Source organism: Lysinibacillus sp. RC46 (genome assembly GCF_041262385.1).
GTDB lineage: Bacteria > Bacillota > Bacilli > Bacillales_A > Planococcaceae > Lysinibacillus.
The window spans coordinates 1-57,671 of sequence record NZ_JBGCCF010000022.1 but is presented as its reverse complement, the minus strand read 5'-3'; the positions used below and the strand labels follow the sequence as shown (position 1 = coordinate 57,671).

Genomic DNA, 57,671 nt, shown 5'->3' with positions numbered 1-57,671 from the left:
TACGCGAATTTGATGTGTTCTTCCTGTTTCAAGAATTAGATGGACAACACAAGAGCTTTTATAGCGCGCTACAACTTCATAGTGTGTAACCGCATGCTGTCCAGTTTTTGAAACGACACGTCTTGTTGCATGATGTCGGTCTTTTCCGATTCCTTCAGAAATCGTGCCAGAAGTAGAGCGTAAATTCCCTTGCACTTCTGCAGCGTAAGTTCGAATAATGGATTTTTCCTCAATCATACGATCAAAGATTGATTTTGCTAAAGGATGTTTTGCTACAAGTAACAAACCTTGTGTTCCTTTATCTAAACGATGGACATGCTCCGCATAAGTGCCACCTTGCTCTTTAATATGAGCCATAACATGATTCATACAAGTGTGAGTATCACGTGCATCATTTGGATGTGTCGACATACCTTTTGGTTTAGAAACGATCAAACAATGGTCATCCTCATAGACGACATCAATTGCACAAACAGGTGTCGGTTGATAATTGGATGCCGGAATAGGAAATGTAAATTTTATTGTTGTGCCTATCTGTAGTGGGTCATTCCACTGAATTGGCTCTCCGTCCATTGTTGTGATAGCCTTCGCCATTCGTAATTCATGGACTAGCTTTTTACCGAGTCTCCAATGATTGCGTAATAGATCCTCGATTGTCAAATTATTCGTATTTATTTCATAGTGAAACATAAATCTTCCTCCGTAGAAAAGACCGTATTCCAAAATGTAGAACACGGCCTCATAATTATTTTGCTGTTTTAGCAGCCTTCATTACATAAAAGCTTGCCCCTGCAATTAAAATAAATGCAGTTAGCGCTAAAAATGGGATTGTGATAAAACCTAACCAGTTAATATATTGACCAGTACATGAAACAAGACCACAAGATGGTGCAGTATCAGCTAAAAAACTTAGCTTTTGAATACCATAATGGTAAAGTGATATACTGCCTCCCATAATGGCAAAAACAGCGGTTGTTACAGCAATACGTGCATTTTTTTGAATAAAGGCAATCGTTGTCATAATGACAATTGGATACATGAAAATTCGTTGGTACCAACACATTTTACAAGGTTCATAATGACGAATTTCAGAAAAGTATAAGGAACCCAGTGTTGCAACGACAGAGACAATCCAAATAAATAATAAGCCATTTTCCACTTTTTTAGACATGTAAATTCTCTCCTTAGTATAACCATGTACTTGTTCGATTATAGATGTTCTAGTTTTATATGTAAATTAACTTACCCAAAATAAGGTATCATCACCAAAACGTGTGGTTGATTTCCGTTCCGACTGGGCGCTTTCCTGGGGCGTCCGATGAGCCGCTTAGGCCAACACGAGGTTGGTCACGAAGGCGTTTATCACAGGACGTGATGGTTTTAGCCTTCGTTCCTCTATTGCTGATCCCCAAGGAGTCGCCCAGCCTCCACTACAATCAACTTATTTACATAGTATACGTTTTAACAAAAGTCATCCACAACTTTTGGTGATGAACCAAAATAAGGTATATTCTTATGAAAAATTTCAGTCTAAAGTATGAACGGCTGAGGCAGACGTTCCAGACTTTGAAATGTTATCATTAAAATTAGTAATGCCAAAGAAGAGGTGTTTTTGTGAGGGACAATGATCATTCCAATATTGGTATTTTAAAAGAAATTGCAGAGTTATTAAACGAAGAAACTGAAATTGTGTCGATGCTAAAGGGAGCACTTGTGAAATTTTTAAATGGCACAAATTTTGAAACGGGCTGGATTTTTTTTATCGATGAAAAAGGGCGCTCAGAGCTTGTTGTCCATGTCAATTTACCAGAGGCACTGGAGCATAAAAATTGCCATTATTTAGAAAGGGGAGGCTGTTGGTGTGTTTCCCGCTATCGTAATGAGGAATTAAAGAAAGCCTCTAATATTATTGAATGTCAACGTATTGAAAGCGCCATTGCAGCAAATGTTGGTGATCACGAAGGCATTACACATCATGCAACAGTGCCGCTTCAATCTGGACAAGAGCGTTTTGGTGTCTTAAATGTTGCATCGAAGGATACCGTGCGTTTTTCAGAGGAAGAGCTAGCATTACTTGAATCGGTTGCATTTCAGATGGGGTCGGCCATTAAGCGTATTTTACTGACAAAGCAGGAGCAAGAAATGGCACTTGTGAAGGAGCGCAATCGTCTAGCTCGAGATTTACATGATTCCGTGAATCAGCTACTTTTTTCAGTTACATTAACGGCGAGAGCTGGTATTGAAATGACAAACGATAGTGATGTGAAGGAAACGTTTAAGGAGATTCAGCACTTAACACAGGATGCCTTAACAGAAATGCGTGCTCTTATTTGGCAACTCCGTCCAAAAGGATTAGAAAATGGTTTACTTGAAGCGATAAAAGTGTATGCTGAAATGCTTGGCTTGAAGCTTCATGTAACGGTCTCAGGTGTACTGCAATTCCCATCACGTATCGAAGAAACATTATTTCGGGTAGCCCAAGAAGCACTTAATAATGTTCGCCGTCATGCTGGTGTTCTGGAGGCTGCGCTTTATATTACGGTTACTTCTACAGATATTTTACTTGTTATTCGTGATGAGGGACGAGGCTTCGTCGTCGATCATAACACAAAGCTACTTTCGATAGGCTTGCAATCCATAAAGGATCGTGCAAAATCAGTTGGTGGAAAAGCTGACTGGGTTAGTGAAATTGGCAAAGGAACAGAGCTGTTAATCCGCTTGCCATATTAGGGGGGAAGAGTATGATACGTGTTTTAATCGCAGATGACCATCATGTAGTGCGTCGTGGATTATTATTTTTCTTAAAAACACAGAAAGATATAGAAGTTGTAGGAGAAGCGAAAAATGGCCTAGAGGCAGTAACTTTAGCGGAAAGTATACAGCCAGATATTATACTCATGGACTTGGTAATGCCTGAGATGGATGGGATTCAGGCAACGAAGCGCATTAAAGCTAAGTTTCCACAAATAGAAATTCTAATGCTGACAAGCTTTTCAGACCGTGATCATGTAGTGCCAGCAATGGAGGCAGGAGCTGCAGGCTATCAGTTGAAAGATATTGAACCTGATGAGTTGGTATTGTCCATTCGTCGTATTATGCGAGGCGAAAATACATTACATCCAGAAGCAACAACAACTCTTGAAATGGACCGTCAAGAATCAAAAAATGCACCTCATGTTTTAAACCCACTAACACCTCGTGAACAGGATGTGCTTGCAGAGCTTACAAAAGGGAAAAGTAATCGAGAAATTGCATCCTCTTTATTCGTTACAGAAAAAACGGTGAAAACTCATATTTCTAATATTTTCACGAAGCTACAAGTGCAGGATCGTACGCAGGCAGCCCTTTATGCTGTGAAGCACGGGTTAACAGAGGGTAGCGGTGTATAAAATATAAAAAAATAAGTAAAACGGCGAGTTCCTACAAATTGTAGTAGCCCGTCGTTTTTTAATGAATAAATCCTTTATTTATTTTAGAACAAAGAAATTGTTAGAGATATCAATTAATGTAGAGCTTGGCGAAATCGATAGGTCATCTTTTAGCTTCTGTTCATAAGCGAGGAATACTTTGTATGCTTGTTCATGAAACCCCGCATTTATTAAAATGTGTAAATAGTGCTCAAGTTTTTGTTCATTATATGGATCAAACTCTAATAGTCTATTTAAAAAATTTAATGCCTTATCAATATCCGTTAGTAATGTTGCTTGAAAACCTTTTTCTAATAAATCTATGTATGATTTCGTCAGCTTATCTTTATAGGCAGTGGCCCACTCATAATCATCATAAATGAGTAGTCCATTTTTATAAATTGAGAGACTTTGATTGATCAAAGAAATTGGTGGGAATTCTAACTTCGTGAAATCCTCATAATATCTATGAAAGTCATATAAATCACAAAGGATGTTCGGTTTTTCGAAGATATAGTATTTGTTTGAAAAAATAATACAGTTTGCATAACCTATATTATTTAAGGTTTTTCTTAAATAAGAAAGTGCGGTATGAAGATTCGATTTTGCTCGTACATAGTCTAAATCAGGCCATAGAATTTCAATTAAATAATCACGATGAATAGGAATGTTTGGATGTAATATGAAATATACAAATAACTCCTTTGTTTTCTCGGTTTTGAAGGCAACTAAGCTGTTGTTGCTATATGCGGCAAATTGATTAAAGCATTGTACGTTTAACATGGTTTTCGAAGCTTTTTTAATCATTTGCTGAATGGAATATTCATGCTCGATACGAGAAATAGTTTTTTCTAAGCGAGCATGACTAATTGGTTTAAGTACGTAGTCAAGACCTCCGATTTCATATGATTGTAAAGCAAATTCTTTATATGAAGTTATAAAAATAACACTAACATGTGGACGATCAGTTTTGATAATATCAGCTAATTCAAGCCCAGTCAGTTCATTCAGCTTTGCCTCTAAAAAAATTACGTCAAATTCTATTATTGGAAGCTCATTTAAAAATACTTCTACACTTGTAAAAGTTTGAATTACCTGTATTTGCTGAAATGCTTGTAGTTTACTTTGAAAATAGTGTAAAGCTAAAGGTTCATTGTCTATTAAAACGGCTCGAATCACGTCAAAATCTCCTTTTTACAATTAAATTGAAAACCATTAAACTCTAGTTTGTCGTCTTTGAAAATGCTTTTCGAATATAGGGTGGGCACTAAAAGTAAATTCCACATAAAATTAAAAATTTGACACCAAAATTTAGCTCTTTGTATTCCGTTTTCCATAAGTTAGTGTCGGATCTCCTCATACGCTATCTATTCGTACAGGATTTATTTGTTTAGCTTTTTCCCGATGCTGGCTCGTGCTCCGTGCTAAACCTTTTTACATAGAAATTAGGACTTCCACAAATAGTTACTATAAAGTTTTTCTACTTAATAGTTTTCAGTGTCCTTATATAGAGGATAGAAGTTTTATATGTTGTGATAAGAGAATTGAAATAATTAAGCGTTTATTGTTAAAAACAACGTAGTTATAGTAGAGATTATAAGTACCTAAGTTGTTTTTTCTTATATTGTAAAAATAGTATAATGAATGTAATAATTTGTTAGGCGCTATTATAGTACATTTGACTTAAATAAAACTCAAAAAGTACTTAAAAAATACTTAAAGTAGATAGGGAATTAGTAGGTAAAACGCAATTAGCATACAAATAGAATTTATCGTAAAGGAGTACAAATATGAAATTAGAGCGTCTTTTAACGATGATAATGATTTTAATAAATCGTAAAAAAGTGACAGCCCAGGAGCTTGCCGATTTATTTAATGTGTCAGTTCGTACTATTTATCGAGATATTGAAACATTGAGCTGTGCTGGGGTTCCTGTTATTAGCCAGCAGGGAGTTAATGGAGGGATTAGTTTAATTGAGGGCTATCGTGTGGATAAGCAAGTGTTAACGAAGGAAGAGCTTACGTCACTTTCTATTGCCATTAAAAGTGCATTAACAACGTACGAGGATTCGCATGCCGAAGCAGTACTTGAAAAATTAACAGGTGTTGCGGATGAGGAAGTAAAACAATCGATTGATCAACTGTTTATTGACCTTAGTCCTTGGGGGCCAAACGTTATTTTCAAGGAACAGATAACTTTATTAAAAAAGGCAATTGAACGTGAATATTGTATAAGCTTTACGTACTCTACTACACATGGCTGTATAACAAGAAGATTATTAGAGCCACACACTTTAGTACAAAAGGGAAAAGTTTGGTATGTTTATGGCTATTGCACATTGAGAGAAGATTTTCGCTTATTTAAAATTTCAAGAATGAAGGATATAAAAGAAGAGATGACGACATTTCAGCGCAAAGAAGTCAACTTGTCTGAACTCCCGTGGGATAAAGAGTGGCATCATCCTCAAAATATAGTAAACCTTACGTTATCTTTCGATTCTGCAATAACAACATTAGTAGAAGAATCATTTGGCGCTGAACATGTAGATAATGAGAGCTCAACTATTAACATTGCATTGCCTGAGGATGAATGGTTATATGGCTTTCTTCTAAGCTTTGGCCATCGCTTAAAAGTTTTAGAACCACCACATATAAGTGAGATTGTGCGAAAACGGGCGCAGGAAATTGTTGAGTTGTATAAAAAACACTAATTGATGACATACAGATGTCAGGTTTCCTTTGTTATAGTCATAACAAATAGAACGAAGGGTGGATTTAATGATGCAAAGTTATTGTCAAAGCTGTGGAATGCCATTAGTGGATGAAGCTTTACTTGGTACAGAAAAAGAAGGACACAAAAGTCAGGATTACTGCACATATTGTTATGAATTAGGAGAGTTTAAGCAGCCAAATCTAACAGTTGAAGAAATGATTGAAATTTGTGTGCCGCATTTAAAGGGAGATGGCATGGGGGAAGAAGAAGCACGCCAAATGTTGACTTCTTTTTTACCAAGCTTAAAGAGATGGAGAAAGCATGACATAAAAGAACCGGCTGTGAACAATAAAGAATCATTTCAAATTGTAGGAATTTCAGCACGAACAAGCAATGCGAATGAAATTACCTCACAAGCAAAAATCCCACAATTATGGACGAACTTTTATCAACAAGATGTAACGGGACAAATAGCTAATGCAGTAAATCAAGTAACATATGGCCTGTATTCCGACTACGAAACAGATGTTAATGGAGAGTATTCAATTACACTTGGAATGGAAGTAGTAGCTACCGACGAAATTCCTGAAGGTATGGTCGGAAAAACAGTGCCAGCTGCAAAATATTTAGTTTTTACTTCTGACAAAGGTCCATTTGAAGAAGTTGTCGTAAAAGCATGGCAGGATGTTTGGGCTTGGTTCGCAAACTCAGGTGTAGAGCGAACATACACAGGTGACTTTGAAATGTACGATGAACGATGTGCCAACCCACAAGAAGCACAGGTCGATATTTATATTGCAATCAAATAATTAAACAAATTAAGCTTCCTGTCTATGATTGATAGGAGGCTTATTTGTTGGGGATTTTTACATTTGAAATATTGTGAAAGCATACATTCCTATGATTATGTACTGTATAATAAAAAAAGAATATTCTGACGTTTGTTAGGTGAATAATACAACGGTAATTAATTCTCATGATGGTGACAAATCGTTTATTACTGTAAGGAAGGAGTAGTTGTTTGGCTAAGAAAAAAGTAGGGGACATTTTAAGTGTTTCATCGTTATTACCCGTCATAATAAGTGTTATTTTTTTCTATTTAAAAAGAGGACCCGATTTTGATATTTATTTTGGTATCACCTTGTTTAGCATTTTAGCAATCATCGGTATTATATTTGCAGTAGTCTCTTTGGTATGGTCTAAAAAACGTATTTTCGGTTGGATTGGTCTTTTCGCAAATATATTACTTTTGGTTTATGCTTTTCTATTGCAATTAGCAATGGGAATCGGTGAACCATAAACCTTAATGGTGTTGAAGTTCAAACTGCACTGCCGATCGCCACAAATGCTTTTAATAGCGATTGCACTGTGTCAGTTGCCTCCCATCGGGCATAATAAAACGACCCCCTTCTCATGTAAGGGAGTCGTTTTTTGCGTTTAGATTTAGTTTATTTCAGTAGAAGCTCTTGCCATTATAGGTTGTGAGCAAAATACTATTTTTATCGCCCGAATCAAACAAGCGCAATTTTTATATTACCAAGGCAAATACGATAAGGCAATTTATTTTCTTTCAGCGCTTGTCCAAACGCAATTATGCCGAGGCATAATAGATTTTTTGTCTGTTACTCATCGTTTTCATTTGATAAATCACGTTCAGGTAATTTCAGAACTTCTAAGTATAAAATATGGTGACCATCTAATTCTTTTGCGATAAATTCATAACCTTGTTCTTCAATACTGTCTCCTTCGACTGCATCAAAGCGCATTGTCATGAACCAACCACCGATTGTATCAATATCATCATCTTCTATGTCAGTACCTAGCATATCATTTACGTTTTCTACTAGCATCTTCGCATCTAAAATAAAGTGATCTTTTGCAATTTCCTGAACCTCTGGAATTTCATCTTCATCGAATTCATCTTGAATTTCGCCGACAATTTCCTCAATAATATCCTCAATCGTAACTAGACCAGATGTTCCGCCATATTCATCCATTAAAATGGCCATATGAATACGTTCACGCTGTATTTTTAGTAACAAGTCGTTAATTTGCGTTGTTTCCATTACGCGAATAATTGGCTGCATATAGTCAATCACTTGCTTATCGCCATTTGCTGGGTCTTTAATGTAAGCAGTTAATAAGTGTTTCATATTGACTAAGCCGATAATATGGTCTTTGTCACCATCGATAATTGGGTAACGGGTATATTGCTCAACGCCCATTAAATCGAAAACCTCTTTAATCGTTAGTTCTTTTTCTATACCAACGATTTCAGTACGTGGGACCATGATTTCTTTCGCAAGACGATCAGAGAACTCAAAAATACTGTTTACATATTCATATTCTGAAGTATTAATTTCTCCACCCTTTAAACTATCCGACAAAATCATACGTAACTCTTCTTCAGTATGGGCTACTTCTGATTCTGACATCATTTTCAAGCCGAAAAGGCCAGTTAAGCCACGCGCAGATCCGTTTAACAGCTTAATGATTGGATAAGTAACATTGTGGAATAAAATTAATGGGCCAGAAAGATTTAATGTTACAAATTCTGCTTTTTGGATGGCAAGTGTTTTCGGCGCCAATTCCCCTATTACAACATGCATAAACGTTACAATTGAAAATGCAAGTATAAATGAAAGGACAGTAGTAAAATTTTCACTCAAATTTAGAAATTCAAACACTGGATTCAAGATAATCTTAAATGTAGGTTCACCAAGCCAACCTAGACCTAAAGCAGTGATCGTAATACCTAATTGACATGCAGATAAGTATTCATCTAAATCTGAAATTACACGTTTTGCATTTTTTGCTTTTTTATTCCCTTCGGCAAGCAATTGATCAATTCGTGTGGATCTTACTTTAACGATTGCAAATTCGGTTGCAACGAAAAATCCTGTCATTATGATTAGTAGGGCAAATGCCGCCAACCTTATGGTTATTTCCATTATGTCTCCGTCCAAATAATTCCTTTGTCCCCGCCCGAATGAGGGAGGTAAACAAAGTGTACACCTCCTATGATATTAAAAAATTGTTGAATGACTTAATCATAAAATATTTATAGGCAAAACACAAATATTGACAACAATTTTTTTAACTTCTTTCAGCGGGTGACCAACATCATGTTGCTGTCGCTACGTTGCACTACGCTTTCGCACAAAAAACATCTGTTGCTGTCGCTACGTTGCACTACGCTTTCGCACAAAAAACAAATCAATTATGCTGAAGCAAAATTGATTTGTTTTTCACACCGTAAATTGAAAAAATTAAATAAATTCAAACACCAAAAGATTGAAAATAGAAATTTGTTATGCTAACTTTAAATATAGCAAAGAAGATAGTTTGTTTAGAGAAAGAAGCATTTAATCTCATATAAAACGACACGTCAAAAATCTCAAGAGAACTATACTTGCGGATTTTTTTAAATGAATTATTTTTAATAGCAACAAAAAGGAGCTATCACATTCATATGGGGTGGCTCTTTTGTTATGTTGAAAATTAATATGGTCAAAGAAATCTATGTGGATGTTGTGGAAAGTCGCTTCGCTTTCGTAAAATATTTGTAGCTGAAGTTAAGTTTTATCATTATAAATTAGAGTGATATAAAGAGGTTGATTCGAGTGGAGACTGAACGCCCCCAGTCGGAGCGGAAATCAACCCCCTCTGAAGAACGATATTATGACTCTTTAATTTCAAAATAGTTTTTCATAAAAAAGGAGCCAGTTTCATTTATTGAGACGGCTCCTTCTGCTTTAATTATTTATTGTTGTTGAAAACGTAATTTTAAGCACGCTTTTTCCACATCGTGAAGCGTTTCTTTAAACGGTATTTCACCTGAGTAAAGTGCAATTGAAACAGGTGCTTTTTCTGTTATACCTTGCTGTGTAAAAATATAATTTTTGCCCTTATACGTTAAATATATATTTTTTACAGGCCTTTTTCCGAAAGGATTAGTAGATGAATTGAAAAATCCTTTTAATTGACTGCAGTATTCATTGTAGAAATCACTTTTAAAGCCAGAAAGAGCCTCAAATTTTTTACTATCAATAGCTTCAGCCTCATTCGCTAACTCGAAAATTTTAGCGGAAAATTCGGAAAAAACTTCTTTTACTTTTGTACGAATTAATGCTTTTGAATTATAACTGTTTAAGTCATCAGAAAGAGTGACTTTACTCATTTAAATAGCCTCCTGCATAAAAAACCTTTAATTCTTAATAACATAAATGTATAAGAAAAATAAGGGAATTTCAATATACTTAACCATTTTTAAGCTAATAGCAATGTTGAAATTAGTAAAAAATAGGTGTTTTTATGCAATTGAGAACAGGAAAATACTACTCGCATCTTCATTCAGCAGCTTTCTGTGCGACAGCAACAAATATTTTCTGTGCGAAAGCAAAGCGACAGCACAATTACGCCAAATCGAAATTGATCAGTCGTAAACATGGTACAACATAAGCTCATGAATCATTTTTTTTACATCCTCTTCGTTTGGAGGGATAGTTCCATTCCATTGTATAACGCCATCTTTTAAGTACTCCGCTGTATAACGTTCACGTTGATAAAAGAACGAAATAGACCACCCTGGAAGCTGAGAATTTTCAAATAAAGGCTTAAAGCTAAAATGCTGAATCATAACCAAACCCCATTTCTTATATATGTAGTTAATATTATTCAAGGATAGTGGTAATTTTGCAACTCCAAATCTCATTCCTATCGTAATGAGCTGAAAAAGGATTTTTTGTTGATATTTTGCTTATACTACTCGAATCGCGCATTAAAGCGAGTAGCTCGTAGCGGAAATTAGTATTTCAAAATTAATAAAGATGGATAAAAATAGTTAATCTAATAGAGGGTATTTCTTTCGTAGAAAATCATTGCTCTGCTATAATTAGTGCATTAGGCGACAAATTACGCCAATAGTGAATACAATTGAAATGAGAGGATACTAATGGATAATTTTATAGTGACATTAATATTTATGGCAGTTATCGGTGCTGCAATCGGTGGTATAACGAATCACCTAGCTATTAAAATGCTTTTCCGACCACATAATGCCATATATATTAAAAATTGGCGAGTGCCTTTTACACCAGGTCTTATTCCGAAACGACGTGACGAATTAGCAAAGCAACTTGGGCTAACGGTTGTGAATTATTTATTAACACCTGAAACTTTTAGAAAGAAGTTTTTCTCAAAGGATATTCAGGACAAGGTAGAACAGTTTGTACAAGCAAAGGTAGAAGAAACGATTTTTACAAATGATAAAACAATTCAGGATTGGCTATCATTAGCTGGATTTTCCAATATGCCAGCAACAATTGAACAGAAGGTAGAAGCAATTGTTGAGGGACAATTTGAATCAGTTAAGAATACACTATCAACGAAATCAATTCGTACACTATTATCAGCAGATATTCAAAATACAATTGATGCAAAGATTCCAGTAGCGGTTGATCATATTTTAGAAAAAGGTGAGGATTATTTTTTATCACCTGAAGGCGAACTGACAATTAAGGCGATGATTGATGACTTCTTATCGTCAAAAGGATCACTTGGTGGAATGATTAATATGTTTTTAGGTGATTCTTCGTCGCTCATGTCAAAGGTTCAGCGTGAGCTTATAAAATTTTTACAGAAACCAGGAACATCAGCATTATTAACGAAAATTTTTACTCAGGAATTAGAGAAATTAAAAGATCGCCCAGCAATGGATTTCTTACAGGATATTCATTTTGAACAAATATTATCGAAGTTGCAAACTTACGTAAAAGAACAATTAGCACTTGAAGAGCGCTTGAATTATCCGATTTCGCATTACTGGCCAGAAGGTAATTCATGGATGAAGGAAACTGTGATTCCACAAGCCATTGAAAAAGCTTTTGTAAAAGCTGAAGAGAAATTAGAAGATGTGTTGAAACGCTTAAATTTACAAGAAGTAGTACGTGAGCAGGTTGATTCTTTCCCTGTAGAGAAATTAGAGGAACTTGTACTAGGTATTTCAAAGCGTGAGTTTAAAATGATTACAGTACTTGGTGCAGTTCTTGGTGGATTGATTGGGATTGTGCAAGGGTTAATTGTTTACTTTATTTAAAAAGGAGAATTATGTTTATGATTAATATTTACAATGAAATTAATGCGTTAGAGGCAGCTTTACGTAAAACACCTGAATTTGAAGTGTTAAAAGAAGCAGTGACAGCTGTTAAGGAAGATGAAGAGGCAGTAAATTTATTCAAAAATTTCCGTAAGGTTCAAATTGACCTACAGAAAAAGCAGTTAACTGGCGAAGATATTTTGGAAGATGAACTTGTATACGCGCAAAAAGCAGCACAGCTTGCACAGCAAAATGCAAAAATTTCTGCAATGCTTGAGGCAGAAATGAAGCTAAGTAAGATCATTGAAGAGGTAAACCGCATTTTAATAAAACCTATTCAAGCATTGTATGAAGAATTTTAACAGCGAAGAAAAACATCAAAGCGGCGGAGATCAGCATCCAGGCGGCGGAAAAGCATCATTTAGCGGCGATGTTCAACGACCAAGCAGCATAACAACAAGTTCTAACGTCGCAAACGAGAGTTCTGAAAAAACAGATGCTATCGTCGATCTGATCAAAAAGCTTTCTTAGGCATAAAAATACTAATAGTTGCACATATAACAAGTAAGAAGAAAAACGTGTTTCCGCAAGCAGGAGCACGTTTTCAATTTATGGCTCAATATCTATTGGAGGTTTTATTATGCATGTAATCATTGAATGGACCTATAAAGCGAAAAAAGGTGCGGAAACTGTTTTACGTTCAGAAGAAATGCCAGCAGCCCAAGCATTACTACTTGCGGAGGACATGGAGCGAACAGGGAGAGTAAAATCACTGCATTGTGTCGATCGACAGGATACAAACTGGTCTTTAAAGGAACTCAAGGCATATTTAAAGGAAATTGACACTGAGCCACACAATATTACAGTCTATTTTGATGGGGGCTTTGATCGTGCAACAAATCAATCAGGACTAGGCTGTGTGGTTTATTATGAGCAAAATGGCAAGCCATATCGATTGCGACAAAATTCTTTTTCGTCCGAGCTTAAATCCAACAATGAGGCAGAATACGCAGCGCTATATTTGGGATTAGTCGAGCTTGAGCTATTGAATGTTCACCATTTGCCCGTTTGCTTCACAGGTGATTCCCAAGTTGTTATCAATCAATTAAGCGGAGAATGGCCAGCACTTGAAAAGAATTTATCTAGCTGGGCAGATAAAATTGATGCAAAGCTAGAGAAGCTCAGTATCCAGCCAGAGTACAAGCTTATATCACGTAAAGAAAATTCTGAAGCCGATCGTCTTGCAACTCAAGCATTAAACGGTATCGATATTACAGGATTAAGGGAAATGGTAAAGGAGTAGGTATTAGATACTCCAAAAGAAAAGTGGCTAGGACAAAACTAGTCAAAACTTTAAAAAGTGCGAGAAATCAATTTTCGAAACATTGATTTCTCGCACTTTTCTTATGTGAAAATTCATGATCAAGGATCTTACCACTTCGCACAAAAAACAACTGTTGCTGCCGCTACGTTGCACTACGCTTTCGCACAAAAAACAACTGTTGCTGTCGCTACGTTGCATTCGTTATTGCTAATTATAATAGATATTTACCAATAAATGGCTTTCGTCACAAATTTTCCTGCTTTTAATGAAACTTTTACCATTCTAAAACTACTACTACTATGAACCTAATAATAAGGAGAGATTTTATGAACATGAAAAAATTTGCACCTGTAGCAATGACAGCATTATTATTTGGAAGTGTAGTAATGCCAGTCGCTTCGGCAAAAGATAATCCGACAAAGACGGAACAACAACTACCACAAATTCAAATTGATCCTGTTCACATTTTTAATACTACTTATGGAACAGTTGAAAAAGTCAATTCTAGTGAAAAAATTACATATTTCACAGTGAAAGATGGCGATCAAACGAACATTTTAGAGATAACAAAAGATACACTTGTTTTCGATAATACAGGTAAAAAAGTGGATCTTAAAGAAGGGGATAAAATAGTAGCTTATACATTTGCGAACAAGCCACAAAAATTAATTTATCCACCACAATTCAATCCCGAAGTTGTCATTATTGAAACTAAAGAAGCTGGATTTGTTGAAGTTGATTACTTCTTTGAAAACCTAACAAATACTTATGATATGTTAAAATTAAGCATTGGTGAAAACACGGAGCTTTTAAATACGAAGGGAGAGAAAGTTGCAGCTAAAGATTTAGTAGAGAAGAACTTAGTAGTTTTTTATACAGCTTCAACAAAAAGTATCCCCGCTCAAACAACCCCTTCTAAAGTAATTGTTCTTGATGACGAATCAGGAAATACAACAGAAAATACTATAGATGCAGAAATAGCAGAAATAATCGCGACAGATTATTATGAAGTTGATGGAACAAAGATGGTTCCGTTGCGTTTGATTGCCGAAAAGCTTGGTTATACAGTGGAGTCAACAGGTAAAGGTGCAATTGTATCTAAAGGCAATTTATCTTACACAATTACTCGTGGAGAAAAAATGTTTGGTTATAACAAAGCATTACGCTCACTTAATGAAGCCCCTGCTTTGTTAGGAGGTAATAAAACATATGTACCAGTTGAATTTGTAGAGGAATACTTAAAATAATTTTAAAAAATCCCCATAAAGGTAGATTTACCTTTATGGGGATTTTTAGAATTTAATTTCCAAAAATATTCATTATAGGAAACTTGAAAGGACAAACAGCGTCTTAATTAACGGAGAGAATGACTTTACTTCAGGAATTCAAATAGAAGAGAGGATTTAATTTGGAAAGAAAAACAAGAAGCTCTAAAAAAGCGAAACCTAAAAATAAAGTTATAAAAATAACCTTCCTAGTAATTGTAATTTCACTATTAACCGTCACTAGTTACGGAGCTTATGCGTTTGTTAAATTTAAAAATGCCTATGATAGTTCAAAGGTTGATTTAAATAGAGCAGGAAATAAATCAGAACTTAGGGAAGAGGATGTTTCCTTTACGAAAGATCCAATCTCAATTCTATTATTAGGTGTTGAAAATTATTCAAGTAAGGAGAAGGATGGTCGAGCGGATACTCAAATGGTCATTACTTTGGATCCGGATAAATCTGAAATAAACTTAATTACAGTACCTCGGGATGCAAGAGTTAAAATAGAGAATGCTGGGGAATATACAGGTATACATAAAATCAATGCCGCTTATAATTACGGATCAATTACAGGCTATGGGGCAATTAAACTGCAATTAGAGACAGTTGAAAAATTCCTTAATATACCGATAGATAACTTTATTGCAGTAAACTTTGATGGCTTTAGAGATATTGTCGATGCTTTAGGTGGAGTTACAATAGATGTAAAAGAGGATTTCTGGGAAGATAATATTTACGATAGAAAACAAAGGATAGAATTTCATAAAGGAGAGGCACATTTAAATGGGGAAGAGGCACTTGCATTTGTAAGAATGAGATATAGACCTGTTAATGCTTCATACTCACGCGAAGAGAGACAAAGACAATTTTTGACTGAAACGATTAATCAAGCAAAATCGACGAATACAATATTCAAAATTGGTCAAATAGCAGATATTTTAGGAAAAAACGTAGAAACAGATTTAAACACTAATGAAATTTACGCACTCCAAAAGCAATATTTGAATTCCAAAAACATAACTACGAAAACGTTAGAAATAAAAGGAGAAGATCAGTATATCGGTAAAGTTTCTTATTTTATACCCGATATGGAAGGCTTGGAGAAAGTAAGTATGGAATTAAGAAAAATTCTTAAACTAAAAGAAGAAAAATTCAAAACAAATGCGGCTATAGATAATTAAAAGATAAGAATCCATTTTGATTAATTTTTTCAAAATGGATTTTTTGTATCATTAGACAGAATGTTCTGTTATTATTTCTGGCTTTGCTTAACGTTATAAAAATTTGTTAAACTATTGGTACTGTAATTTTGAGAGAAAAGAGCGAAGAAAATGAAAATTATTCACATAAATCAAAAATATCCTGAAGATTGGATTCGCGTATTAAATCATATTGCGAATTTATTTTTTGAGGATTCTAAGTTAAGAGTAGAGTCTGAAGGAACAGATATGACAGTGTCATTCGAATATAACGTTGGGGTTGATTTCTCAATATCTACAAAAGCCGTTTTAGAAGTGGAAAGTAAGCGTTATACGAATGATTACCGTATTCAATATGAAACTGAGGCTGAAGGACGTGAGCTAAATATTCGTATGAAGCGTGCTTTGTCTCACGTATTTTTAGATGTATTAGAGCAACATACTGGAATGCATCAGCAATGGGGAATTTTAACGGGTGTGCGTCCAACTAAGCTTTACCATAAATTCCGAAAAGCCGGGAAGAGTGAGGAAGAAATTGCAGATATTCTTATTCGTGATTTCCGTCTGTCAGAAGAAAAGGTAGCGCTACTAAAAGAAATAGTGGCTCGTCAGTTAGTGACGATTCCTGATATAGATGAAATCGGTAAAGAAATAAGCATTTATATAGGCATTCCTTTCTGCCCGACTAAATGTGCCTATTGCACGTTCCCAGCCTATGCGATTGGCAGCAATCGAAAACAAGGGCGTGTTGCTACATTTTTAGATGGGCTGCATATTGAATTACGTGAAATGGGGAAATGGCTGAAGGAAAATAATATGAAAATCACGTCCATTTATTGGGGTGGTGGTACACCGACATCTATTGAGGCCCATGAAATGGATGCATTGTATCAAACGATGCATGAGTCCTTCCCGCATTCTGAAACAATCCGTGAAGTAACTGTCGAAGCGGGCAGACCTGATACGATTACACCTGAAAAACTAGACGTGTTAAAAAAATGGGGCATTGACCGTATAAGTGTTAATCCACAATCGTATACAGATGAAACACTTAAAGCAATTGGTCGTCATCATACGGTACAGGAAACAATTGATAAGTTTTGGTTAGCACGTGAATCAGGCATGAATAACATTAATATGGATTTAATTATTGGTTTACCGAATGAAGGAATTGAAGAGTTCCAGCATTCATTAGATGAATCTGCAAAAATGCAGCCAGAATCGCTAACAGTTCACACATTATCATTTAAACGTGCATCGGAAATGACACGTAATAAGGATAAGTACAAGGTAGCAGACCGTGATACTGTTGCACAAATGATGCATATGGCACAAGTATGGACGAAGGAAAATGATTATGTACCATACTATTTATATCGTCAAAAAAACATTTTAGGTAATTTAGAAAATGTCGGCTACAGTAAAGCTGGTGAAGAAAGTATCTATAATATTGTCATAATGGAAGAAGTACAGACAATATTAGGGATTGGCTGCGGAGCATCCTCTAAATTTGTACATCCTGAAACAGGGAAGATTACGCAGTTCCACAATCCAAAAGATCCTGCTGCCTACATCATGACATTTGAAGAGGCAATTGGTAAAAAAATAGAGTTTTTAGACGAATTATATAAGGCATAAAAAATGATGGCAATCTGACGTGGTGTTCAGATTGCCTCTTTTATTCCGATAAATCGCGATAATGTTTCGATAAAGATAAAACCACAAAATGTTCCGATAAAATTAAAAAACATTCCGATAAAATCTCGTTATAATTTTCTTAAATCACACGCCATTTTTAATATAACAGCATCTTCAAAATATTGAGGATCGTAGCCTGTTAGCTCTCTAATTTTATTTAGTCTATAGGTGAGCGTATGGCGATGAATATTTAACTGTTGGGAGCAGAGCTTAAGCTGTAAATTACAATTAAAAAAAGCTTGTAATGTTTCAAGTTGCTTTGCATTCATGCTTTTGAGAACGCGTTGATGGAATGCTCGAATCGCCTCCGAATCTTGATTTTTAAAAAGAGAGAATAACTCTATATCTTCAAAATAAGTGATTTCTTTATTAATCAAGGCAAACTTTAGTGCCGTTTTAGCACCATGATAGCTATGAGGTAACTGAGATAAATGTTGGACGGTTGGACCAACTCCGATTTGTAAGGAATGTAGTTTTTGTTGCTTTTTTCGCAATGCCTTCATTATTTGCTGCTGTGTATTGTCCTCACAACTTGTTAACAGAATATAGTATTCATGTAGCTGACTATAACCTGAAAGTATAGGCTGCTTATAAAATAGATCTTCTAGAAAGAAAGGGATGCTATTCTCTGTGTATAAGGGTTCATCTAAGCTTACTAGTAGGATTTGAAAAGGTGCTACTAGTGGAAATGGCAGCTTATGGATCCGTTCCTGTAATGCCGCATCTAGCTTGCTACCATGAACTAGTGCTTCAAATATGTAGTCATTATTTTTTCTAAGCCATTCACTTTTTGATTCGATAATGGCTTGATGTGCCATGATTTCTGTCGTTAATTGGACAAGGTTGGCGATTTCTAGTATGTCCTCAGAATCCCCTGTAATCCCAATAACACCAATGACATCATCCTGATACATGATAGGCATATTAATGCCAGGCCTAGTGTTTGGATACTGGTCTATATTGTCCTCATTAATAATAAGCGTCTCCTTGTTTTTGGCAACATAGAGTGCGCCTTCATGAATATTCTCAACTCTCATTTTATCGCCAGAAGCTAAAATGGCACCGGTTGGACTAATGACATTAATGTTGCGACGTAATCGTAACATTGTTTGATGTACGATATCTTCTGCTAATTTTTTCGTTAATATGTTTATACACCTCGCATAATAAACATCTGTTATATTACAGCTAATTTATACATTCATTATAATGTTTTCTGAATTTATTGTCATTATAATAAATGTAAGCGCTTAACTTAATTGTGTTACAGAAAGAACTATGGAGGTATAAAATGAAAGTCGTTATTAGTCCAGATTCCTATAAGGGCACTTTATCGGCCATCGAGGTGGCTAATGCAATGCAGGCAGGAATCATGGACGTTGATCAATCGATTGAAACAATTATTCTCCCCGTTGCAGACGGTGGAGAAGGTACACTAGTATCACTTATCGCCTCAACGGATGGTCGATATATTTCACAATATGTACTTGACCCATTGGGGAGAGAGATTGAAGCAAGATATGGTGTACTTGGTGATAATGAAACATGTGTAATTGAAATGGCTCAAGCATCCGGTATTATGCTGTTACAGGACAACGAAAAAAATCCTGAACTTGCATCAACATATGGAACGGGACAGCTTATAAAGGCTGCTCTTGATGCAGGATTTAGGAAGTTTATTATCGGAATTGGCGGCAGTGCTACAAATGATGCTGGTGTAGGTATGTTAAAGGCACTTGGACTCCAATTAAAAAAAGAAGACGGCACTTTAATTTCCGAGGGGGTGTCATCACTATTAGATTTAGCTTTAATTGATGCTAGTCAGCTAGATGCTCGATTGAATGAAACGCAATTTATTATTGCATGTGATGTAGACAATCCACTAATTGGAGATCGTGGGGCAACGGCTATTTTTGGACCTCAAAAAGGTGTGAAGGAGCATCAAATAGCTTATTTTGATAGCTGTCTAAAGCGGTTTGCAGATATTATTGAAAAACAGTTTTGCATTCGACTACATGACTTCAAAGGGGCGGGTGCGGCAGGGGGAATGGGAGGTGCATTAGTAGCCTTTTTAAACGGTAGTTTTCATGCGGGTATTGATATTGTAATTGATGCAGTGCAGCTAAAAAAACATTTAGAAGGTGCTGGGTTTGTTATTACAGGTGAAGGCAAATCAGATTGTCAAACATTGCATGGAAAGGCGCCTTTAGGGGTAGCGAAGGTAGCAAAATTAGCAAATGCACAGGCTATTTTGTTGTCAGGGGCTATTGATGAAATTGATAAACCTGCGCTACTAAACTACTTTAATGTTGTTGAGTCATTAGTAGATGAGAAGATTAGTGTTCAGCAGGCAATGCAAAAGCCTTATGAATTTATTCGTCTAAAAACAAAAAGGATATTTGAGTATTACGTACAAATGGGGGATGAGTAAATGTTGTTCATCATTATTTTAATAGGGGTATTGTTTGTTGTATTTGGAACAGCAAAGTTAAAGCTTCATCCATTTTTGGCATTATTAATAAGCGCATTCTTTGTTGGAATTGTTTCGGGTTTGCCTTTATTAACAGTGGTTGAAAGCATTAACACCGGCTTTGGTGGGTTAATGACAAGCATCGGTTTAGTTATTATAGCAGGTACAATAATTGGTTTAATATTAGAAAAATCAGGGGCCGCTTATCGAATGGCAGAAGTGGTATTACGAGTTGTTGGTCCAAAGCGTCCTCAATTAGCAATGTCATTAATCGGTTATATCGTCTCTATCCCAGTCTTTTGTGATTCAGGCTTTATTATTTTATCGAGCTTACAGAAATCTTTAGCTAAGCGTGCTAATGTAACAATTGCCTCGATGGCTGTAGCTTTAGCGACAGGGCTTTTCGCTACTCATGTATTAGTACCGCCAACACCAGGGCCAATTGCAGCAGCTGGAAATATCGGTGCATCAGATTATTTAGGAACAGTTATTGTTATCGGGTTGATAGTAGCGATTCCAGCAACATTTGTAGGGTATTTATGGTCGGTGAAAGTAGCGACAAAAATTCGCGTACCAGAAGATGAAGTAGAAGCATTAGATTATGAGGAAGTCATAAAATCTTTTGGTAAAATGCCATCAACGTTTAAAGCATTTTTACCTATTGTACTACCTATCGTATTAATTGGTATTGGTTCGATTGCTGCATTAGTTGGTGATCCAGAATCAACATTAAATGCGATTTTCAGATTTCTAGGATCTCCAACAGTTGCTTTATTTTTAGGTGTCTTAGCAGCATCTTTGTTATTACCAGAAATTAGTGAAAATACGTTAACTGGTTGGATTGGTGAAAGTTTAAAAGAAGCAGCTCCTATTTTATTAATTACTGGAGCAGGTGGTTCATTTGGTACAGTAATAAAAAATGCTGGTGTTGGTGAAATGCTGCAAGAAATGGATTTAGGCATGTTTGCTTCAGGAAGCCTATTCCTCATTGTGCCATTTATCGTAGCAGCAGCATTGAAAACAGCTCAGGGGTCTTCAACGACAGCACTTGTTATTACATCTACACTTGTAGCACCAATGCTAGCCACACTTGGAATTGGAGGAGCGATACCGTTAGCATTAGTAGTCATGGCGATAGGTGCTGGGGCAATGACAGTTAGCCATGTCAATGATAGTTTCTTCTGGGTGATTACACAGTATAGCGGAATGGAAGTGACACAAGCATACAAAGCGCAAACAGTTGCAACCTTACTACAAGGGCTAGTCACTATTGTCGTAACAATGATCTTATGGTGGATTTTAGTTTAACTTCTTTCAGCAATTTTTTATATAACGAAAGCAAAAGCGACAGATATAGAAATCTCCCATCTCTTTAGGTGGTGAGATGAATCAGATTTTAAATTAATTTTCAGCGGGTATCTCAATGTGCAAGTACAAAACCGAATCTGAACGCAATTGTGCCGAGGCATAATTGATTAGACATAGAGAGCAGCCCATGGGTAGCTCTCTTTTTTGTATAATAGAAAAATAGAAAGGAAGTTAGTAAATGAAAAAATTAATAGTAGTGCTCCTTTGTATTTTTTTATTAGCAGGCTGTACGGAGACATTAAATACGGAGAAAGTATCCGTCACTGCAGGACATGAAATGCGTGTACATTTTATTGATGTAGGACAAGGAGATTCGATTTTTATTGAATCACCAAACGGCAAGACAATGCTTGTTGATGGGGGCGTTAAAGGTGCTGGTCAAAAGGTTGTTTCTTATTTGAAGGAGCTTGGCGTGAACAAGCTCGATATAGTGGTCGCTACCCATCCTGATGCAGACCATATTGGTGGTTTAATTCCTGTGTTAAATTCGATAGATATCGGACAATTTTATGATTCAGGGAAGGTACATACATCTCAAACCTTTGAAGAGATGCTGACACTTATTGATACGAAGAATATTCCTTATAATGTTCCAAAAACAGGTGATAGTATAGCGTTTGATGATGATATTAATGTGAAGGTGTTAAACGCCAATGAAAATGCAACAGATAATAATGATGCTTCCATTGTCTTAAAGCTTGCTTATGGTAATGTATCATTTTTATTAACAGCCGACGCGGGAGTAGCGTTAGAAAAAGAGATGATGCAGGGCGATGTGAAAGCAACGATCTTAAAGGCAGGTCATCATGGCTCTAACACGAGTAGCTCTGCGGAGTTCATTCAGAAAGTACATCCTGAAGTGACAATTTTAAGCTATGGAGAGGGCAATAAGTACGGTCATCCTCATGCTGAAGTAGTTGAGCGATTACAAGCAATTGGCAGTGAAATTTACTCTACTGCAGAAGCGGGAACTGTTATCGTATCAACAGATGGGGTAGACTATGACGTGAATTCGAAGGAATGGTCTCCACCAAGTGTCTCAACACCACAAACAAGTGCCTCAGCACCAGCAACAACTAGTACAAGTGTTGAGATTGTTAGTAAGGACTTAATAGAAGAAGTTGTAGGCATTAAAAATAATGGTAAAGAAGCAGTGTCCTTAAAAGATTGGCAGCTTATATCGATTGAAGGGAATCAAGTTTTTAACTTTCCCAATGTGACATTGCAGCCAGGGAAAACGATTTATGTCACAAGTGGCTCAAATGCACGAGACGGTCAAAACTATTTAAAATGGACAAAGAAACAGATTTGGCTGAATGATGGGGATGCTGCGCAATTACGTAATGCGAAAGGGGATATCGTTAGTGAACTCGACTAAATACACCTTAGACCGTATTGAAGATGGATATGCAGTTTTTTTGAAGTACCCAGAGGAAGAGGAACAGTTAATCATTTTACAGTCTGCCATGAATAAACCAGTACAGGTTGGTGATCGCGTGCTAATTGAAGAAATTGATGGCATCTATCAAATTGAAATTTTAAAAGAAGAAACTGAGCAGAAAAGGGCCGAAATACAAAGCTTAATGGATAGATTACGTAAGAAAAATCAATAGTTATAGAATGAAGAATAGGCTAGGATTAGGCTAATCAATAAAAGTGGCGGATGGCATTTGTTAAAATGGATACCATGTAATATGTTGATTGGAGTGGAGGCTGGGCGACTCCTTGGGGCTCATCGGACGCCCCCAGGAAGCTCTGCTCTGCGCGAAAGCGAAGCGACAGCAACAAAGTGCCCAGCCGCAACGGAAATCAACCGTACGTTATGGGATGAGAAAAGCCTAAAACGCTATGCTAAATATTTTGAATATATGCTAAAATAATTATACTAATAGGAAGCTAGGAGCTGACACAATGTCAATTAACACAATTATTTTTGATTTAGACGATACGCTATTATGGGATAAAAAATCCGTCAAAACAGCATTTGAGAAAACGTGTGAATATGCAGCAACTATACATAATGTAAATCCAGCTGAGCTAGAGGAATCTGTGCGTAAAGAAGCACGTGTACTTTACGAAGGCTATGAAACATATGATTATACGGTGTTAATCGGCATTAACCCATTCGAAGGACTTTGGGGAACATTTGATGATCCAACAGATTCTTTCCAAAAAATGAAAAATATCGTACCAGGCTATCGTACAGAAGCATGGACAAAAGGTTTAGCAGCTCTTGGCATTGATGATGCACAACTAGGGGCGGAGCTAGGGGAGCGCTTTGTCGCAGAGCGAAAAGTATCACCATTCTTATATGAAGATACTTTTGATGTGCTAGATAAGCTGAAAGGAAAGTATCAACTCGTATTACTGACAAATGGAGCACCAAGTTTACAAAATTTAAAGCTAGAAATAACACCAGAAATCGCGCCATATTTTGACCATATTATCATCTCTGGAGACTTTGGTAAAGGGAAACCAGATGCCTCTATTTTCGAACATGTAATGGAGAAAGCAGGTATTACTGCAGATGATGCAATCATGGTTGGAGATAACTTAAATACTGATATTTTAGGCTCATCCCGTGTTGGTATGCGCAACGTTTGGATAAATCGTGAAAATAATGTACCGAATGGCGTTGTCACTCCAACATATGAGGTTGATTCTTTAACTGCATTATTAGAACTTGTAAATAAGCTATAAGCAAAAATGTACTGATTCATCAAAGGATCAGTACATTTTTTGCTTGTCGGACAAAAGTTACTACGGTCCAATGGGGCTTTTAGCGCAAGCTCATCCCGCAGAAGTCGCCACTCTCTGGCATAGGGCGTGAAGGCGGTCACCATAGCTTAGAATTCTTCACGGAAGCGAAAAATATTTGTATAGCGTTGAAGTGAGGGCTAGCGTTGGCCTGATTCGGAGGTGGTATCTCAGAAATGTTCTGGGATACTTTTTTTGTGAAAAAAGCTGTCCAATAACTTATTGAACAGCTAGTAGTGTATATAATATGCAAGATATAGCAATGAAAAAGCTAATGCAATACATAGTTGAACAACGGCACTTGCTACTAGGTAACCTCGAGGCTCACCTGCTTTTTTACGATAATAAATTTGCATAATAGAGTAGAGCGTAAATAAGCCATATATAATCGTAGTGTGTATGGAATGCATTAGTAAATAGATAGCAAATAAAATACCTGCAAACAAGACTAGCATAATAGCGTTGGCTATTGCATGTTCAACTGTAGCCGCAACAAAACGTCGTTCAATATGAGGCATTCTTTTTTTTGCAAGCCATAGTGTGAAATGCATAAGCAAGACAAAGATATTTCCAAAAATAATCTTGATTGAACGTTTATCATCATAGTAGTATTCAAATGAATTAAATGCATTGTCGAATTGAATTGCTTGTTTTGTTACGACATTAAAGAAAGTATCATTATTAAGCACCTTCCATTTCTCTTGAGTTCCATCAGAATAGACAATCAACACATCTTGAGGTTTAAAGTAACCATTAGCTTCCCACTGTTGAGCTGTTACTGCAACGGAAGGTGCATGTCCCATTTGTTCTTGTAGCTGACTTAAAAGTTGCTTATTTGTATAGCATTCCTGAGGTACATAAAGGCATGAAGCTTTTGCAATAAAAGTTTCTTTGTTTTCATTACTGTGTACATAGACTTTAGCAATTGTTTTGTTTGTATCTGTTGTCAGTAGAGAGTTAGCCGGTCCTTGGATAAAGGACAACATTAAAATAGAAAGAACTGTGATAAATAGCAAGGACACTGCAGGAATTTTCCAAGACTTTTTAATTGGTCGTTTTTCTATTGTAGTAGGTGTAGTAATATTGTGCAGTATTTTTTCCTGCTGCTGCTTAGTTAATTTGAGATCGCGTAAATGTTGCCAGGATTCCTCATTGTTCTTCATCAAATTCACCTCCAAGCTGCTTTTTCAATGCGACAAGTGCACGTTTTAATGTGTTTTTTACTTTTCCTTCATTCCAGCCTAGAACATCACAAGTTTCCTGAATGGATAAACCCTCGATTTTACGTAAAATAATGACATCTCGATAGGTGAGCTTAAGTCTACTAATTGCAAGATAAAGTGACTTTGCATCTTCTTGCTGGATGAGCCATTGGTGTGGTGAAGTTAGCTCAAGTTCTTCATGGACGTTTAAAAATGGTACAAATTGAATAAGTCTTTTCCGGCGGTAATGATCGTAAGCTAGATTACGTGCAGTACTCCTAAGCCAAGCGAGCTCTGCATCTTCTTTGATTGTCTGCTGATATTTTAAATAGCGGGCAAATGTCTCTTGTGTGAAATCCTCCGCTAATTTCTCATCATTGAGTAAGTAATATAGGTATTTAAAAATAGTTTGATTATGTAAGTAAAACAGCTCTTCAATCGTCAAAATGTGCACCTCCTTTCTCTTAAAGACGAGTGACTTTCTGAAAAGTATCATTTTACCAAAAAATAAAAAAAACGTACTTGCCGTAAATGGCAAAGTACGCTATTTTTATTTTGCATTAAAATTCAGCAGTAGCAAAGTAGCAAGGTTTATACAATATCTTTACGTGATTCACGTCGCCAAGCATAAAATGTAAGTATTATTGTAAGACCGATGAGGAAAATGTATCCTATCGGTGTTAACCACTTTGGATGCCAAATCGAAATGATGTCTGAAATCATATAATTCGTGACACCAGCAATCATGCCGAACATAACAATAATCTGAATACCAATCAATGCAATTGTATTACGAGCAAATGTTGAAATTGCCATCGATAATATACCTAAGAATACAGCTGCTATAAAGATTGCCACGATTGATAAAATGATATATTGGAAAAACGTCATATCGTACCAGTAATAGTCCCAGCAAAATGAAGACAATGGTAAGTCGAAATGGGAAGAAGTGTTATTTGTTGCATACATAGTTAAATAAATAATCATTAATACAATTGTTATAAACACTGCACTGACGAGCCCTGCAAGCCATTTTATCCAAAATATTCTTCGTCCTTTTTTCGATGTATATTGCAATGGAATAATAGATGTTACCTTGTCCCTAAGATAAATAGGAGATAGCAGAATTGAGATGCTGAATAAGATAATAATAGATAAATTTTGTGCAATTCTCTGGAAATTGTCTAATACAATGTTAGAGTATATCGTATGCTTTCTGTCATTCAATAACTGCTTAAAGCGCTGCTGATGTGCCCCGGATGTGCGTTCCATTTCTGCTTGAAGTGATATTTCATGGTGTTGGTAACTTTCAATTAAACGTTCCCATGCTTGCAGTACCCATGGAAAATCCTCTTCGCTGTGAAAAGTAATAGCATTAAAATACTCTGACTGCTGTTCATTCTCCGGATCACTAAATGCTTCATATGTTGTAATACCTAACGCCACAGCTTTCGGATCATGTTCTAAAAATGTATCTGCCTTCTTTTTCTCCTGCTCGTACATGGCTACTATTTCTTTATATTCTTTTTCGTCTATTTCTGCCCCATACTTTGGAATCAGTTGCTGCTCAATCGCAAATGTATCTCCCGCAGGACGACCATTGGGAAAGTAGGTTATATTAAACTCAAACACTAGCCAATAGAGAAGTACATTCACAAATACAATTAACGCTACAATCTTCCACGAAAATATTTTCCTCATTTCCATCCAAAATAGCTGCATATTACACAATATCCTTTCTATTAAATCGTCTGAGTACGTATGTTACACAAAGTAAACTAATGAGACACCATAAAACTAAAGTCCAAACCTCATGATATTCAAACATCATCAAATTGGACACACCTGAAAAATACATATGGGGATTGAGTAAAAGTAGTGTTAAATTAAAATGCATAAGTAGCAATAACGTAGGCATACCACTGAAGAACATAGGTACAACAAACATACTCACAAGAATTAATATACAGAGTATCCAAGAGAGATAACTATTTCTTAAAAATGTACTTATGCAAAATGTAAGGAGCGAGATAATAAGTAAAGTGATAACAAGTATAGTAATTGTTAATAATAAATACTTCCAGAGCTCAATTGGCCACCATGTTATATGTGGCCACGTATATTCCCAGTTCAAGCCACTGGTAATAGGTGCTGTCCAAACGCCAGAATAATCATATACCATGAAAAAGGTTATTAATGATATTCCGAACAGCGGCAATAAGGTAAGGAGAGTCGTTAAAAGGCTTGCTATTAGTTTATGCCGCATCAATAGACGTCCTTTTTTCGTTGCGTATGTTACAAGCTGTGTTCGATGTTCAAATTCAAAATTTGTAATAAGAGCTGTGAGAAGTACGACTAGTATTACACCTTCCATAGCGATTTTCTTTATAAGATTTTTAAATAATTCACTATGCATTCGATAGTCACTTGCAAAAAACCACTTATTATATTCTTTAGTTTCCTTCATTTCTGTGAAGCGATTATTTAATTTATCGAATTCCCTCGATACAAAGCCAGCCGCCCAGTTTGTTAAGCCGAAATCAGCAATTGTTCCTTCCTTTAGTGTCTCGATATTAAGCTTAGCGTAACGTTCATCTAAACTCTTTCCAAGATTAATATATAATTGCATCAAATGTATTCGATCAATTTCATGTTGCTCAGCTAAAGTAGAATTTTGATATTTTTCATCATTCATGGAATTGATAAAAACATTGGCATCTTGAAACTGTGGATTACGTTTTTTAACATCTGCATTCAAGTCTTTCTGCATTTTACTCAAGATTTCATCATTAAAGGTTTCACCGTACTTTTTAATAATGTCATTTGCTATTTTTAATTCGTCTCTTACATAGGAATTACTAATAATCGTGAAAATATTAAAAATAGAAAACAACACGAGTAGTATTAAAATGGTTGGTGAAAATAATGCTTTTTTCATTTCAAGCCAAGTAATATTCATGTGTTACCACCACTTGTATTTTCATGTGCATATTCCACTAGAAATACATCCTCGAGCTGTGGTTCAACTGACTTCCAGAATGATTCTGCTTTTTCATCAGCGACAAAGCGTACAATCATCTTTCCTTGCTCTTGCTTTTCTGCCAGTGTCACATAACTTTTACGGAATTCGGTAAAGTCCTCATACGTCATTGTTGTTTCAAACACTTTTCCTGAGAGTGTTGCGCAAATATTAGCAACAGAATCTTTATAAGAAATGACGTTGTTTTTTATCATGATAATTTCATTCGCAATAGATTCGATGTCTGATACAATATGGGTCGAAATGATAATAATTCGGTTACGCGCAAGCTCTGACAACAAATGTCTAAAGCGAGCACGTTCCTTTGGGTCAAGCCCTGCTGTTGGTTCATCAAGCACTATTATTTTGGGATCACTTAAAAGTGCCTGTGCAATGCCAACCCGTTGAATCATCCCACCTGAAAATTTTCGCATTTTTTTATTCTTCACATCACTAAGTGCTACCATATCGAGTACTTCATCAATTCGACTGGCTACGGTTTGCTTGTCCATCCCTTTTAATGCTGCCAAATAACTTAAATATTGCTTTGGTGTAGAATGTTTGTAATAACCAAAATGCTGAGGTAAATAGCCAACATGCTCACGATATGATTGACCAAGCATTTGAATAGGTTGTCCTTGATAAAAAATGTCGCCAGTTGTTGGACTAATCAATGTTACAAGCATTTTGATAAGAGTTGTCTTACCAGCCCCATTTGGAGCGAGTAAACCGTATATACCATTGTCAAACTGTAAATTTATATTATGCAATGCTGTAAAATCCCCGTACTTTTTTCCTACATCTTGTACGACTAACATTCAAAAACTCCCTCCTGATTTTTTGTCATTAAACGTTTAAATGAATAAAGGTATAGTGCTAGTACTCCAATAAGTAAGACACTGTACACTGCAATCGGTAAGTTGTCTAAAATTCGTGCATACTGTTGACCTACTGTTAAAAGTAAAAGTGTATTTCCTAATATCCAAGCTATGATAAATACCAAGCTTCGATTGAAGACCTGTCCATTGTAAAGTGATAATAGTAAGCCTGTTGAGAATAGAAATAACCCTGTTAAAGATAGAAGTAACAGTCGGAATATATCAATCTCCACCTTAAATGATAAGATTAAGATAAATGACATATTAACTAAAATAGCTATTCCACTAAAGAAAAGCATGCGGCATACGAGTAACTGAAAGACCGTATACTTCATCGTCATTTCTAATTCAAACGTATTATTCGACCGTTTTTGATAATATGCATATGCTGTTAAGCTTAGGAAAACAAGTGGTGAGAGCATAAAGAACATACCATTCAACATAAAAGACTCCGTTGCTATGTCATCAGCTATTAGCCATATATAGCCGAAGATCATTAACGTTATAAGTCCGCTAAACAATGCCTCACCATAGCTAAGGAAAACATATTTCCAGCCAATTTGACGCTTTAAGTCAAGCAATAAATGTATGAAGGTTTGTTTTACTGGTAGCCCTTGCTTGATAATAGAAGCAACTTGCTGTTCAATCTCTTCATCTGTTGGATACGGAATTGTCCATTTTTTGTTTTCCATTTAAGTTAGCCTCCATTTCCTCTCTAAGTTTTTTTAACACTGCATAATATCTTGTCTTGACCGTCGATTCTGACAAATTCAAAAGCCCTGCAATCTCTTGAAAAGTCAGCTCTAAAAACAGTTTGTAACGAAGAATTTGCTGGGTCTGTACTTCATACTTATAAAGTAAAAGATTTACTTCCTCTAAATCTTCCTTTTTAATAAGGTAATTTACTATATCTACTGCATCGATAAGTTCAAGATCCTCTACATAGTTTGTTAGCTGGCCAGCTTGATACGATTTCGAGCGAAAATAATCGATGCAATGATTGGAAGCTATACGATAAAGCCATGTGCGAAAAGCGGCTTTCTTCTTATTAAAGTTAGTAATAGCCTGCAGCATGCGTATGAAAATTTCCTGTGTCAAATCTAAAGCTAATTGTTCGTCCAAAACTTGCTTATAAACAAATGAGAAAATTTCTTTATAATATTTTTTAACAAGTAAATTAGCACTCTCTTCATGAGCTGATTGCTGCACACGCCTTATCCATCGGCTTTCAAAATCCATCCATTATCACATCACTTTCATCGCCTCATTTATATATTCGTAAAGTTCTTTTAAATAGTTTTGATTTTTATAAAATTTTTTTGCGAGGTGAATAAAAAATGACCTGAGCTGTTGAACTCAGGTCATTTAATACAATATATTAAATTATCAATATTATAGGTTAATCGCTTTTACTTCATCAATATTTTCAAGCTTTGCAACGAATGTTAGATCTTCTTCTGTTACAGTATTGTCAATTGTTAGCATCATGACAGCCGTACCGCCAACTTGTGCACGACCAACTTGCATTGTTGCGATGTTCACATCTTTTTCTGCTAGCTTTGTTGCTACACGGCCGATCGCACCTGGTTTGTCAGTATTTTTAATGTAAAGAAGGTGACCTTGTGGAATAACGTCAACAACATAGTCTTCAACTTTAACAATACGTGCACCTAAACCATTTAATAATGTACCAGCAACTGTGTGTGTTTCGTTCACTGTTTTAATTTCAATTGTAATTAAGCTAGTGAAGCCTTTAGCAGTTGTAGTTTTATGCTCATTAATTTTCATACCGATACGTTCAGATAAGTAGCGAGCATTTACGTCATTCACATGATTACCGTGGTTTTTAGCTAATAAGCCTTTTAAAGCGTTTGACGTTAATGGACGTACATCATAATTTGCTACTTCACCAGCATAAGATAAGTTGATTTCTTTTACAGGCTCAGTTGTAAGTTGAGATAAGAATGAACCTAGTTTTTCAGCTAATTCAAAGAAAGGCTCGACTTGTGCAAGTAACTCTTTTGGAATAGATGGCATGTTTACTGGGTTAGTTACAGTACCTGTTTTATAGAATTTAATGATGTCGTTTGAAACGTCCACAGCTACAGACTCTTGTGCTTCAATTGTAGATGCACCTAAGTGAGGTGTTGCGATTACTTGTGGTAAAGTAAGTAGCTTGTGATCTGTTGCTGGCTCAGATACGAATACGTCAAGAGCAGCACCTGCTACTTTACCTTCTACGATTGCATCGTATAAATCATCCTCATTGATAATACCGCCACGTGCACAGTTGATGATTCGCACGCCGTCTTTCATCATAGCGAATTTTTCTTTGTTAATAAGGTTGCGTGTTTCAGGAAGAAGTGGTGTGTGTACTGTAATGAAATCTGCAGCTGCACAAATTTCTTCAACTGTTGATTTTGTTACCCCTAACTCTTTAGCGCGTTCATCTGTTAGGAATGGATCGTATGCCATAACGTTCATGCGTTGACCTTTTGCACGATAAGCAACTTCAACACCGATACGACCGAAGCCTACAACACCTAGCGTTTTATTTTTAAGCTCAACCCCAACATAAGATTTACGATCCCATTTACCGTTTTTAAGTGTATTGAATGCTTGTGGGATGTGACGAGCAAGTGAAGTCATCATGGCAATAGTGTGCTCAGCAGCAGAGTTCGTGTTACCGTCTGGTGCATTCACGACGATAATGCCATGTTCAGTTGCAGCAGTTAGATCAATGTTGTCTACACCTACTCCAGCACGACCGATAAGTTTTAAGTTTTTAGCCGCTTCAATTACTTCACGTGTTACCGTTGTTTGAGAACGTACTAGTAAAACATCTACATCCGCAATTTTTGCGATTAATTCTTCAGGTGCAAGACCAGTATCAACAATGATATTTAAGTCTAAATCTTGTTCTTGTCGTAGTGGGAAAATACCATCTTCACTTAGTGGGTCAGCGATAAATACGTTAATTGTTTTAGTTGCAGTAGTCATTTGTAATTAGCTCCTTTTAATAAAAATTTTTTAGTGTTCTTTATATACGAAACAGTCTGAAATTTGTAAAACTAAATATCTTACAGCATGCAAACAATCTCCTTTCTAGAATAAAAAACAATAAAAAAGCCTTCCGCGCCTTACAAACACAAAGATTGTGTTGTAAGGGGCGAAAGGCTGAATAAATTTGGTTCGCGGTACCACCCTTAATCACTGCTTGAAAGATTTCTAGCAGTCTTAGCTATATGCGTAACGTGCATGTGACGGATAAGCTTACTTTGGAGATGTTCGGCTTATCTATTCAGGAGTGGAACTATTATCGTAGAAATCGCTGATTTACACCAACCATCAGCTCTCTTTGGATTTTCTTGCGACTAGCATGTCTCCGTCGTTATATTTTCGTGTGATTAAATTTGTTAACATCATAATCCTTATTGTTCACCTTTGTCAACAATATTTCTGAAAAAGATTAAAAAACTTGACTTTAAAAGTCTGGAAAGTAACTAAAAACGAACTTTATTATATTTTCATTCGATTATCGTTCGTCTTTTTGGAAAGGACAATGAAAGCGCTACTGATAGATGCTAAGTCAGATTACATGGGCGTTTAACAAATATTTGAGGTCGAAAATTATACGGAAATATATTGGGATTAAATGGACTACGTGAATGGAAACTTTCTTGGTTTAGTGGAAGAAAGCGAACATTTTTTCTTGTCACAATTTCGTCAAATTTACAATGTGTAGAAGGTAAACGATCCTTTAGAGAAGAATGTAAGTAATGAAAGATTGATTTTTAGGGGGTATAGAATGATGTATGATGTAGCAATTGTCGGTGCAGGACTGGCAGGATTAGTAGCTGCCTGTGAGTTAGCGGATGCAAAGAAAAAAATTGTTTTAGTAGATCAAGAACCTGAAAATTCAATGGGAGGACAGGCATTCTGGTCCTTTGGCGGTATATTTTTAGTAAATTCACCAGAGCAAAGAAGGCTTGGTATTAAGGATAGTAAAGAACTTGCATGGCAAGATTGGCAAGGAACGGCTGGCTTTGATCGCTTGGAGGATGAAGATTCGTGGGCGTATAAATGGGCCAAGGCTTATGTAGATTTTGCAGCTGGTGAAAAATATAGTTGGTTAAAGTCTATAGGTATTAAGTTTTTCCCTGTCGTCGGTTGGGCAGAACGTGGTGGATCATTAGCAGGCGGCCACGGAAATTCAGTTCCTAGATTTCATATTGTTTGGGGAACTGGACCAGGCATTGTAAAGCCTTTTGCTGAAAAAGTGAAAAAGGCCATAAAGGATGGATATATAGATTTTAAACCAAGACATCGTGTAGATGAGTTTATTCAACAAGATGGCAGGATTACAGGGATTAGTGGAACTGTGTTGGCTGAAAGCTATGCAATTCGCGGTGAAAAAAGCTCTAGGCTAGGGATTGGCGAATTTTCTTATGAAGCGGGAGCGGTTATTGTGGCGAGCGGTGGGATAGGGGCAAATTTTGATTTAATCAGAAAAAATTGGCCTGCTCGACTTGGTACACCACCAAAAAATATGGTCAGTGGTGTCCCTGCTTATGTAGATGGCAGAATGTTAGAAATTACTGAGCATGCGGGGGGACGTATCGTTAATCGAGACCGCATGTGGCATTATACAGAAGGCTTGAAAAATTGGGACCCTATTTGGCCAAATCATGGCATTCGAATTTTGCCTGGCCCTTCATCATTATGGTTTGATGCAGAAGGCAATCGATTTGGAGCACCAAATTTTCCGGGTTTCGATACGTTAAGCACATTAGAGGCAATTCAAAAAACAGGTTATGATTATTCGTGGTTTATTTTAACTGAAAAAATTATTGAAAAAGAATTTGCATTATCAGGCTCTGAACAAAATCCTGATTTAACAAATAAAAGTATTAGTGATGTTCTGAAACGTGTTTTGCCAGGAGCACCGGGTCCAATTCAGGCATTTAAAAATCATGGTGAGGATTTTGTGATTGCTAATGATTTAAAAGAGTTAATTGAAGGGATGAACAAGTTGGCTGGCAATGATCTTCTTGATTTTATCAAAATAAAAGAACAAATTTTAGCAAGGGATCGTGAAATGGACAATAAATTTACAAAGGACTTACAGGTTAATGCTATTCATGGCGCAAGAAACTATGTTGGTGATAAATTTGTGCGCGTTGCGAAGCCCCATAAAATATTAGATCCCCACAATTGGCCACTTATTGCGGTACGTTTAAATATTTTAACGCGTAAAACATTAGGAGGCTTACAGACAAATTTGAATGGTGCAGTGTTAGGAATTGATAGTCAGCCTATACCGGGTTTATTTGCAGCTGGGGAAGTTAGTGGTTTTGGCGGTGGCGGTGTACACGGTTACCGTGCTTTAGAAGGGACATTTGTTGGTGGTTGTTTATTTAGTGGCAGACAGGTAGGGCGTTACTTGGCTAGAGAGGAATGAAGACAAATTTAAGTGAGATTTAGCAAGCTCTAGAGAGAGGGAAATGCTCGCTTAAATGTACGATTACTCAGGCGAAAAAGAGTACTTCTCTCATCGAACGTGGGGTTGATTTCCGTTCCGGCTGGGCGCTTTGCCGCTGACGCTTCGCTTTCGCGCAGAGCAGAGCTTCCTGGGGGCGTCCGATGAGCCGCTTCACTCGCGTTGCTCGCTCCAGGGTCTCGGGCCAACAGGATGTTGGTCACGAAGGCGTTATCACAGGACGTGATGGTTTTAGCCTTCGTTCCTCTAAATCGCTGATCCCCAAGGAGTCGCCCAGCCTCCACTCCAATCAACTATGTTTAAAAATGCTATCTCCAATTTTCGATGATGATCCAGTGTAAAATATTAAAATATTTTGGGATATGAAAGAGCATCACCGCAAATGGATGATGCTCCTTTTACTTATAAAGAAGGATTTTGAACTTCAGCGATTTTCGCGATTTGTTCCTCAATCTGCTCTTTTGTCCAACCATTCTCTTCAACAAAGAAGTTGCGTTCTGCGCGGCGGCATTCGTCTGAACAGCTACGCATATAGAAAGCCTCATGCTTTTCCTCGCAAAGCATTAATTTATGGCATTCAGGGTTTGCGCAGTTTGTATAACGTTCTGTCGGTTCACCAGTGAAAAAATCCTTGCCGACAATCACATGTTCCACCTGATTAATCGGTACACTACGACGTCGATCAAAGACAAACATTTGTCCATCCCATAGTTGACCTTTTACTTCAGGGTCTTTGGCATACGTGGCAATTCCACCGTGTAACTGACCAACACTTTCTCCATAGCCTTCACGTTTTAACCAGCCAGAGAATTTTTCGCAGCGAATACCACCTGTGCAGTAAGTTAAAATTTTCTTATCAGCAAAATCTTCTTTATGAGCCTCCATCCAAGCTGGTAGATCACGGAAGTTTTCAATATCTGGACGCACCGCACCACGGAAATGTCCGAGGTCATATTCATAATCATTACGAGCATCAATAACTACCGTATTATCCTCCTGCATACGTTCCATAAATTCCTTTGGAGATAAATAATCACCTGTTATTTCTAAAGGATTGATATCATCGTTCAAACCAAGGTGTACAACCTCTTTACGAGGGCGCACATGCATTTTTTTAAAGGCATGCCCTTCGACTTCATCAATTTTCCACATAATATCGCTAAAACGAGGGTCTGCCTTCATATGATTCATGTAAGCATCAGTTTGCTCGACTGTACCTGAAACCGTTCCATTAATGCCCTCATATCCAACTAAAATACGACCAAGAAGCCCGATTTCTTTACAAACTGCTAAATGTTCCTCTGCGAATGCTACAGGGTCTTCAATAGCTATATATTTATAATAAAGTAATACACGATAGTCTTTCTGTGTCACAATTATTAACCACCTTTAAATCAATATTCGTCCTTAAATATAGCATATCAAGTGCTATTTTGCGTAGGAGAGAAGGAGTTTTCTAAAAAAACACGAATAGTTATAGTGAATGACTATTCATATTTGGGGGTGTTGGGATGGAATTTTCAACAATTACATTAGAAAAATTAGATCGCCGCGCAACATTAACATTAAATCGACCACATGCCATGAACGCCATGGATGATGTAATGATGCGTGAACTAGCAGAATGCTTTGAAGCGCTACATCAAGAGCAAGAAATACAAGTTCTCGTTATTCGCGGGGAAGGAAAAGTATTTTCTGCAGGTGGCGATATTAAAGCGATGCTAGATTCAAATAAGCCACTTGAAATAAATGATGCAATGGTTTATTTAACACGTATTGTCAAGGCATATTATCAGCTACCAATGATCGTCATTGCGGCAGTTCATGGAGCGTCAGCTGGATTAGGCTTTAGTCTAGCGTTAGGGGCTGACATCGTTGTGGCATGTGAAAATAGTAAGCTCGCTATGAATTTCATAGGTATAGGACTCATCCCTGATGGTGGCGGTCATTTCTTTATGAAGGAACGTGTGGGTACTGTCAAAGCTAAACAAATGATTTGGGAAGGTAAGGTATTAACTGCATCGGAAGCGCATGATGAAGGGTTAATTGACTACGTTGCACCAGATGGAACTGTTTTTGCGATTACTGACCAACTAGTTGGAAAAATGCTTGCTTCTCCAATTGCCTCGATGATTACGACTAAAAAAATTCTCCATGCTCAAAATTTACCGCAATTAGAGAGTATTTTATCGATGGAAGCGGCTGGGCAAGCAGCGATGCGAAAAACGGCCGATCATTTAGAGGGAATCCATGCGTTTGTAGAGAAAAGAGCACCTGCCTTTGTAGGAAAATAAATGTGACCTCTTTCATTGGGTGTCCAAACACCCGTTGATATAGAGGAACTCAGTCTAAGAACGCCACGTCCTGTGGCAACGACTGAGTGACCAACATCATGTAGGCCTAAAAGGCACGTAGTAAGGTGTACTACGTGCCTTTTACTAGCCATTTTTAGACATGAAATAAGATTAATTTACCCGAAGAGTTAACAAGGCGATGAGTTTTGTTGGCAACACCTTTTTCTTCGATCTGCTGTAGACCGCTGATTTTTGCAGTCTCATCGTTTTCGAAAGTCCATGTTTCATCAAACAACGTTTCCCCAGTTTTTTCAAAAGCTGTAAAACGATAATTCTCCATACAAACCCCACCCTTTACTTAAATATATATCTATTATACATAGAAGATTTATAAACTTCACGGTAAAACTAGCGAAAATTTCGATAAATTATGAAAGTTGTGGAAAATTTGAGGCAATACTAATAATGAACATTCTTTGAATACATTTCTCAACTAGCGGGAAGTATGATAAAATAGAACAAATATTCGGTTTTGGCGTGATTCACGAATGTCTCATTATAGAAATGAGACAAATAGCAGTTAGTAAATTATTGAAGTAGCAATTCCGATGTACTGAATTAATTACTGCACTGCGAATGATGAAAGAATGACGACAAGGTATAGATTATTTATTACTTGAGGTGATTGGATGTCAGCAATTCGTTTTTTCCATATGGCGGATTTACATTTAGATAGTCCATTTAAGGGCTTATTTGGTTTACCAGAGCAAAATTTCAAAAAGATTCGAACAAGTACTTTTGAAGCTTTTGATAAAATTATTCAAAAAGCTATTCAGGAGAAACCTGATTTTTTACTGATTGTCGGTGATATATATGATGGTGAAAATCGTAGCCTGCAGGCACAAAGACGATTTCAAGAAGCTATGGAGAAACTCTTTCAGCATAATATCCCGGTCATTTTAAGTTATGGTAATCACGATCACTTAAATGGTGCTTGGACCCGCTTTGCTTTACCGAGCAACGTTTATGAATTACCAGCTGAAACAAGTGTTGTGCAATTAAAAATACGTGGTCAGCAAGTTAATATTTATGGCTTCAGCTATAGTGACCGTCATATAACGAAATCAATGATTGATAGTTATCCTATTGCACAGGACGAGCATGCTATTCATATTGGTATGCTTCATGGTAGTGAAGCTAGTGATACCACACATGCTGTTTATGCACCGTTCACAAAAGATCAACTTCTTGAAAAAAACTATCATTACTGGGCTTTAGGGCATATTCATAAACGACAACTTTTACATCAAAATCCACCGATTGTTTATCCAGGCAATATTCAAAGCCGACATCGGAAAGAGCAGGGGATAAAGGGCTTCTATGACGTAACCTTGTCACAAACCTCTACTGATTTGGAATTTGTACCGACATCTGCTGTTGTTTATAACACGGTAGAGATGGATTGTACGAATGTGTTTCATGCAAATGAACTCCTAAAAAAATGTGAGGAAGCACTGATGCTTAATCGTCAAGAGTATGGGGCAACTGTTGTTGAACTGCATTTGAAAAATATAGATGAACAATCACAATCTTTATTTGAACATGCTACAGTTGATGCATGGCTAGAAACAATTCGAGAAGCTGAGGATGGGATTGAACCGATGTGCTGGGTACAAAAGCTTGTGTTACATCAATCATCAGTATTGTATGAGCATACTGCTGCGACTGAATCGGTGATGAATCTAATGGAGCAATGGGACATTTCTGAATGGAAGGATATTTTAAAGGAACTATACCAACATGCTGGTGGTGCAAGACTGATCGAGCCTTTAACAGAACAGGACATTAAAAATTTAATGCACAACGCGCAAGAATTATTAGCAGAAGAAATTCAAAGGGTGTGAATAACATGCTAACGATACAAAAAATCCAAATTTATGGTTTTGGTAAGCATGAAAACATCACCATTACTTTACATGAAGGTGTTACCATTTTTTATGGTATGAATGAAGCGGGTAAAACAACCATTCAACAGTTTATTTTACAAATGCTTTTCGGATTTCCCACGAGACAGCAGACACAACGTAAATATGAGCCGAAAGTATCGACTAAATTCGGTGGTCAGCTTACAATTGGGCATCCAACGTATGGGCAATGCACGATAGAACGCATTAAAGGAAAGGCCGCTGGAGATGTCACAGTTTATCTAGAAGACGGAACAATTGGGCATGAGGAACTTTTAGCAAAACTATTATATGGTTATTCAAAAGCTTCCTTTGAGTCCATTTTCTCCTTTTCATTACATGAACTACAGGGCATTGAAAAAATGTCAGAGGAAGAGCTTACACATTTGTTGCTTGCCTCTGGGACAACAGGGATTCAACAGCTATCGTCTCTAGAAAAGAAAATGGACAAAGAATCTGGTGAGCTTTTTAAAAAAACAGGCAAAGTGCCACTCATTAATCAAAAATTGGAGCATGTAAAAAAGCTAGAACGCACAATTAAACAAGAACAAGGTAATATTCAGACCTTTGAGGATAAATTATTACAATTACAACAGCTCGATCAAAGGCTAGAAGGGTTATATAATCAGCAAAAAACACAGCAACGAAATTGGCAACAGCTTACAATTCTGCAGCAGGCTATGCCGCTTTTAAAACAGCAAAAAGCTTTCGAACAGACGCAAAAAAGCTATGAACATGTGCAGTTTCCACCAGAAGGGATCCGACGTTATGAGCAATTAAAGGATCGGCTTATGCATGAAACACTACAAATGCAGCAGCTGAGGGAGCAGTATCAGGAACTACAAAAAAAGCTACAATTAACGGTGGACGAGCAAACTATTACTGAAATGTCTCGGCTTTTAAATAGGGAAGCAACATGGAATCAGTTAGTCGTTAAGGAACAGAACTTAATGGATGAGCTGTTTTTAATCGAGCAAGAAATAGAAGCGCAGTTTCGTTTGTTAGGTGTTCAGGAAAAAACAGCGCAGGATATTCTACTTGTGGAAACAGTGTCATTACAGCAAGAAGAACAGTTTCAACAACAATTAAGCCTATTAGAAGAAGCAGAAGAAGAACTGAAATTTCATTTGCGTTCGTTGGAGCAACTACATGCAGAATTAGATACAATTGCTCAACTAAAACAACAGCTTCAACAGGAGTCATTATCTACAGAGGAAGAACATATTTTAGCACAGTGGCCTCAACGAAAGCGAAAGCTTGAACAATTGCGCTATGGAAGGTCGCAGCGCTCGAAACAACAACAACCAAATGTTTTTATATTTATTGTGTTAGCCATAAGTATACTTTCGTTTATTTATGGTGTTATGGAAAAAAATATGGCTGTCATCGTTGTAGGAGCGGTTATGTCGCTGATCATTATTTTATATTTGAAATTTGCTAGACAAACACATGAAGCGCCGAGTAAACAACAAAGTCAGCAAATACGTGAGTTAGAGCAGGAGGAAAATGTTGCTCAAGCCATCCTGCTGAAAAAACAAAAACTTGAAGATCGCTTGTTACATGTAAATGAGCAACAGCAAGAAAAAGAACATCAATATGTGAAACTTGAATATAAAATTCAGCGGGCTGAGCAGGTGAGTGAAGAGGCTACTCAGTCGCTTCAACATTTTTTAGGGCGCTATCGCTTAGAGGGGAATATACCGAAAACATTATTACCCGAGCTGTTTATGCGCATTCGTGGTGCTCAAGAATTGGCAGCAAAAAAGAAGAGTACATTTACACTCCTACAAACGGTACAAGCGGAGAAAATTGAGCTTCTAGATCAAGTACAGCGAGTCTTACATGCAGAGTATAGTGAGCAAGAACTCTTTATGCATTTACGTAATACATTCCTTACTTTACAGCAGGAGCAACAGATATCTCAACAAGCAAAAGAGCAGTTAACTAACCTTCAGACCAAAATTCAAGGAGTTCAATCACATATAGACAGCTATGAGTCTGAAATTACTCAGTTATATAATGCTGCGAATGTTCAATCAGAGAAGGCTTATTACGAAACTCATGAACAATTTGAGCAACAACAAAAAATAACAACAGAACTTCAAGCCATTCAGAGTCAGCTAGCCTCGCTGAATGTAGGCAACGAACAGTCATTAATGGACGAGGAACAGCTTAAAGAAAAACTACTTACTTTAGAAGAAGAGCGTGGCGCAATGCAGCTAGCTATAGATCATTGCTTAGAACAACGCGCGACACTACAAATCCAGAAGGAGAATCTTCTAAATGACGAGAAATATGGTCAATTGCTTCAACAGTTTGAAGAGGAGAAATCAGTGCTGCAACAGCTAATAGGGCAATGGGCTACAAAAAAGGCATTGGCTACTGCGATTCATGAAACATTGTTCCGCCTAAGAGAAGAAAAACTACCAAATGTTTTGACAGAGGTTAATGCGATATTTAATTTATTAACAGGTGGACGTTACGAGAAGCTTTTAATTAATGATGAAGGCTATTTTGTTACACAGGATGTTTCTGGATTACGTTATCAAATGGCAGAATTATCACAGGCAACGAAGGAGCAAGCTTATATTTCGTTGCGCATGGCACTAGCAAAAACACTGACAACTTCTGCTCCATTTCCATTTATTATGGACGACCCTTTTGTCCATTTTGATCGAAACCGTACAGACAAAATGGTACAATTAATGAAAGAAGTAGGGTATGAACGTCAAATTTTATATTTTACTTGCCATGACGGGATGCTCGAACATTGGCAGAAAGACCAAATAGTTAATGTAGGAGCACTAGCAAATGAAAGGGGAGTGGCGTCAAAATGAAGGGTATTACGACGCTCCAGGTTGGAGAATCAGTTGATCAATTTTTATTAATTAAACAGGCGACAAAAGGAGTTACCACAGTTGGAAAGCCATTTATGTCACTGTTATTACAAGATAAAAGTGGAGATATTGAGGCAAAGCTATGGGATACAAATGATGATCATGAAAAAATGTATCACGCTGAGGCAATTGTCCGTGTAGGTGGAGAAATTCATGACTACCGTGGCAAAAACCAATTGCGTATAAAATCAATCCGTGTAGCAAAACCGGAGGAGGGAATTGCTATTAATGATTTAGTTCCTTCCTCAGCAACTCCAAAAGAAGAATTATATGAAGAATTGACGCAATTTTTCTTTGATATTAAAAATCCAAATATTTCTCGAATTACACGTGCAGCTATTAAAAAACATCAAGATGCTATTTTAGTATATCCAGCTGCAACGAAAAATCACCATGATTATGCATCTGGTCTTTTGGATCATATGGTGTCAATGTTAAGACTAGGAAAAGCAATTGCTGATTTATATCCTACATTAAATCGAGATCTGTTATATGCAGGGATTATTCTGCATGATATCGGTAAGGTTGTTGAGCTATCAGGGCCAGTTGCAACAATGTATACTGTAGAAGGGAATTTACTTGGTCATATTACGATTATGGTCAATGAAATTGCCAAGATTGCTAGTGAACTAGAGATCGAGGGAGAGGAAGTCATGCTATTGCAACATATGGTGCTTTCTCACCACGGTAAAGAAGAATGGGGCAGCCCGAAAAAACCGATGATTCAAGAAGCGGAAATCTTGCATTATATTGATAATATTGATGCAAAGATGAACATGCTAGCACGAGCATTAGGTAAAACAGCGCCAGGTGAGTTTACTGAGCGACTATTTCCGCTTGATAATCGATCGTTTTATAAGCCGTCTATTAAATAAATGTAGATCTGAGGCTTCAGAGGGGGATGCTCTGTCTATAAGTTGATTGGATTCAGGACCGAGCGAAAGCGTCACAGATGAGCCTCTTAGTAAAGGAAGAAGGCTAAAAGCAAAGTCATGTGATAGCACCTTTGTGAAAAAATGAAATAGCATTTAAAAGGAAAGAGGATTCATTTTGATTAAACTTTATTCAAAATAAATCCTCTTCATTTGCCTTTTATAAGTGTTTTCAAGATACTTTTTGTATAAAAAGGGTTACGCCTGTATAAGCGTAACCCTTTTTCATATAGTAAAATAACAACAAATTTAGATTATTTTTTGTCAGTATCTTTATTACTTTCTTTTTCAGCGTTTTCTTGAGCTTTTTTAGCTGCTTCTTCTTGAGCTTTAGCTTGCTCTTCACTTGTTGTTGTAAGGGACTTGATAACAGGTTCTAATTCTTTATCAGATGTTTTAATATCAGCATCTTTTGCCATTTTTGCAATGATATCTTTAAGAACTTGTTGGTCCTCACCTGTCTGCCCTAATTTTTGTAGCATCTGTGAACGGATGTTTTCTTCTTCATCTTTGAATGAGCCAACACCTTTTACATCACGCTTGTCCGTAATTTCAATAACGTGGTAACCAAAGCTTGTTTTAACTGGTTCACTTAAAGTGTTTTCAGGAAGGGCATAAGCAGCATCATTAAATTCATCTACCATTGCGCCAACAGAGAACCAACCAAGCTCTCCGCCTTTTGGAGCAGAGCCAGTATCAGTTGAGTATTCTTTTGCTACATCAGCAAATTTAGCGCCACCTTTAATTTTGGCAATGACTTCTTGAGCTGTTTTCTCATCTGCTACTAAAATATGACGACCATTTAACTCAGTTTTCATTTGCTCATAATGTTTTTTGATATCTGCTTCTTTAAAAGCTTTATCTTTTAAAGCCTTTTCAGAAAGAAGTTGAACACGTAAAGCATCTTTATAGCCTTCTTCAGTTAGGCCGTTCTCAGAAAGTGCTTGGGCAAAGTCATCACCAAATTGTGAAGCAGTTGCGTCATATGCCTCTTTGACTTCTTTATCTGATACTTTATATTTATCAGCTAATACTTTTTCAGTCAACATTTGTGAAAGTATTTGAGAACCTGCTAAATTTTTTGATGTTTTGTTAAAGTCAGCAACTGTAATGTCTCCTACTTTTGAAGTTGCAATCGTTTTGTTGTCTCCTCCGCTACAAGCACCAAGCGCTAATACCGAAGCAGCTAATGTTAAAGATAAAACTGTCTTTTTCATAGTGGATATTCTCTCCTTACAATGGTTTCGTCCATTTTTTACTATAACATAAACGTTTTAAAAACAAAATGGTTCCCCCTTGAGTATAGCCTATATTTCAAACTTTCAAGCGCATAGGATATAGAAAAGAAAGGGGGTGAAGTTATGAGCAGCGGAGGATATGGTGGCGGTGGCTACGGCTCAGGCTTTGCTTTATTAGTTGTGTTGTTTATTTTATTAATTATCGTTGGTGCAGCGTTCCTATATTAATTAATAAAAATGACGAAAAGCTAAGGGTTTAACGTCCTTAGCTTTTTTTACAATGTAAGGCATCCACACCGCAGTTTTGAGGTCACGTCACAAATATATGGTCAGACCAAGTGATCACATTAGGTGTCCAAAAGGAAGTGGATGCCTTTTTCTTATTAACTTCTTTCAGCAGATGACTTTTGTAGCGAAAGCGAAGCGCCAGCTACAAAAATCTTCCACCTCTATTGGTGGCGAGATGAATGCGGATTTAAGTAACTTTCAAAAGGTGTCCAAACATCCGCTGAAATAAGTTAAAGCCTCCGGCGGATGTCACGGAATTATGCCGAGGCATAATTGATCTACTATACTGCATATAAAACTTCAATATAAAATGAGACAAGTAATATTGTTATAAGTATATTTATAGTTCGGAATACTTTTGGTTGTTTTTCTTCGGGAATTTCACGTCGCATGCACAGCGCATAAGTCATGCGGTTTATTTGAAATAAATAGAACACCGAGAATAGAACTACAATCATTAACAGCAAGTCTATTCCTCCCCTCTTTCAGTATTAATAGCATAACAAAAAACGTCAATAAAACACAAGTACAAGCAATTTAGTGAATAGTAGGTGGCACTAAAATTTCATAGCCCTTAGGCGTCTCCTCAACCTGGGAGTCTTTAGGTGAATTTAATAAATATTTCACATATAGAATATCAATTACACATAGACTACAATGGTAAGCTAAAAGTAAAGTGCCGTAATGTGTATACGCAGGGAATAGCAGTGTACCTAATATAATGCTTGTATTTAAAACAATAAATGGTGTGAGTAAAGCTAAAATATAACGATTTTTCGATAAAGGTTCACGGATACGCATGTGTAGCACAGGAATAACATAAAATTGGGTACGCACACGCAATTTTAAATGTTGACGTAAATCATACAATGCTAGAAAGTGTAAGCATTTGTGGATTGGATAGATTGCAAATACAGCAATTACAAATAGCCAAAACAAACGATCTGTATAGTGCTCATCATTAAATAAATTAAATGTTACATAGGAAAGAGAGAATACAGTTAAAAAAGAAAATATAGCCATGATCATAATACGCGTTTTTCCGTAATGATGTTCAAGGTTTAATATTTTCCAACAATGCATGATTATCAACTCCGTAGTATGAATGGTCCTATCTAATGTAAATTGATTTTTGCTAGAATGCAAGAAAAAGGAGGTATCTCAGAAAAATTTCTGAAGTACCTCTTTTAGCATGATTTATAGGCTTTAAGGCCATTAAGCTCAGATTACGAACAACCGACCCTAAAAGCCTATTATTTTCACTTTCATCCTTTTACAGTTGGACGTTCTTCTACCTTATCAAAGGACTCACGGAAGTGTTGGAAGGAACGCTCAAAAATGTCGATGAAGTCCTCACCGTATATATTGCGAATAACAGCCATAACGTCTAAAAATTCTGGGAAGCGACCGTATAGGTCTTTTAAAGCTAATGAGCCTTCTAGCACAGAATGATACGTATTATGATAATTACTATTCATTTCAACAATAAGTTCTGTACCTGTTTCTGTTAACTCAACATACGTATTACGCTTATCGTCATCCCGCTTTGAAAACTTAAGGAATCCACGTTCTTCTAATTTTTTAGAAAAATTAAATGCTGTAGAAACGTGCATAACCCCGAATTTTGCCACATCGGAAATTGAAGCCCCTTTTAAATGATACGAAATCCATAAAATATGATGTTCGTTAATATTTAAATCGTAGGGTTTAATCCATTGCTGCCAATCTTTTTCCACTGCTTTCCATAAGGCTTTTGATAATTGCGCAATTCTTTGACTATAAAGCATCGCTTCTTTTTGAGTGTATAATTCCTCTGACAAAGCCATCACCTACTGCTTTCTTTAACATTTTAAAAATATTATAGCAATAAAGGAAAAAAGTTTAAAGTTAGAAAAATTAAAAAATTGAAAAGTGGTTGAAAAATAACATTATATAGATTGAAATTGATAAAAATGCAGTTTATTTATCAGTGTGCAAGGACTTTAGTCGCTAACTTTTTCTTGCGGTTTTTTCTTTTTTTCTGTAAATTGTGCAACGTTTTTCTCGATTTCGCTTATTGAATTCTGTAATGCTTCTATTTCTTGTTGTAAGTTATTTTTTGACGGCTCGATTTCTTCAGTAAATGTAGTAATAGTTTGTTTTAAATCATTTATTATTAGTGGTATATTATTTTTCATTTCATTTGTGAGTGAATTAACGGATTGTTTAACTGTGCCTGCTTGCTGTTTTACATCTAAAAGCTTGTCCTTTGTACTTGCAGCATTTGCTCGCAAATTAGCACGTAATTGTTGTCCTGATTGAGGAGTTGAAAAAAATACAGCGATTGTACCGCCGACAATCCCAGCTGCCAGTCCAAATAAAAATGGTTTTGCTTTCATTTTGAATACCTCATTTCTTTAATGATCATGTGTTACCTACTATTAAACCATGAAATGTACAAATACAAAAAGAAAAAAGAAACTAAACGAGTGATTTTGAATCACGGTTTAGTTTCCTTTGTAGATGAACATGTATTTTTATTAAATTGAAATAGCTGTTTGGAATTTAGAACGCTTCACTAATTTTGCAACTATAGGATAAATAATTGCAAAAGCAATAACATTAAATACTACAGCAGGTAATACAACGCCTACAAATAGAACAGCGAATGTTGCACCAACATTTGCATTGAAAACAAAAAGTGCGACTGCTAAAAAGACCGTTCCAGATAAAATTGTTCCTAAACCAACTAAACCAGCAGATACTGCGAAATTGCTTGCCAATTTTTTTAGCACCATTAAGACAGCTAAAAAGACAAAGCCTGTTACTGCTTTATCGATAATATTTGGAACAAGGCCAGCTGGAAATGTTGTAAACAATCCTGAAAGTACTCCTGTTGCTAAAGAAAGTAAGAACGTTTCTTTAAAAGTAGGGAACAATAAAATGCCAATAAACATCATTGTTAGCATGAAATCAGGTTTCATGCCATTTACCATACCTGGTGTGACCACGTAAAGGGTAGCACCAACACCAACTAAAAGGGCCATTAATACTAAATTCTTTGTATTCATTTCTAATCTCTCCTCGACTATGCTAATCTTTTTTGTCTCCTAACGTGTCCTCATGACCGTTAGCGAAACTTATTTGTGATTGTACGCTATAAATTTAAAAATTGCAACACACAATTCTGACAATTAGAGTGTCTCAATGCTAGCTTTAATGCTTTCAGCAACTTCAGTTAATTGCTCTGGTGTATATTTTTGTGTTTGCCAAATTAAGCCCAAGCCTTCTTTTTGATCGTAACGTGGAATAAAATGTAAGTGATAGTGGAAAACAGTTTGTCCAGCTGCAGCACCATTATTATTAATTGTATTCAGTCCGATTGGATTAAAAGCAGCTTTAATAGCATTTGCAATTTTCGGTGCTACTGCATATAAATTACGAGCTACATCCTCAGGCATTTCGAATAGATCCTTACAGTGATGTTTTGGAATTAATAGTGTATGACCTTTTGCAACGGGCGAAATGTCAGTAAATGCATAGACATGCTCGTCTTCATAAATTTTTGTGCTTGGAATAGATCCATCAATGATTTTGCAAAATAGGCAATCGCTCATTTGAAAATTCCTCCTTATTTTATATGTAAGTACATTCTATCACACTCATAACTGTATCATTTGCTAATTTTTGATAAAATATAAACTAGAAGAGGAGTGAGGGCATGACGGTATTAGAAGTACAACATGTGACAGGTGGTTATACAAGAAAGCCTGTTATTAAAGATTTATCATTTGCGATTGAAAAAGGAGAGCTTGTTGGCTTAATAGGCTTGAACGGCGCTGGGAAAAGTACAACGATTAAGCATATCATCGGAACAATGCTTCCGAAAGAAGGCGACATTCGTTTGAATGGTGTGACGTTAAAGGAAAATACGGACAAGTATCGTACAGCATTTTCCTATATTCCTGAAACACCTGTATTATACGATGAGCTAACATTACGTGAACATTTAGAATTGACCGCAATGGCTTACGGTTTAGATGAAGCAACACTCGCAGCTCGTTCAGAAATATTATTAAAAGAATTTCGAATGGAAAAGCGACTTAATTGGTTCCCTTCGCATTTCTCAAAGGGAATGCGTCAAAAGGTTATGATTATGTGTGCCTTTTTAGTCAATCCAAGTCTTTACATTATTGATGAGCCTTTTGTGGGTCTTGATCCACTTGGGATTCAATCATTGCTTGATCAGATGGATGAAAAGAAAAAAGAGGGCGCTTCTATATTAATGTCCACGCATATTTTATCGACCGCTGAAAAGCATTGTGACCGCATCATTTTATTGCATGAAGGACGTGTGCGAGCACAAGGAACAATGGAGGATTTACGCAACGCATTTGCGATGCCACATGCGACATTGGATGATTTATATATTGCAATGACAAAGGAGCGCGACCATGAAGAACTTGCGTGATGTATGGTCCTCTCGCTTCATGCACTATATAGGTGAAGTGCAAAAATATATGCGGTTTATTTTTACAGGGCATTTAGCGATTGTACTAGTATTTCTTATCGGAGCAGGGGGTTATCAATATAGTGAATGGCTGAAAGTTGTACAGTCTGATTTTCCAGCAGAGGTATTAATCGCAGTATTTGTAGGGATTTTACTAGCATTTAGTCGTCCAACTTCACTTTTGAGAGAGCCAGACCAAGTGTATTTATTACCTTTAGAATCAAAAATGTCGCAGTATTTCAAAAAGGCGTTAGCGTGGACGTTTTGGTCACAGGTGTGGGTTGTGGCAATTGTTTATATCGTTAGTATCCCTTTACTAAAGGCTGTTACTGAATTAACTACATTTGAAATTTGGTCAGTGTTCCTACTTATTATTATATTGAAGTATTTGAGCGTTCAGGGCGAATTTAGCTTTCGTTATAGTGAACGGGGTCAAATGATATGGGTGGACAGGCTAATTCGAGCTGTTATCTTTAGTGTTGCTGTGTACATGGGGCTTCATATGCAGCTTATTTTAGCAATTGTTGCTGCTGCAATTGGGTGTGTGTATATTGTAATATTTAGAAAAAAATGCACGGGTGAACCTGTCCCATACGAGCATTTCGTAAAGCTTGAACAAAACCGCATGATGAGCTTCTATCGTTTTGCTAATTATTTCACAGACGTTCCACATCTACGTGGTAGCATCCGTCGTCGAGGTTGGCTTGACTGGCTTTACAAATTTGTTCCATACAACAAGGATAATACTCAAAAATACTTGGTGTACCGTACATTCATCCGAACAGATGATCATTTTTATTTATGGTTCCGTTTAACAGTGATTTCAGCTGTTATTGCAGCCTTTGTAGATATACCAGTCGTTTCATGGATTGTTGCAGGTGCATTAAGCTTTGCTACAACTATACAATTAAAGTCGGCATTATTATCAAGTGGTGAGTTCCGCATGGACATGCTTTATCCTTTACCTGATGAAGCACGTAAGGTAGCAGTCAATCAAATTGTACGTCTTGCGATGATCACTCAAGCTATTATAGTTGGTCTATGTGGTATCACACAGCCAATGTTTTATGTAACTTTTATTATCATACTGATTGTAAGTGAATTGACTGCTAAGGTCTCAAAATCTTGATAATGAAATCAAAAGCTCATTTCTCCGATAAAAGAATTGGAGAAATGAGCTTTATTTTCTATTCTACTAATTGGTAGTCTAGTGCTGCTGTTAATAATACCTTTGCAGCAATGAGCATACCTTTTTCATCTATATCGAATTTTGGATGATGATGTGGTGCATATTCAGATGGTCTGGCTCCAGTAAAGAAGAAAGTACCTGGTTTTTCTTCTAAGTAGTAAGCGAAATCTTCAGCCCCCATACTTGCTTTAACTTCCATAACATCGCAAATATCCTGTGCGATGTCACGCACAAATAGTGTTTCTTTCTCATGATTTACAACTGCGGGGTAGCCACGACGATAATTCAGTTCAATTGTACAATCATGCGCAATTTCTGTACCTTGGATAACCCGTTTAAACTCACGCTCCATCGTTTCACGAACATTCTTATCAAATGTTCGAATTGTACCATTTAAATAGGCTGTATCGGCAATAATATTGTCAGCATTAGATGCTACGAATGAACCAACTGATAAAACAGCCGATTCGATTGGGTCAACTCGACGTGCGACAAGTTGTTGTAAATTCATAACAAGCTGAGAGCCAATAACGATTGCATCCTTTGTTTGATCCGGATGAGCGCCGTGACCGCCTTGACCTTGAATTTTCATTTCAAAACTATCAACAGCAGCCATCGTTGGACCGACGCGGTAGCCAATCATGCCTGTTGGATGGTTAGAAGATAGATGTGTACCAAAAATAGCATCAACGCCATCCAAAGCTCCAGCCTGTACCATCCCAATCGCTCCGCCTGGATCAGCCTCTTCAGCATGCTGATGAATCAGTACATATTCTCCTGCTAATTCATCGCGCATTTCCCACAATAGCTTACCGACAATTAACAAAGTGGCTGTATGACCATCATGCCCGCAAGCATGCATAACGCCAGATACAGTTGATTTGTATGGTACGTCTTTTTCATCTTGTATAGGCAGTGCATCAAAGTCTGCTCGTAAGGCAATCGTTTTGCCAGGCTTGCTTCCCTTAATCCGTGCAATTAAACCGTATCCACTGACATTAGCTTCAACCGGTACGCCTAGATTTTTATAAAATCGAATAATATAATTAGCGGTTTCTTGCTCCAGAAAGCTCAGCTCCGGATGCATATGTAGATGACGACGAATCGCCACCATTTCATCAAAATGGGCATCAATCTTTTCAAGTAAACGTTGGTTCACAGTAAAACCCCCTTAAACAGATTATCCTAGATTTTTATTAGTAACATAATAGTTTCACAAACTGGATAAACAGCGGTTCAGCACTTCTCATAAAAGAATATTCTTGGCAAGAGTAATGCATTCCCCGCGAATCCGGGGAGAATACTCGCGGAAGGGAAGCGAATACTCGCGGAAGAACATCGAGTACCCTGCACCTGGTGGATACTCGCGCACCCGAGCAGAATACTCGCGGAAGGGAAGCGAATACTCGCGAATCTGAGTGAAATACTCGCGGAAGAGCAGTGAATACCCGCGCCCCCGGAGAATACTCGCGGAAGAGCAGTGAATACCCGCGAAACCGAGTAGAAAACCCGCGGAAGAACATCGAGTACCCCGCACCTGGTGGATACTCGCGGAAGAGAAGCGAATACTCGCGAATCCGGGGAGAATACTCGCGGAAGGGAAGCGAATACTCGCGAATCTGAGTGAAATACTCGCGGAAGAGCAGTGAATACCCGCGCCCCCGGAGAATACCCGCGGAAGAACATCGAGTACCCTGCACCTGGTGGATACTCGCGGAAGGGAAGCGAATACTCGCGAATCTGAGTGAAATACTCGCGGAAGAGCAGTGAATACCCGCGAAACGGAGTAGAAAACCCGCGGAAGAACATCGAGTACCCCGCACCTGGTGGATACTCGCGCACTCGAGCAGAATACTCGCGAATCTGAGTGAAATACTCGCGGAAGGGAAGCGAATACCCTCGCACCCGGGAGATACCCGTGGAAAGCAGTGAATCCCTGCACGCCCTAACTAATCTTCATTTTCTTCCTTTGGAGCAGCGCTATAGGTTGTGACATATGAAGCTGCTGAGAAAATATTTTGTTGATTCACACCTGTTGGTTCTTTTCGTTCAGCGTGTGCGGATGCAAAGGCCTTTGAGCTTTTCCATGCTTCAAACGAATGAGGGCCGTTCCATTGTGTCATGACAATGTATGTTTCACTATTTAATGGACGAAGTAGTCGAAATGCTACAAAGCCTGGCTCATCTTCTATAGCGCCTGCTCGATTTAAAAAGCGATGTTCAAAAACTGGTCGACCCTCATCTGTAACGGGAATATTGTTGAATACAAAGAAGCCGCGTTCTTCTAAATCATTTACTGAATCTAGCACTTCAAACTTACGAGGTGTGGCAAAGACTGATTTTCTTTCAGTTTCGTGTATAAGCACGGAGTTCCCTTCTCCATGTATTAAAATCATTGCCTCGTTTGGATATTTATTCTTAAGCTGTTCTAAAAAATCACCTGTACCAGAAGTTAAATAAATATACATAAAATTGACCTCCTTATGAATTTTCGTAATATAGCGTGATTATCTCCATTTAAGTGGAAGTCTAAAGCTTTGTCAAAAAAGAAATGTCTTAGAAAGAACAATTTTATGACATTTCACTATGAAAACTATACAATAACAGAGGAAGCGTTTACTATTGAAAACGGATATCAATAATAACGGAATAAACAAGAGAATTTTACGATATGAATTTTATTGAGGGGAAGGAACTATTCATGACAACTTTTAATGATACTCTTCTACGTGCTGCACGAGGAGAAAGAACTGAGCATACACCAGTATGGTATATGCGACAAGCAGGACGCTCTCAGCCAGAATATCGTGCGATTAAAGAAAAGTATTCTTTAGAGGAAATTACACTTCAACCTGAGCTTTGTGCATATGTAACGCGATTACCAGTAGAAAATTACAATGTTGATGCGGCAATTTTATACAAAGATATAGTAACTCCACTCCCTGGTATTGGGGTAGATGTGAAAATCAAAGCAGGCGTAGGTCCTGTAATTTCAAATCCTATTCGCTCAGTCGCTGATATAGAAAAATTAGGCGAATTTAATGCGAAAGAACATACACCATACGTTTTAGAGACGATAAAAATGTTAACAGAGGAACAACTAAATGTACCTTTAATCTGCTTTGCAGGTGCGCCATTCACCCTTGCAAGCTATATGATTGAAGGTGGTCCTTCAAGAAATTATAATAAAACAAAGTCATTTATGGTATCAGAGCCTCAAGCTTGGTTTGCATTAATGGACAAATTAGCTGACATGATTATTTCTGATGTTTCTGCCCAAGTCGAAGCGGGAGCAAAAGCTATCCAAATATTTGACTCTTGGGTAGGTGCTTTAAATGTTGAAGACTATCGTGTTTTCATTAAACCGATTATGACACGTATTTTTGCTGAGCTGAAAAAAGAAAATGTGCCACTTATTCAGTTTGGCGTCGGTGCAAGTCATTTAGCGAAAGAATGGAATGATTTACCGATTGATGTAGTTGGCTTAGATTGGCGTTTACCAATTAAAGAAGCGCGTGCAAACGGTATAACTAGACCAGTACAAGGCAATTTAGATCCATCACTATTACTTGCTGACTGGTCAATTATTGAAAAACGCACGAAAGATATTATCGATCAAGGTTTAGAAATGCCAGGACATATTTTTAACTTAGGTCATGGTGTCTTCCCAGAGGTTGACCCAGAAGTGTTAAAACGTTTAACAGCTCTTATTCATGAGTATAGTGCTCAACAAATCCAAGCACGCTCTTAATATAGATATGAACAAGAATATTTTCTTTTCTATGAATGACATCTCGATTTCATCGTAGAAAGGGTGCTGTCCAACCTAATGAATTGGACAGCTTCTTTTTGTCACATACTATAATTAAAGATATATTTAACTATTATTTAGAGGTGAAAAGGTAATGAAAGAAGTTAAAGGCTTATTAGTTATGGCATACGGAACACCCTATAAAGAAGAAGACATCGAACCTTACTATACGCATATTCGCCACGGTCGCAAACCAACAGAAGAGCATTTAGAAGATTTACGCAGTCGTTATGAAGCAATCGGTGGTTTATCGCCACTTGCTGCTGCTACTAAAGCGCAGGCTGAAGCTTTATGTGCACGTTTAAATGAAGTACAAGATAATGTGGAATATAAATTATTTATCGGATTAAAGCATATCCACCCATTCATTGAAGATGCTGTAGAAGGAATGGTAGCGGAAGGTATTAAAGAAGCGGTTTCTATCGTATTAGCTCCTCATTTCTCAACGTTCTCTATTAAATCATATAATGGTCGTGCAACAGAAGCGGCTGGAGATCGATTAACAATTACTTCTGTAGAATCTTGGTATGATGAGCCGAAGTTCATTGAGTATTGGAAAATGAAAGTGAATGAAACATTTAATGCAATGTCTGAAGGAGAACGTGAAAAAGCATGTTTAATCGTGTCTGCACATTCACTTCCAGAGAAAATTAAAGAGCTAGGCGATCCATATGAAGATCAATTAATTGAGACAGCTCGATTAATTAAAGAAGCGACAGGTGTAAACAATGTAGAAGTTGGCTGGCAGTCAGCAGGTCAAACACCTGAGCCATGGATCGGTCCAGATGTTCAGGACTTAACGCGTGAACTTTACGAGCAAAAGGGCTTCCGTTCATTCGTATATACACCAGTTGGCTTTGTAACAGAACATTTAGAAGTTTTATATGACAACGATTATGAATGTAAAGTTGTTTGTGATGAACTTGGCGCGAAATATTATCGTCCAGCAATGCCAAATACACACCCGTTATTTATTGATGCAATGGTTGATGCCATTCATAAAAAATTAAGCTAAGCGAAAAGAAAGTGATGATGTTGGTGACTCAAAAAAGACGAAAGGTAGTTGTTGTAGGCGGTGGCATTACTGGCCTCACAGCTGCGTTCTATTTGCATAAAGAAGCAAGCGCAAAAGAATTGCCGTTAGATATCGTACTTGTCGAGTCGTCATTACGTCTTGGCGGAAAAATACAAACACTGAGAAAAGATGGCTTTATTATCGAGCGCGGTCCAGAATCTTTTTTTGATCGTGAGAACTATGTATATGCTTTGGCAAAGGATTTAGGCATTGAACAGGAAATGATTACAAGCAATACAGGACCGACTTATGTTGCCGTTGGTAGTCAATTGTATCCAATCCCGAGCAGTCTTTTGTCTGGAGCAACACCACATGTCTCGTCATTTATTACATCAGGTTTGTTTTCACTTAGCGGGAAAGTTCGTGCGGCGGGGGATTTTTTCATCCCTCGGTCTGCACAGAACGATGACCAACCATTAGGGCAATTTTTTAGAAGAAGATTCGGTGCTGAAATTGTAGAAAATCTAGTAGAGCCATTACTTGCAGGAACATTTGCTGGTGATATTGAGCAGTTAAGCATGCGCTCAACATTCCCACAGCTCTATGGATTAGAGCAAAAATATCGTAGTCTACTGATTGGTATGAAAAAGTCTGGTGCGAATTTTTTAAGTAACAAGCTCAATACGAAAGATAAGGGGATTTTTCAAACATTTAATAATGGTCTTGAGTCACTTATCGAAAAACTTGAAGAATCACTACTTCCAGGGACAGTTATGAAGGGTGTTAAAGTTGAGGAAATTGAACATGGTAAGGATGGTACAGTCCAAGTTGTGTTAAACAATTTTACACAATTAAAAGCAGATGCTGTTATTATTGCTACACCATTTAATGTAGCAAGAAAAATGTTCAGTAAACACCAGCTATTAAATGAATTGAGTACGATGAAGGCAGCAACTATTGCTACTGTGACAATGGCATTTAAAAAAGATCAGTTAGGTGATCTAGATGCGTTATCATTTTTTGTCTCCCGAAATAGTGATTTTTCAATAACTTCTTGTACTTGGATTAACCGCAAATGGCCAGGCACAACACCAGATGATTATGTGCTGTTACGCAGTTATATTGGCCGAGTCGGTGACGAGGCAATTGTAGCGTTATCTGATACAGAAATTGAAAAGACTGTATTGCAGGATTTAATGAAAACAATTGGTGTAAATGGAGAACCGTTAATGACTGTAGTTTCCCGCTGGAAAAATGCTATGCCACAGTATACGGTAGGACATGAAACGAAGGTAGAGCGAGTAAAACAAGAATTACGTGAGCATTTTCCGACTGTTAAGCTCTCCGGGAGTTCCTTCGAAGGAATATCAATACCTGAGTGCGTTGAGCAAGGTAAAAATATTGCTGACGAAACATTAAAGGAAATGTTTGGCGATTTTTAAGGATAAATGGTTATCAGTAAGTAGTACAAACTTGAAGATCAATGTTTGTACTACTTTTTTATTTTGAAATTTGATAGGACAAAGTACAAATTGCACAAGTTAGATAACTCAAATTAAAAACTGGGAAAGTAAGTTTCTACTTTCCCAGTAAAGATCTTAATGCTATGAAATTCGGTGACATGACCATACAATACCGCCGGAGTTAGCTCCTCCAAGAGTAAGTCCTAACGTTAAACCGTTAGCATTGTAGAATAAATCAATAACATCACCTGCATTTAAATCGGCTTCCCCAGCTAATGTTACTGTCCCATTACCAAGGACAGCACGTAAGGTTAACAGGGTTACAGCTATATTTAATACAGGGAATAAACCACTTATTAAATCTGTGGTAGTGTTTTGGCGAATAGCAAATGATGGATTGATACCGGCACCTAAGCTTATGGTAATCGCTGCAGTAGTTGAGTAGTTGATTGTAGCTTCAAAAGCATATCTTCCAGTCGTTGAAACAGTGAAAATTCCGGTCGTTGGATTGAATGCTGGCGTTGTGAAATATGGAGCTGCAACACTCCAGTTAGTAATTGTGGTAGAAGCACTTACTGTTAAAGCATTAGCAAATGCTGAGAAACCTTCTGTAAATGCTGGTCCGGTAGAGCCGGTAACACCAGTGAAACCAGTAACACCAGTGAAACCAGTAACACCAGTAACACCTGTTGCTCCAGTAGCCCCAGTAGCCCCAGTAGCTCCAGTAGTACCTGTTGCTCCAGTAGTACCTGTTGCTCCAGTAGCCCCAGTTGCTCCAGTAGTACCTGTTGCTCCAGTAGAGCCAGTAGCACCAGTAGAGCCTGTTGCTCCAGTAGAGCCTGTTGTTCCCGTAGCGCCCGTTGCTCCGGTAGAGCCTGTTGCTCCAGTAGCCCCGGTAGAACCTGTAACGCCAGTAGAGCCAGTAACACCAGTAGCTCCAGTGTCACCGGTAACGCCAGTAGCCCCAGTAGAACCAGTCACACCAGTAGCTCCAGTAGCACCAGTAGAGCCTGTTGCTCCAGTAGAGCCTGTTGTTCCCGTAGCGCCCGTTGCTCCGGTAGAGCCTGTTGCTCCAGTAGCTCCAGTAGAGCCAGTCGCTCCAGTAGCCCCGGTAGAACCTGTAACGCCAGTAGAGCCAGTAACACCAGTAGCTCCAGTGTCACCGGTAACGCCAGTAGCCCCAGTAGAACC

Annotated in this window: 53 protein-coding genes, 1 pseudogene and 1 other annotated feature (1 of these 55 running past the window's edge); of the genes and pseudogenes, 28 read left to right on the top strand and 26 right to left on the bottom strand. The window is 37.2% G+C overall.

The features are described 5' to 3' along the window. Together ABH966_RS18675 and ABH966_RS18670 are read right to left on the bottom strand one after the other, a co-directional pair. A protein-coding gene (locus ABH966_RS18675; RefSeq protein WP_370080978.1) for an RluA family pseudouridine synthase crosses the window boundary here: on the bottom strand, positions 1-690 show its 5' portion. Its footprint begins 150 nt before the window's first position; 690 of the gene's 840 nt are visible here — the first part of the coding sequence; the start codon lies at positions 688-690; the stop codon falls past the left edge of the window. Positions 691-745: 55 nt separating this feature from the next. Continuing rightward, a complete protein-coding gene (locus tag ABH966_RS18670) occupies positions 746-1,171 on the bottom strand; it encodes a disulfide oxidoreductase (protein ID WP_370080976.1) in 426 nt (141 codons plus the stop codon). A 443-nt stretch (positions 1,172-1,614) separates the two neighbouring features. Here ABH966_RS18670 and ABH966_RS18665 point away from each other — a divergent pair, with 443 nt between their 5' ends. Both ABH966_RS18665 and ABH966_RS18660 read left to right on the top strand, forming a co-directional pair. After that, complete coding sequence (locus tag ABH966_RS18665; protein WP_370080974.1) at positions 1,615-2,730, top strand: GAF domain-containing sensor histidine kinase; 1,116 nt, start codon at positions 1,615-1,617, stop codon at positions 2,728-2,730. An 11-nt stretch (positions 2,731-2,741) separates the two neighbouring features. Beyond that, on the top strand, positions 2,742-3,389 hold the full coding sequence (locus ABH966_RS18660; protein ID WP_370080973.1) for a response regulator: 648 nt from the start codon (positions 2,742-2,744) through the stop codon (positions 3,387-3,389). A gap of 78 nt (positions 3,390-3,467) precedes the next feature. Here ABH966_RS18660 and ABH966_RS18655 read toward each other — a convergent pair whose 3' ends face one another. Next, positions 3,468-4,586, bottom strand: coding sequence for a response regulator (locus tag ABH966_RS18655; protein WP_370080972.1), 1,119 nt, complete (start codon positions 4,584-4,586; stop codon positions 3,468-3,470). 611 nt (positions 4,587-5,197) lie between these two features. Here ABH966_RS18655 and ABH966_RS18650 point away from each other — a divergent pair. From ABH966_RS18650 to ABH966_RS18640, 3 genes are all read left to right on the top strand, one after another. Then, a complete protein-coding gene (locus tag ABH966_RS18650) occupies positions 5,198-6,118 on the top strand; it encodes a helix-turn-helix transcriptional regulator (RefSeq protein ID WP_370080971.1) in 921 nt (306 codons plus the stop codon). 70 nt (positions 6,119-6,188) lie between these two features. Then, complete coding sequence (locus ABH966_RS18645; RefSeq protein ID WP_370080970.1) at positions 6,189-6,929, top strand: zinc ribbon domain-containing protein; 741 nt, start codon at positions 6,189-6,191, stop codon at positions 6,927-6,929. Positions 6,930-7,141: 212 nt separating this feature from the next. Next, positions 7,142-7,420 (top strand): hypothetical protein, encoded by a 279-nt coding sequence (locus ABH966_RS18640; protein WP_370080969.1) that lies wholly within the window; start codon positions 7,142-7,144, stop codon positions 7,418-7,420. Between the two features lie 322 nt (positions 7,421-7,742). Here the strand turns inward: ABH966_RS18640 and ABH966_RS18635 are convergent, their stop codons facing one another. The 3 genes from ABH966_RS18635 to ABH966_RS18625 all read right to left on the bottom strand — a co-directional run bounded on the left by ABH966_RS18635 (position 7,743) and on the right by ABH966_RS18625 (position 10,759). Then, a complete protein-coding gene (locus ABH966_RS18635; protein WP_370080968.1) occupies positions 7,743-9,071 on the bottom strand; it encodes a hemolysin family protein in 1,329 nt (442 codons plus the stop codon). A gap of 812 nt (positions 9,072-9,883) precedes the next feature. Further along, positions 9,884-10,300: a hypothetical protein gene (locus tag ABH966_RS18630; protein ID WP_370080966.1), complete on the bottom strand. Its 417-nt coding sequence runs from the start codon at positions 10,298-10,300 to the stop codon at positions 9,884-9,886. A gap of 255 nt (positions 10,301-10,555) precedes the next feature. Continuing rightward, positions 10,556-10,759: a YheE family protein gene (locus ABH966_RS18625; protein WP_370080964.1), complete on the bottom strand. Its 204-nt coding sequence runs from the start codon at positions 10,757-10,759 to the stop codon at positions 10,556-10,558. Positions 10,760-11,074: 315 nt separating this feature from the next. Here ABH966_RS18625 and ABH966_RS18620 point away from each other — a divergent pair, with 315 nt between their 5' ends. From ABH966_RS18620 to ABH966_RS18595, 6 genes are all read left to right on the top strand, one after another. Further along, positions 11,075-12,217 carry a DUF445 domain-containing protein gene (locus ABH966_RS18620; RefSeq protein ID WP_370080962.1) on the top strand — a complete coding sequence of 381 codons (1,143 nt, stop codon included), beginning with the start codon at positions 11,075-11,077 and terminating at the stop codon, positions 12,215-12,217. Between the two features lie 17 nt (positions 12,218-12,234). Next, positions 12,235-12,579 (top strand): YlbF family regulator, encoded by a 345-nt coding sequence (locus tag ABH966_RS18615; protein WP_370080960.1) that lies wholly within the window; start codon positions 12,235-12,237, stop codon positions 12,577-12,579. A gap of 278 nt (positions 12,580-12,857) precedes the next feature. Beyond that, entirely contained in the window at positions 12,858-13,520 is a 663-nt protein-coding gene (locus ABH966_RS18610) for a ribonuclease H family protein (RefSeq protein ID WP_370080958.1), read from the top strand. Positions 13,521-13,867: 347 nt separating this feature from the next. Then, on the top strand, positions 13,868-14,788 hold the full coding sequence (locus tag ABH966_RS18605; RefSeq protein WP_370080956.1) for a stalk domain-containing protein: 921 nt from the start codon (positions 13,868-13,870) through the stop codon (positions 14,786-14,788). 161 nt (positions 14,789-14,949) lie between these two features. After that, positions 14,950-15,990 carry an LCP family protein gene (locus tag ABH966_RS18600; protein ID WP_370080954.1) on the top strand — a complete coding sequence of 347 codons (1,041 nt, stop codon included), beginning with the start codon at positions 14,950-14,952 and terminating at the stop codon, positions 15,988-15,990. A 150-nt stretch (positions 15,991-16,140) separates the two neighbouring features. Then, a complete protein-coding gene (locus ABH966_RS18595; protein ID WP_370080953.1) occupies positions 16,141-17,646 on the top strand; it encodes a coproporphyrinogen III oxidase in 1,506 nt (501 codons plus the stop codon). A gap of 128 nt (positions 17,647-17,774) precedes the next feature. Here the strand turns inward: ABH966_RS18595 and ABH966_RS18590 are convergent, their stop codons facing one another. Further along, positions 17,775-18,854 (bottom strand): CdaR family transcriptional regulator, encoded by a 1,080-nt coding sequence (locus ABH966_RS18590; RefSeq protein ID WP_370081049.1) that lies wholly within the window; start codon positions 18,852-18,854, stop codon positions 17,775-17,777. A gap of 143 nt (positions 18,855-18,997) precedes the next feature. Between ABH966_RS18590 and ABH966_RS18585 the strand changes: the two genes are divergently transcribed. The 5 genes from ABH966_RS18585 (at position 18,998) to ABH966_RS18565 (ending at position 24,244) form a co-directional block, all read left to right on the top strand. Then, complete coding sequence (locus ABH966_RS18585) at positions 18,998-20,137, top strand: glycerate kinase (RefSeq protein WP_370080951.1); 1,140 nt, start codon at positions 18,998-19,000, stop codon at positions 20,135-20,137. Then, positions 20,138-21,484 carry a GntP family permease gene (locus ABH966_RS18580; RefSeq protein WP_370080949.1) on the top strand — a complete coding sequence of 449 codons (1,347 nt, stop codon included), beginning with the start codon at positions 20,138-20,140 and terminating at the stop codon, positions 21,482-21,484. Between the two features lie 238 nt (positions 21,485-21,722). Further along, positions 21,723-22,922 carry an MBL fold metallo-hydrolase gene (locus ABH966_RS18575; protein WP_370080947.1) on the top strand — a complete coding sequence of 400 codons (1,200 nt, stop codon included), beginning with the start codon at positions 21,723-21,725 and terminating at the stop codon, positions 22,920-22,922. Then, positions 22,909-23,157 (top strand): DUF3006 domain-containing protein, encoded by a 249-nt coding sequence (locus ABH966_RS18570; RefSeq protein WP_370080945.1) that lies wholly within the window; start codon positions 22,909-22,911, stop codon positions 23,155-23,157. Before ABH966_RS18575 ends, ABH966_RS18570 begins: the two co-directional genes overlap by 14 nt. Positions 23,158-23,455: 298 nt before the next feature. Beyond that, complete coding sequence (locus ABH966_RS18565; RefSeq protein ID WP_370080943.1) at positions 23,456-24,244, top strand: HAD family hydrolase; 789 nt, start codon at positions 23,456-23,458, stop codon at positions 24,242-24,244. 287 nt (positions 24,245-24,531) lie between these two features. Here ABH966_RS18565 and ABH966_RS18560 read toward each other — a convergent pair whose 3' ends face one another. The 8 genes from ABH966_RS18560 to serA all read right to left on the bottom strand — a co-directional run bounded on the left by ABH966_RS18560 (position 24,532) and on the right by serA (position 32,400). Beyond that, positions 24,532-25,464 carry a hypothetical protein gene (locus tag ABH966_RS18560; protein WP_370080941.1) on the bottom strand — a complete coding sequence of 311 codons (933 nt, stop codon included), beginning with the start codon at positions 25,462-25,464 and terminating at the stop codon, positions 24,532-24,534. After that, positions 25,451-25,948 (bottom strand): RNA polymerase sigma factor, encoded by a 498-nt coding sequence (locus ABH966_RS18555; protein ID WP_370080939.1) that lies wholly within the window; start codon positions 25,946-25,948, stop codon positions 25,451-25,453. The genes ABH966_RS18560 and ABH966_RS18555 overlap by 14 nt, the downstream gene beginning before the upstream one ends. A 146-nt stretch (positions 25,949-26,094) precedes the next feature. Further along, positions 26,095-27,225, bottom strand: coding sequence for an ABC transporter permease (locus tag ABH966_RS18550; RefSeq protein WP_370080937.1), 1,131 nt, complete (start codon positions 27,223-27,225; stop codon positions 26,095-26,097). Between the two features lies 1 nt (position 27,226). Beyond that, on the bottom strand, positions 27,227-28,462 hold the full coding sequence (locus ABH966_RS18545) for an ABC-2 transporter permease (protein WP_370080935.1): 1,236 nt from the start codon (positions 28,460-28,462) through the stop codon (positions 27,227-27,229). After that, the gene (locus ABH966_RS18540) at positions 28,459-29,340 is read right to left on the bottom strand and encodes an ABC transporter ATP-binding protein (protein WP_370080933.1); all 882 of its coding nucleotides are present in this window, start codon (positions 29,338-29,340) and stop codon (positions 28,459-28,461) included. Before ABH966_RS18540 ends, ABH966_RS18545 begins: the two co-directional genes overlap by 4 nt. Next, on the bottom strand, positions 29,334-30,092 hold the full coding sequence (locus ABH966_RS18535) for a hypothetical protein (protein ID WP_370080931.1): 759 nt from the start codon (positions 30,090-30,092) through the stop codon (positions 29,334-29,336). Before ABH966_RS18535 ends, ABH966_RS18540 begins: the two co-directional genes overlap by 7 nt. Continuing rightward, positions 30,052-30,639 (bottom strand): RNA polymerase sigma factor, encoded by a 588-nt coding sequence (locus ABH966_RS18530; RefSeq protein ID WP_370080929.1) that lies wholly within the window; start codon positions 30,637-30,639, stop codon positions 30,052-30,054. The genes ABH966_RS18535 and ABH966_RS18530 overlap by 41 nt, the downstream gene beginning before the upstream one ends. A gap of 153 nt (positions 30,640-30,792) precedes the next feature. Beyond that, positions 30,793-32,400 carry a phosphoglycerate dehydrogenase gene (gene serA, locus ABH966_RS18525; protein WP_370080927.1) on the bottom strand — a complete coding sequence of 536 codons (1,608 nt, stop codon included), beginning with the start codon at positions 32,398-32,400 and terminating at the stop codon, positions 30,793-30,795. A 162-nt stretch (positions 32,401-32,562) separates the two neighbouring features. Next, positions 32,563-32,801 (bottom strand) — a binding site (T-box leader). A 407-nt stretch (positions 32,802-33,208) separates the two neighbouring features. Between serA and ABH966_RS18520 the strand changes: the two genes are divergently transcribed. Together ABH966_RS18520 and ABH966_RS18515 are read left to right on the top strand one after the other, a co-directional pair. Continuing rightward, positions 33,209-34,861 carry an FAD-binding dehydrogenase gene (locus tag ABH966_RS18520; protein ID WP_370080925.1) on the top strand — a complete coding sequence of 551 codons (1,653 nt, stop codon included), beginning with the start codon at positions 33,209-33,211 and terminating at the stop codon, positions 34,859-34,861. Positions 34,862-35,043: 182 nt separating this feature from the next. After that, complete coding sequence (locus tag ABH966_RS18515; RefSeq protein WP_370080923.1) at positions 35,044-35,241, top strand: hypothetical protein; 198 nt, start codon at positions 35,044-35,046, stop codon at positions 35,239-35,241. A gap of 61 nt (positions 35,242-35,302) precedes the next feature. Here ABH966_RS18515 and trhO read toward each other — a convergent pair whose 3' ends face one another. Next, on the bottom strand, positions 35,303-36,274 hold the full coding sequence (trhO, locus tag ABH966_RS18510; protein ID WP_370080921.1) for an oxygen-dependent tRNA uridine(34) hydroxylase TrhO: 972 nt from the start codon (positions 36,272-36,274) through the stop codon (positions 35,303-35,305). Positions 36,275-36,411: 137 nt separating this feature from the next. Here trhO and ABH966_RS18505 point away from each other — a divergent pair, with 137 nt between their 5' ends. Further along, positions 36,412-37,194 (top strand): enoyl-CoA hydratase, encoded by a 783-nt coding sequence (locus tag ABH966_RS18505; RefSeq protein WP_370080919.1) that lies wholly within the window; start codon positions 36,412-36,414, stop codon positions 37,192-37,194. A gap of 154 nt (positions 37,195-37,348) precedes the next feature. Here the strand turns inward: ABH966_RS18505 and ABH966_RS18500 are convergent, their stop codons facing one another. Then, positions 37,349-37,534, bottom strand: coding sequence for a YhzD family protein (locus ABH966_RS18500; RefSeq protein WP_370080917.1), 186 nt, complete (start codon positions 37,532-37,534; stop codon positions 37,349-37,351). Between the two features lie 349 nt (positions 37,535-37,883). Here ABH966_RS18500 and ABH966_RS18495 point away from each other — a divergent pair, with 349 nt between their 5' ends. The 3 genes from ABH966_RS18495 to yhaM are packed head-to-tail and all read left to right on the top strand — an operon-like array spanning position 37,884 to position 42,930. After that, positions 37,884-39,098, top strand: a complete 1,215-nt coding sequence (locus ABH966_RS18495) for a metallophosphoesterase family protein (RefSeq protein ID WP_370080915.1) — start codon at positions 37,884-37,886, stop codon at positions 39,096-39,098. A gap of 5 nt (positions 39,099-39,103) precedes the next feature. Continuing rightward, the gene (locus ABH966_RS18490; protein WP_370080913.1) at positions 39,104-41,995 is read left to right on the top strand and encodes an ATP-binding protein; all 2,892 of its coding nucleotides are present in this window, start codon (positions 39,104-39,106) and stop codon (positions 41,993-41,995) included. Beyond that, positions 41,992-42,930 (top strand): 3'-5' exoribonuclease YhaM, encoded by a 939-nt coding sequence (gene yhaM, locus ABH966_RS18485; RefSeq protein WP_370080911.1) that lies wholly within the window; start codon positions 41,992-41,994, stop codon positions 42,928-42,930. Before ABH966_RS18490 ends, yhaM begins: the two co-directional genes overlap by 4 nt. A gap of 311 nt (positions 42,931-43,241) precedes the next feature. Here yhaM and ABH966_RS18480 read toward each other — a convergent pair whose 3' ends face one another. Continuing rightward, complete coding sequence (locus ABH966_RS18480; RefSeq protein WP_370080909.1) at positions 43,242-44,204, bottom strand: peptidylprolyl isomerase; 963 nt, start codon at positions 44,202-44,204, stop codon at positions 43,242-43,244. 144 nt (positions 44,205-44,348) lie between these two features. Here ABH966_RS18480 and ABH966_RS18475 point away from each other — a divergent pair, with 144 nt between their 5' ends. Beyond that, a complete protein-coding gene (locus ABH966_RS18475; protein WP_082337661.1) occupies positions 44,349-44,453 on the top strand; it encodes a YjcZ family sporulation protein in 105 nt (34 codons plus the stop codon). 597 nt (positions 44,454-45,050) lie between these two features. Here ABH966_RS18475 and ABH966_RS18470 read toward each other — a convergent pair. The 5 genes from ABH966_RS18470 to ABH966_RS18450 form a co-directional block, all read right to left on the bottom strand. Continuing rightward, positions 45,051-45,596, bottom strand: coding sequence for a DUF3267 domain-containing protein (locus tag ABH966_RS18470; RefSeq protein ID WP_370080907.1), 546 nt, complete (start codon positions 45,594-45,596; stop codon positions 45,051-45,053). Positions 45,597-45,778: 182 nt separating this feature from the next. Then, positions 45,779-46,339: an HTH-type transcriptional regulator Hpr gene (locus ABH966_RS18465; RefSeq protein WP_370081047.1), complete on the bottom strand. Its 561-nt coding sequence runs from the start codon at positions 46,337-46,339 to the stop codon at positions 45,779-45,781. A gap of 156 nt (positions 46,340-46,495) precedes the next feature. Beyond that, positions 46,496-46,891, bottom strand: a complete 396-nt coding sequence (locus tag ABH966_RS18460) for a YtxH domain-containing protein (protein ID WP_370080905.1) — start codon at positions 46,889-46,891, stop codon at positions 46,496-46,498. Positions 46,892-47,032: 141 nt separating this feature from the next. Next, complete coding sequence (locus tag ABH966_RS18455) at positions 47,033-47,563, bottom strand: tryptophan transporter (RefSeq protein ID WP_370080903.1); 531 nt, start codon at positions 47,561-47,563, stop codon at positions 47,033-47,035. 123 nt (positions 47,564-47,686) lie between these two features. Then, positions 47,687-48,109, bottom strand: coding sequence for an HIT family protein (locus ABH966_RS18450; RefSeq protein WP_370080901.1), 423 nt, complete (start codon positions 48,107-48,109; stop codon positions 47,687-47,689). Positions 48,110-48,213: 104 nt separating this feature from the next. On the opposite strand from ABH966_RS18450, the gene ABH966_RS18445 reads away from it, so the two are divergent. Next, positions 48,214-48,963, top strand: coding sequence for an ABC transporter ATP-binding protein (locus ABH966_RS18445; protein ID WP_370080899.1), 750 nt, complete (start codon positions 48,214-48,216; stop codon positions 48,961-48,963). Next, a complete protein-coding gene (locus tag ABH966_RS18440; protein ID WP_370080898.1) occupies positions 48,947-50,131 on the top strand; it encodes an ABC transporter permease in 1,185 nt (394 codons plus the stop codon). The genes ABH966_RS18445 and ABH966_RS18440 overlap by 17 nt, the downstream gene beginning before the upstream one ends. A 58-nt stretch (positions 50,132-50,189) precedes the next feature. Here ABH966_RS18440 and ABH966_RS18435 read toward each other — a convergent pair whose 3' ends face one another. Together ABH966_RS18435 and ABH966_RS18430 are read right to left on the bottom strand one after the other, a co-directional pair. After that, complete coding sequence (locus ABH966_RS18435) at positions 50,190-51,350, bottom strand: amidohydrolase (protein ID WP_370080896.1); 1,161 nt, start codon at positions 51,348-51,350, stop codon at positions 50,190-50,192. Between the two features lie 790 nt (positions 51,351-52,140). Next, positions 52,141-52,659: an antibiotic biosynthesis monooxygenase family protein gene (locus ABH966_RS18430; protein ID WP_370080894.1), complete on the bottom strand. Its 519-nt coding sequence runs from the start codon at positions 52,657-52,659 to the stop codon at positions 52,141-52,143. A gap of 233 nt (positions 52,660-52,892) precedes the next feature. Here ABH966_RS18430 and hemE point away from each other — a divergent pair, with 233 nt between their 5' ends. The 3 genes from hemE (at position 52,893) to hemY (ending at position 56,459) form a co-directional block, all read left to right on the top strand. Then, on the top strand, positions 52,893-53,942 hold the full coding sequence (gene hemE / locus ABH966_RS18425) for a uroporphyrinogen decarboxylase (protein ID WP_370080892.1): 1,050 nt from the start codon (positions 52,893-52,895) through the stop codon (positions 53,940-53,942). 154 nt (positions 53,943-54,096) lie between these two features. Then, positions 54,097-55,017 carry a ferrochelatase gene (hemH, locus tag ABH966_RS18420; RefSeq protein ID WP_370080890.1) on the top strand — a complete coding sequence of 307 codons (921 nt, stop codon included), beginning with the start codon at positions 54,097-54,099 and terminating at the stop codon, positions 55,015-55,017. 14 nt (positions 55,018-55,031) lie between these two features. Further along, complete coding sequence (hemY, locus tag ABH966_RS18415) at positions 55,032-56,459, top strand: protoporphyrinogen oxidase (RefSeq protein ID WP_370081045.1); 1,428 nt, start codon at positions 55,032-55,034, stop codon at positions 56,457-56,459. A 162-nt stretch (positions 56,460-56,621) separates the two neighbouring features. On the opposite strand, the pseudogene ABH966_RS18410 reads toward hemY, so the two are convergent. After that, positions 56,622-57,671, bottom strand: a pseudogene (locus tag ABH966_RS18410) (collagen-like protein); the annotation flags it as partial.

Excerpts from the sequence above, each read along its gene's own strand:
- ABH966_RS18480 (WP_370080909.1), bottom strand. The coding sequence starts at position 44,204 with ATGAAAAAGACAGTTTTATCTTTAACATTAGCTGCTTCGGTATTAGCG.
- ABH966_RS18595 (WP_370080953.1), top strand. The coding sequence starts at position 16,141 with ATGAAAATTATTCACATAAATCAAAAATATCCTGAAGATTGGATTCGC.
- yhaM (WP_370080911.1), top strand. The coding sequence starts at position 41,992 with ATGAAGGGTATTACGACGCTCCAGGTTGGAGAATCAGTTGATCAATTT.
- ABH966_RS18490 (WP_370080913.1), top strand. The coding sequence starts at position 39,104 with ATGCTAACGATACAAAAAATCCAAATTTATGGTTTTGGTAAGCATGAA.
- ABH966_RS18670 (WP_370080976.1), bottom strand. The coding sequence starts at position 1,171 with ATGTCTAAAAAAGTGGAAAATGGCTTATTATTTATTTGGATTGTCTCT.
- ABH966_RS18505 (WP_370080919.1), top strand. The coding sequence starts at position 36,412 with ATGGAATTTTCAACAATTACATTAGAAAAATTAGATCGCCGCGCAACA.
- ABH966_RS18610 (WP_370080958.1), top strand. The coding sequence starts at position 12,858 with ATGCATGTAATCATTGAATGGACCTATAAAGCGAAAAAAGGTGCGGAA.
- ABH966_RS18500 (WP_370080917.1), bottom strand. The coding sequence starts at position 37,534 with ATGGAGAATTATCGTTTTACAGCTTTTGAAAAAACTGGGGAAACGTTG.
- serA (WP_370080927.1), bottom strand. The coding sequence starts at position 32,400 with ATGACTACTGCAACTAAAACAATTAACGTATTTATCGCTGACCCACTA.
- ABH966_RS18565 (WP_370080943.1), top strand. The coding sequence starts at position 23,456 with ATGTCAATTAACACAATTATTTTTGATTTAGACGATACGCTATTATGG.
- hemH (WP_370080890.1), top strand. The coding sequence starts at position 54,097 with ATGAAAGAAGTTAAAGGCTTATTAGTTATGGCATACGGAACACCCTAT.
- ABH966_RS18535 (WP_370080931.1), bottom strand. The coding sequence starts at position 30,092 with ATGGAAAACAAAAAATGGACAATTCCGTATCCAACAGATGAAGAGATT.
- ABH966_RS18540 (WP_370080933.1), bottom strand. The coding sequence starts at position 29,340 with ATGTTAGTCGTACAAGATGTAGGAAAAAAGTACGGGGATTTTACAGCA.
- ABH966_RS18585 (WP_370080951.1), top strand. The coding sequence starts at position 18,998 with ATGAAAGTCGTTATTAGTCCAGATTCCTATAAGGGCACTTTATCGGCC.
- ABH966_RS18470 (WP_370080907.1), bottom strand. The coding sequence starts at position 45,596 with ATGCATTGTTGGAAAATATTAAACCTTGAACATCATTACGGAAAAACG.
- ABH966_RS18630 (WP_370080966.1), bottom strand. The coding sequence starts at position 10,300 with ATGAGTAAAGTCACTCTTTCTGATGACTTAAACAGTTATAATTCAAAA.
- ABH966_RS18515 (WP_370080923.1), top strand. The coding sequence starts at position 35,044 with ATGAGCCGCTTCACTCGCGTTGCTCGCTCCAGGGTCTCGGGCCAACAG.
- ABH966_RS18545 (WP_370080935.1), bottom strand. The coding sequence starts at position 28,462 with ATGAATATTACTTGGCTTGAAATGAAAAAAGCATTATTTTCACCAACC.
- ABH966_RS18460 (WP_370080905.1), bottom strand. The coding sequence starts at position 46,891 with ATGAAAGCAAAACCATTTTTATTTGGACTGGCAGCTGGGATTGTCGGC.
- ABH966_RS18445 (WP_370080899.1), top strand. The coding sequence starts at position 48,214 with ATGACGGTATTAGAAGTACAACATGTGACAGGTGGTTATACAAGAAAG.
- ABH966_RS18660 (WP_370080973.1), top strand. The coding sequence starts at position 2,742 with ATGATACGTGTTTTAATCGCAGATGACCATCATGTAGTGCGTCGTGGA.
- ABH966_RS18615 (WP_370080960.1), top strand. The coding sequence starts at position 12,235 with ATGATTAATATTTACAATGAAATTAATGCGTTAGAGGCAGCTTTACGT.
- ABH966_RS18450 (WP_370080901.1), bottom strand. The coding sequence starts at position 48,109 with ATGAGCGATTGCCTATTTTGCAAAATCATTGATGGATCTATTCCAAGC.
- ABH966_RS18530 (WP_370080929.1), bottom strand. The coding sequence starts at position 30,639 with ATGGATTTTGAAAGCCGATGGATAAGGCGTGTGCAGCAATCAGCTCAT.
- ABH966_RS18520 (WP_370080925.1), top strand. The coding sequence starts at position 33,209 with ATGATGTATGATGTAGCAATTGTCGGTGCAGGACTGGCAGGATTAGTA.
- ABH966_RS18550 (WP_370080937.1), bottom strand. The coding sequence starts at position 27,225 with ATGCAGCTATTTTGGATGGAAATGAGGAAAATATTTTCGTGGAAGATT.
- hemY (WP_370081045.1), top strand. The coding sequence starts at position 55,032 with ATGATGTTGGTGACTCAAAAAAGACGAAAGGTAGTTGTTGTAGGCGGT.
- ABH966_RS18645 (WP_370080970.1), top strand. The coding sequence starts at position 6,189 with ATGCAAAGTTATTGTCAAAGCTGTGGAATGCCATTAGTGGATGAAGCT.
- ABH966_RS18465 (WP_370081047.1), bottom strand. The coding sequence starts at position 46,339 with ATGGCTTTGTCAGAGGAATTATACACTCAAAAAGAAGCGATGCTTTAT.
- ABH966_RS18560 (WP_370080941.1), bottom strand. The coding sequence starts at position 25,464 with ATGAAGAACAATGAGGAATCCTGGCAACATTTACGCGATCTCAAATTA.
- ABH966_RS18650 (WP_370080971.1), top strand. The coding sequence starts at position 5,198 with ATGAAATTAGAGCGTCTTTTAACGATGATAATGATTTTAATAAATCGT.
- ABH966_RS18455 (WP_370080903.1), bottom strand. The coding sequence starts at position 47,563 with ATGAATACAAAGAATTTAGTATTAATGGCCCTTTTAGTTGGTGTTGGT.
- ABH966_RS18430 (WP_370080894.1), bottom strand. The coding sequence starts at position 52,659 with ATGTATATTTATTTAACTTCTGGTACAGGTGATTTTTTAGAACAGCTT.
- hemE (WP_370080892.1), top strand. The coding sequence starts at position 52,893 with ATGACAACTTTTAATGATACTCTTCTACGTGCTGCACGAGGAGAAAGA.
- ABH966_RS18580 (WP_370080949.1), top strand. The coding sequence starts at position 20,138 with ATGTTGTTCATCATTATTTTAATAGGGGTATTGTTTGTTGTATTTGGA.
- ABH966_RS18625 (WP_370080964.1), bottom strand. The coding sequence starts at position 10,759 with ATGATTCAGCATTTTAGCTTTAAGCCTTTATTTGAAAATTCTCAGCTT.
- ABH966_RS18605 (WP_370080956.1), top strand. The coding sequence starts at position 13,868 with ATGAACATGAAAAAATTTGCACCTGTAGCAATGACAGCATTATTATTT.
- ABH966_RS18475 (WP_082337661.1), top strand. The coding sequence starts at position 44,349 with ATGAGCAGCGGAGGATATGGTGGCGGTGGCTACGGCTCAGGCTTTGCT.
- ABH966_RS18495 (WP_370080915.1), top strand. The coding sequence starts at position 37,884 with ATGTCAGCAATTCGTTTTTTCCATATGGCGGATTTACATTTAGATAGT.
- ABH966_RS18575 (WP_370080947.1), top strand. The coding sequence starts at position 21,723 with ATGAAAAAATTAATAGTAGTGCTCCTTTGTATTTTTTTATTAGCAGGC.
- ABH966_RS18440 (WP_370080898.1), top strand. The coding sequence starts at position 48,947 with ATGAAGAACTTGCGTGATGTATGGTCCTCTCGCTTCATGCACTATATA.
- ABH966_RS18635 (WP_370080968.1), bottom strand. The coding sequence starts at position 9,071 with ATGGAAATAACCATAAGGTTGGCGGCATTTGCCCTACTAATCATAATG.
- ABH966_RS18620 (WP_370080962.1), top strand. The coding sequence starts at position 11,075 with ATGGATAATTTTATAGTGACATTAATATTTATGGCAGTTATCGGTGCT.